Annotated in this window: 48 protein-coding genes, 1 tRNA gene and 1 pseudogene (1 of these 50 running past the window's edge); 25 read left to right on the top strand and 25 right to left on the bottom strand. The window is 41.7% G+C overall.

Annotation, left to right across the window (positions count from 1 at the left end; genetic code table 11):
* The 5 genes from QM629_RS16875 to QM629_RS16855 form a co-directional block, all read right to left on the bottom strand.
* A protein-coding gene (locus QM629_RS16875; RefSeq protein ID WP_415161063.1) for a RagB/SusD family nutrient uptake outer membrane protein crosses the window boundary here: on the bottom strand, positions 1 to 612 show its start. It extends 1347 nt beyond the left edge of the window; the window shows 612 of its 1959 coding nt (coding positions 1–612); it begins with the start codon at positions 610 to 612; its stop codon lies off the left edge, out of view.
* Positions 613 to 644: 32 nt separating this feature from the next.
* Entirely contained in the window at positions 645 to 3740 is a 3096-nt protein-coding gene (locus QM629_RS16870; RefSeq protein WP_415161062.1) for a SusC/RagA family TonB-linked outer membrane protein, read from the bottom strand.
* A 354-nt stretch (positions 3741 to 4094) separates the two neighbouring features.
* Positions 4095 to 5522 carry an arylsulfatase gene (locus QM629_RS16865; protein WP_415161061.1) on the bottom strand — a complete coding sequence of 476 codons (1428 nt, stop codon included), beginning with the start codon at positions 5520 to 5522 and terminating at the stop codon, positions 4095 to 4097.
* A gap of 196 nt (positions 5523 to 5718) precedes the next feature.
* The gene (locus QM629_RS16860; protein ID WP_415161060.1) at positions 5719 to 6753 is read right to left on the bottom strand and encodes a LacI family DNA-binding transcriptional regulator; all 1035 of its coding nucleotides are present in this window, start codon (positions 6751 to 6753) and stop codon (positions 5719 to 5721) included.
* 695 nt (positions 6754 to 7448) lie between these two features.
* Positions 7449 to 7522 (bottom strand) — tRNA-Pro (locus QM629_RS16855).
* 94 nt (positions 7523 to 7616) lie between these two features.
* On the opposite strand from QM629_RS16855, the gene QM629_RS16850 reads away from it, so the two are divergent.
* The 5 genes from QM629_RS16850 (at position 7617) to QM629_RS16830 (ending at position 14664) form a co-directional block, all read left to right on the top strand.
* The gene (locus QM629_RS16850) at positions 7617 to 8876 is read left to right on the top strand and encodes a dihydroorotase (RefSeq protein ID WP_415161059.1); all 1260 of its coding nucleotides are present in this window, start codon (positions 7617 to 7619) and stop codon (positions 8874 to 8876) included.
* Positions 8877 to 8884: 8 nt separating this feature from the next.
* Positions 8885 to 9406 carry a DUF4199 domain-containing protein gene (locus QM629_RS16845; RefSeq protein ID WP_415161058.1) on the top strand — a complete coding sequence of 174 codons (522 nt, stop codon included), beginning with the start codon at positions 8885 to 8887 and terminating at the stop codon, positions 9404 to 9406.
* Positions 9407 to 9410: 4 nt separating this feature from the next.
* Complete coding sequence (locus QM629_RS16840; protein WP_415161057.1) at positions 9411 to 10355, top strand: glycosyltransferase family 2 protein; 945 nt, start codon at positions 9411 to 9413, stop codon at positions 10353 to 10355.
* Entirely contained in the window at positions 10355 to 11509 is a 1155-nt protein-coding gene (locus QM629_RS16835; RefSeq protein WP_415161056.1) for a glycosyltransferase, read from the top strand. The genes QM629_RS16840 and QM629_RS16835 overlap by 1 nt, the downstream gene beginning before the upstream one ends.
* A gap of 230 nt (positions 11510 to 11739) precedes the next feature.
* Positions 11740 to 14664, top strand: coding sequence for an FAD-binding and (Fe-S)-binding domain-containing protein (locus tag QM629_RS16830; protein ID WP_415161055.1), 2925 nt, complete (start codon positions 11740 to 11742; stop codon positions 14662 to 14664).
* Positions 14665 to 14859: 195 nt separating this feature from the next.
* On the opposite strand, the gene QM629_RS16825 is transcribed toward QM629_RS16830, so the two are convergent.
* Both QM629_RS16825 and QM629_RS16820 read right to left on the bottom strand, forming a co-directional pair.
* Positions 14860 to 15144 carry a hypothetical protein gene (locus QM629_RS16825; RefSeq protein WP_415161054.1) on the bottom strand — a complete coding sequence of 95 codons (285 nt, stop codon included), beginning with the start codon at positions 15142 to 15144 and terminating at the stop codon, positions 14860 to 14862.
* Positions 15145 to 15208: 64 nt separating this feature from the next.
* Positions 15209 to 15352, bottom strand: a complete 144-nt coding sequence (locus QM629_RS16820) for a hypothetical protein (RefSeq protein WP_415161053.1) — start codon at positions 15350 to 15352, stop codon at positions 15209 to 15211.
* A 47-nt stretch (positions 15353 to 15399) separates the two neighbouring features.
* Here QM629_RS16820 and QM629_RS16815 point away from each other — a divergent pair, with 47 nt between their 5' ends.
* Positions 15400 to 15849: a YkgJ family cysteine cluster protein gene (locus tag QM629_RS16815; RefSeq protein WP_415161052.1), complete on the top strand. Its 450-nt coding sequence runs from the start codon at positions 15400 to 15402 to the stop codon at positions 15847 to 15849.
* An 18-nt stretch (positions 15850 to 15867) separates the two neighbouring features.
* Here the strand turns inward: QM629_RS16815 and QM629_RS16810 are convergent, their stop codons facing one another.
* The 3 genes from QM629_RS16810 to QM629_RS16800 all read right to left on the bottom strand — a co-directional run bounded on the left by QM629_RS16810 (position 15868) and on the right by QM629_RS16800 (position 17840).
* On the bottom strand, positions 15868 to 16104 hold the full coding sequence (locus tag QM629_RS16810) for a type II toxin-antitoxin system RelE/ParE family toxin (protein ID WP_415161051.1): 237 nt from the start codon (positions 16102 to 16104) through the stop codon (positions 15868 to 15870).
* A gap of 97 nt (positions 16105 to 16201) precedes the next feature.
* Positions 16202 to 16402 (bottom strand): hypothetical protein, encoded by a 201-nt coding sequence (locus tag QM629_RS16805; protein WP_415161050.1) that lies wholly within the window; start codon positions 16400 to 16402, stop codon positions 16202 to 16204.
* Positions 16403 to 16439: 37 nt separating this feature from the next.
* Entirely contained in the window at positions 16440 to 17840 is a 1401-nt protein-coding gene (locus tag QM629_RS16800; RefSeq protein WP_415161049.1) for an APC family permease, read from the bottom strand.
* 71 nt (positions 17841 to 17911) lie between these two features.
* On the opposite strand from QM629_RS16800, the gene QM629_RS16795 reads away from it, so the two are divergent.
* The gene (locus QM629_RS16795; RefSeq protein ID WP_415161048.1) at positions 17912 to 19177 is read left to right on the top strand and encodes an alpha-amylase family glycosyl hydrolase; all 1266 of its coding nucleotides are present in this window, start codon (positions 17912 to 17914) and stop codon (positions 19175 to 19177) included.
* Positions 19178 to 19198: 21 nt separating this feature from the next.
* Complete coding sequence (locus QM629_RS16790; protein WP_415161047.1) at positions 19199 to 20317, top strand: AI-2E family transporter; 1119 nt, start codon at positions 19199 to 19201, stop codon at positions 20315 to 20317.
* A gap of 347 nt (positions 20318 to 20664) precedes the next feature.
* On the opposite strand, the gene QM629_RS16785 is transcribed toward QM629_RS16790, so the two are convergent.
* The 3 genes from QM629_RS16785 to QM629_RS16775 all read right to left on the bottom strand — a co-directional run bounded on the left by QM629_RS16785 (position 20665) and on the right by QM629_RS16775 (position 22266).
* Positions 20665 to 21042 carry a DUF1573 domain-containing protein gene (locus QM629_RS16785; RefSeq protein ID WP_415161046.1) on the bottom strand — a complete coding sequence of 126 codons (378 nt, stop codon included), beginning with the start codon at positions 21040 to 21042 and terminating at the stop codon, positions 20665 to 20667.
* Position 21043: 1 nt separating this feature from the next.
* Positions 21044 to 21505, bottom strand: a complete 462-nt coding sequence (locus QM629_RS16780; RefSeq protein ID WP_415161045.1) for a DUF1573 domain-containing protein — start codon at positions 21503 to 21505, stop codon at positions 21044 to 21046.
* Between the two features lie 233 nt (positions 21506 to 21738).
* Positions 21739 to 22266: a hypothetical protein gene (locus QM629_RS16775; RefSeq protein WP_415161044.1), complete on the bottom strand. Its 528-nt coding sequence runs from the start codon at positions 22264 to 22266 to the stop codon at positions 21739 to 21741.
* Between the two features lie 135 nt (positions 22267 to 22401).
* Here QM629_RS16775 and QM629_RS16770 point away from each other — a divergent pair, with 135 nt between their 5' ends.
* Positions 22402 to 22848 carry an LEA type 2 family protein gene (locus QM629_RS16770; protein ID WP_415161043.1) on the top strand — a complete coding sequence of 149 codons (447 nt, stop codon included), beginning with the start codon at positions 22402 to 22404 and terminating at the stop codon, positions 22846 to 22848.
* A 53-nt stretch (positions 22849 to 22901) separates the two neighbouring features.
* On the opposite strand, the gene QM629_RS16765 is transcribed toward QM629_RS16770, so the two are convergent.
* Both QM629_RS16765 and QM629_RS16760 read right to left on the bottom strand, forming a co-directional pair.
* Entirely contained in the window at positions 22902 to 23066 is a 165-nt protein-coding gene (locus QM629_RS16765) for a hypothetical protein (RefSeq protein ID WP_415161042.1), read from the bottom strand.
* Positions 23067 to 23457: 391 nt separating this feature from the next.
* Entirely contained in the window at positions 23458 to 24138 is a 681-nt protein-coding gene (locus QM629_RS16760; protein WP_415161041.1) for a YceI family protein, read from the bottom strand.
* Between the two features lie 362 nt (positions 24139 to 24500).
* On the opposite strand from QM629_RS16760, the gene QM629_RS16755 reads away from it, so the two are divergent.
* The 4 genes from QM629_RS16755 (at position 24501) to QM629_RS16740 (ending at position 27671) form a co-directional block, all read left to right on the top strand.
* Positions 24501 to 25298 (top strand): family 16 glycosylhydrolase, encoded by a 798-nt coding sequence (locus QM629_RS16755; RefSeq protein ID WP_415161040.1) that lies wholly within the window; start codon positions 24501 to 24503, stop codon positions 25296 to 25298.
* 125 nt (positions 25299 to 25423) lie between these two features.
* On the top strand, positions 25424 to 25801 hold the full coding sequence (locus QM629_RS16750) for an RDD family protein (RefSeq protein WP_415161039.1): 378 nt from the start codon (positions 25424 to 25426) through the stop codon (positions 25799 to 25801).
* A 204-nt stretch (positions 25802 to 26005) separates the two neighbouring features.
* A complete protein-coding gene (locus QM629_RS16745; protein ID WP_415161038.1) occupies positions 26006 to 27235 on the top strand; it encodes an NADP-dependent isocitrate dehydrogenase in 1230 nt (409 codons plus the stop codon).
* Positions 27236 to 27371: 136 nt separating this feature from the next.
* Positions 27372 to 27671 carry a DMT family transporter gene (locus tag QM629_RS16740; protein ID WP_415161037.1) on the top strand — a complete coding sequence of 100 codons (300 nt, stop codon included), beginning with the start codon at positions 27372 to 27374 and terminating at the stop codon, positions 27669 to 27671.
* 328 nt (positions 27672 to 27999) lie between these two features.
* On the opposite strand, the gene QM629_RS16735 is transcribed toward QM629_RS16740, so the two are convergent.
* Both QM629_RS16735 and QM629_RS16730 read right to left on the bottom strand, forming a co-directional pair.
* A complete protein-coding gene (locus QM629_RS16735; protein ID WP_415161036.1) occupies positions 28000 to 28998 on the bottom strand; it encodes a glycosyltransferase family protein in 999 nt (332 codons plus the stop codon).
* Positions 28999 to 29006: 8 nt separating this feature from the next.
* A complete protein-coding gene (locus tag QM629_RS16730; RefSeq protein ID WP_415161035.1) occupies positions 29007 to 29885 on the bottom strand; it encodes a UDP-2,3-diacylglucosamine diphosphatase in 879 nt (292 codons plus the stop codon).
* A 224-nt stretch (positions 29886 to 30109) separates the two neighbouring features.
* Between QM629_RS16730 and QM629_RS16725 the strand changes: the two genes are divergently transcribed.
* The 3 genes from QM629_RS16725 to QM629_RS16715 all read left to right on the top strand — a co-directional run bounded on the left by QM629_RS16725 (position 30110) and on the right by QM629_RS16715 (position 39690).
* The gene (locus QM629_RS16725; protein WP_415161034.1) at positions 30110 to 33394 is read left to right on the top strand and encodes a TonB-dependent receptor; all 3285 of its coding nucleotides are present in this window, start codon (positions 30110 to 30112) and stop codon (positions 33392 to 33394) included.
* 680 nt (positions 33395 to 34074) lie between these two features.
* A complete protein-coding gene (locus QM629_RS16720) occupies positions 34075 to 37311 on the top strand; it encodes a TonB-dependent receptor (RefSeq protein ID WP_415161033.1) in 3237 nt (1078 codons plus the stop codon).
* Positions 37312 to 37722: 411 nt separating this feature from the next.
* Positions 37723 to 39690: a beta-N-acetylhexosaminidase gene (locus QM629_RS16715; protein ID WP_415161032.1), complete on the top strand. Its 1968-nt coding sequence runs from the start codon at positions 37723 to 37725 to the stop codon at positions 39688 to 39690.
* A gap of 61 nt (positions 39691 to 39751) precedes the next feature.
* Here QM629_RS16715 and QM629_RS16710 read toward each other — a convergent pair whose 3' ends face one another.
* The 3 genes from QM629_RS16710 to QM629_RS16700 form a co-directional block, all read right to left on the bottom strand.
* On the bottom strand, positions 39752 to 40501 hold the full coding sequence (locus QM629_RS16710) for a LytR/AlgR family response regulator transcription factor (protein WP_415161031.1): 750 nt from the start codon (positions 40499 to 40501) through the stop codon (positions 39752 to 39754).
* Between the two features lie 16 nt (positions 40502 to 40517).
* Positions 40518 to 42467 (bottom strand): histidine kinase, encoded by a 1950-nt coding sequence (locus QM629_RS16705; protein WP_415161030.1) that lies wholly within the window; start codon positions 42465 to 42467, stop codon positions 40518 to 40520.
* 102 nt (positions 42468 to 42569) lie between these two features.
* Positions 42570 to 44090, bottom strand: a complete 1521-nt coding sequence (locus QM629_RS16700) for a ligand-binding sensor domain-containing protein (protein WP_415161029.1) — start codon at positions 44088 to 44090, stop codon at positions 42570 to 42572.
* Between the two features lie 234 nt (positions 44091 to 44324).
* Here QM629_RS16700 and QM629_RS16695 point away from each other — a divergent pair, with 234 nt between their 5' ends.
* Together QM629_RS16695 and QM629_RS16690 are read left to right on the top strand one after the other, a co-directional pair.
* Positions 44325 to 44504: a hypothetical protein gene (locus QM629_RS16695; RefSeq protein WP_415161028.1), complete on the top strand. Its 180-nt coding sequence runs from the start codon at positions 44325 to 44327 to the stop codon at positions 44502 to 44504.
* Positions 44505 to 44685: 181 nt separating this feature from the next.
* Positions 44686 to 45042, top strand: a complete 357-nt coding sequence (locus tag QM629_RS16690; RefSeq protein WP_415161027.1) for a hypothetical protein — start codon at positions 44686 to 44688, stop codon at positions 45040 to 45042.
* 311 nt (positions 45043 to 45353) lie between these two features.
* Here QM629_RS16690 and QM629_RS16685 read toward each other — a convergent pair whose 3' ends face one another.
* The gene (locus tag QM629_RS16685) at positions 45354 to 45710 is read right to left on the bottom strand and encodes a helix-turn-helix domain-containing protein (RefSeq protein WP_415161026.1); all 357 of its coding nucleotides are present in this window, start codon (positions 45708 to 45710) and stop codon (positions 45354 to 45356) included.
* Positions 45707 to 46036 (bottom strand): type II toxin-antitoxin system HigB family toxin, encoded by a 330-nt coding sequence (locus tag QM629_RS16680; RefSeq protein ID WP_415161025.1) that lies wholly within the window; start codon positions 46034 to 46036, stop codon positions 45707 to 45709. Before QM629_RS16680 ends, QM629_RS16685 begins: the two co-directional genes overlap by 4 nt.
* Before the next feature lie 114 nt (positions 46037 to 46150).
* Here QM629_RS16680 and ftcD point away from each other — a divergent pair, with 114 nt between their 5' ends.
* Positions 46151 to 47827 carry a glutamate formimidoyltransferase gene (gene ftcD / locus QM629_RS16675; RefSeq protein WP_415161024.1) on the top strand — a complete coding sequence of 559 codons (1677 nt, stop codon included), beginning with the start codon at positions 46151 to 46153 and terminating at the stop codon, positions 47825 to 47827.
* Positions 47828 to 47954: 127 nt separating this feature from the next.
* On the opposite strand, the gene QM629_RS16670 is transcribed toward ftcD, so the two are convergent.
* Complete coding sequence (locus tag QM629_RS16670) at positions 47955 to 49268, bottom strand: Gfo/Idh/MocA family protein (RefSeq protein WP_415161023.1); 1314 nt, start codon at positions 49266 to 49268, stop codon at positions 47955 to 47957.
* A gap of 284 nt (positions 49269 to 49552) precedes the next feature.
* Here QM629_RS16670 and QM629_RS16665 point away from each other — a divergent pair, with 284 nt between their 5' ends.
* The 6 genes from QM629_RS16665 (at position 49553) to QM629_RS16640 (ending at position 55916) form a co-directional block, all read left to right on the top strand.
* Complete coding sequence (locus QM629_RS16665; protein ID WP_415161022.1) at positions 49553 to 50392, top strand: DNA adenine methylase; 840 nt, start codon at positions 49553 to 49555, stop codon at positions 50390 to 50392.
* Positions 50392 to 51162, top strand: coding sequence for a DpnI domain-containing protein (locus QM629_RS16660; RefSeq protein WP_415161021.1), 771 nt, complete (start codon positions 50392 to 50394; stop codon positions 51160 to 51162). Before QM629_RS16665 ends, QM629_RS16660 begins: the two co-directional genes overlap by 1 nt.
* Positions 51163 to 51167: 5 nt before the next feature.
* A complete protein-coding gene (locus QM629_RS16655; protein ID WP_415161020.1) occupies positions 51168 to 51491 on the top strand; it encodes a hypothetical protein in 324 nt (107 codons plus the stop codon).
* A gap of 37 nt (positions 51492 to 51528) precedes the next feature.
* Positions 51529 to 51888, top strand: a complete 360-nt coding sequence (locus tag QM629_RS16650; protein ID WP_415161019.1) for a hypothetical protein — start codon at positions 51529 to 51531, stop codon at positions 51886 to 51888.
* Positions 51889 to 52195: 307 nt separating this feature from the next.
* On the top strand, positions 52196 to 54535 hold the full coding sequence (topA, locus tag QM629_RS16645) for a type I DNA topoisomerase (protein WP_415161018.1): 2340 nt from the start codon (positions 52196 to 52198) through the stop codon (positions 54533 to 54535).
* Between the two features lie 616 nt (positions 54536 to 55151).
* On the top strand, positions 55152 to 55916 hold the full coding sequence (locus QM629_RS16640; protein ID WP_415161017.1) for a KilA-N domain-containing protein: 765 nt from the start codon (positions 55152 to 55154) through the stop codon (positions 55914 to 55916).
* Between the two features lie 86 nt (positions 55917 to 56002).
* Here QM629_RS16640 and QM629_RS16635 read toward each other — a convergent pair whose 3' ends face one another.
* Positions 56003 to 57367, bottom strand: coding sequence for a dipeptidase (locus QM629_RS16635; protein ID WP_415161016.1), 1365 nt, complete (start codon positions 57365 to 57367; stop codon positions 56003 to 56005).
* A gap of 110 nt (positions 57368 to 57477) precedes the next feature.
* Positions 57478 to 57671, bottom strand: a pseudogene (locus QM629_RS16630) (malate dehydrogenase); the annotation flags it as partial.

Raw genomic sequence — 57671 nt, 5'->3', positions numbered from 1 at the left:
CAGAAGATTATAGGCCTGGGTAAAATCATCAATGATCTGCGCATATACTTCTTCAGCAGCAGCTCTTGTAAATTCCAGTTCTACTGTAGTGCTTGGTGTGGTTTTGAGCGGCACGCCGCCATATTGGGACACCAGCCGCAGGTAACAGTATGCCCTGAAAAAATAGCCTTCGCCCAGGGCGGTTTTTTTAATATCGTCTGAAGTGGATGTACTGGCTGTGGCGTTCTGAATAAGCAGGTTTGCATCTCCTATGCCTATGTACAGGTTATCCCACTGGGTATTTGCTGCGGCTGTATTGGAGTTATTAACGGTAACAATAGAGTTAAAGCCGGCATCGTAGTTGTTCCACACGCCGTTTGAAGGGTCGCCGCCTACGCTAAATTCATCCACGCCGTAATTGGTGGCGCAGTAAATCCACTCACCGTTAAACGGGGTATTAAATACCTGGTAATACGTACCGGTTGAAAGCGCCAGTATGCCTTCGTCAGTTGTATAGTAATCCATGCCTCTTGCTGTTTCCAGTTCCTCATTAAGGAAATCTTTTTTACAGGATGACAGAAAGAGGAAGCCTGCAAAAAGGGATATTTTAAAAATTAATTTTATTGTGTTCATTTTACTTTAATTTTTGAGGTCAAGCGTTGCGGTTAAAATGCTGCGTTCAATCCAATGGTAATGCCACGGTTATAAGTAGGGCTGACCAAATCCATATCCAGCCAACTGATTTTGGAGAACAGCATGCCGGGATTGGCTACCTGCACATATAACTTTAAGCCCGAAATAGCTGTTGTTTTCAGCGCTTTGGCGTTCAGGTTATATCCCAGCGATATATTGCGGATTTTTATAAATGAGGCTTTTTTATAGCCCAGTGCGCCATAGTATGAATCGCCACTGCCTTCAGAATATATTGGTTTCTGGTATTCGGCGTTCATATTATTCTCGTTATAATAATTGATCACGCGCTGAACGCTGCGGGCGCCCTCCACTTCTCCACCGGTATTATACAGGTATTTCAGGCGGCCATACAGAAAAACGGAAAGCTCAAAACCTTTATATGTAAAAGTATTGGTCATGCCAACAACCCACCTGGGCCTTGTATTGCCAATAGTGGCGCGATCATAATTTGCATCTATTGCGGTGTCGCCATTAATATCAACCGGCCTTACGCTTCCGGCTGAAAACGCACTTCCGTTTGCGTTGTATAAACTGTAAGTGGCCGAATCTTCCAAATGCCAGAGGCCTGCGCCCTTATACCCGTAAATTACGCCTATGGGCTGCCCTATGAACCAGTTATTGTTTATATCGTCCTGGTTGCCATTTGACAATGAAACGATATGATCTTTTTGCCAGGAAACGCTGGCAGTGGTGGTCCAATTGAAAGAACCTGTATTAACATTAACCGTTGTCAGGCTCAGGTCTATTCCTTTATTCGCAGTCTCGCCCACATTGGCATACGTTGTTGTATAACCTGTAACCGTTGGGATGCTCATTTCCATTAACAGGTCAGTAGTTTTTGATTCATACAGGTCTAAGCTTCCTGATATTCTCCTGTTAAGCACAGAAAAATCAATACCTATGTTGTATTGGGTGGTTTTTTCCCATCCCAGGTTCTGGTTGGCTAAAGTGGTGGAAGGAATAGCGCCGGCTGTAAGCGTGCTTATATATGGGTAAAAAATGGCGGTAACCGCGCCCTGGGTTGCATACGCATCAATAGCAGAATTACCGGTAACGCCCACGCCCAGCCTCAGTTTTAAATCGTTCACCCATGTTGCCTTGCTCATAAAATTTTCATTATTTATTCTCCAGGCGATGGCAGCAGAAGGGAACCAGGAATATTTATGGCCCTCTGCAAGCTGGGAAGCGCCATCACGGCGTGCAGATACGGTAAGCAGGTATTTATCGTTAAAACCATAGTTAATGCGGGCCATGTAAGATTGTAACTGGCTTTTGGTAAGGCCTGATGAATACCCGGTGAGGTTATCTGCGGAAATATAGGTATCTGACAAGGCATTCCATTTCTGGCTTGCGAAAGCAATGCCATTGGCAGAGATAGAACTGCTTTCCTCTGAATATTGTGTCTGGCTGCCGAGCAGTGTGAGCCCAATATCATGTTTGCCAATGCTCTTGTTATAATAGATCAAATGATCGAGGGTATAGGAATAGGTTTGGTTTTTTGCCAGCGAAGCAGAATTGGTACCGCTGCTTATAACAGAATTTTCATCTATATATGTTCCATCGCGGTAATAAGAGAAATCGGGCCCAAAGTTCACCCTGTATTTCAGGTTTTTAAGAACAGGAAGAATGGCACCAAAGTCTATCTGCCCGTAAAAGCTGCCAAAAGCCCGGAGAGTTGTTCGTTGGTCCTGGTTCAAATTCCATTCATTTACAACATTTTTAAATGCAATATCACCGCCGGGGTTCTCTATCCGCTCGCCGGTGGAATCATAAGGCACCGCATAAGGGAATAACGCCCTTGCCGATTCGTAAATGCTGGTAGAGGAAGATACCGTTGTGGCGCCTGTTTTAGACTGTCCGTATTCCTGTATGCTGTATGAAACATTAAGATTGCTGCCCATGGAGAACCATTTAGTAGCCTTAATGTCAACATTTACATTGGCAGCATACCGCTTAAAGCTTTGCCCTTTTTGTGTTCCTGTATTGTCCAGGTAGCCAAATGAAGCGTAGGCTTTTACCTTGTCGCTTCCCCCGCTAACGCTTAAATTAAGATTGTGCGTTATACCGGTTTGGGTTACCATGCCGCGCCAGTCGGTTGTCTGCACTTTTGATCCGTCCCAGGTGCCTGATGCCCATCCTTTGGCAATATTTGCCCAGGCTGAGGGATCGCTGGTGGCCAGGAAGATTACCTTATCATTTTCAATGGTAGGCTCGTCGCCACGCGGATATGTGGAAGTGTTCTTATAATAATAGGCCCACCGGCGAAATGTGATATAATCCGCCGCATTGAACATTTTCTCTTTGTCCACCAGCGTTTCAAACGTGGTGGAGGCGTTCAGGTTCAACGCTGTTTTGCCCGCCTTGCCCTGCTTGGTAGTAACAATTACAACGCCATTGGCGCCGCGGGCACCATAAATTGCCGTGGCAGAAGCATCTTTCAGCACATCAATTGACTCAATATCATTAGGATTGAGGTAATCAATGCCGCCGGACATTAACGGGATACCATCCACAACAAAGAGCGGGGAATTGGAGGCCGTTAAAGAACGTACGCCACGAATGGTAATGCTGGCAACGGTGCCGGGACGTTCTGTTGAAGTAATGTCAACGCCCGCTACCTTTCCCTGCATGGCTTCCAGGGCGTTGGCTACAGGCCGGGCCCTGATGTCTTTTTCACTAATGCCTGTAATAGCGCCGGTTACATCAGCCCGCTTTACCGTGCCGTAACCTATTACAACAACATCGCCCAATGAACTGTCGCCTGGCTTTAGTGTAACCGTAATTGTTGATTTTCCATCTAACGGCACTTCCTGGCTTTTATAGCCTATGAAGCTTATTACCAAAACAGCGTTTAAAGAGGGCACATTTATTTTAAACATTCCATCGTTCCCGGTGATGGTTGAGGAAGGCGTTCCCTTAACTGTGACGGTGGCGCCTGAAAGCAATTGTTCGTTTTCGCCCGTTACTTTTCCGGAAACCTGGATGGTTTGCGAAAAGCCGGCAGGTAAAATGAAAAATAAAAAAAGCAAAAGACCAATGCTTTTTAACAGCAATCTTTTCTTCATCATGGCAAGTTTTTTTGATTAATATCTGTTTTTAACAAAACTATCACAATCGCGGTAGTGGAACCATCCTGTAAAGGGCAAAAATTTACGGAAACGATTTCGGAAGCCAAGCGAGCATTATACAGCGAACTAAAAAGAATGCTGTTATACCCACTACCATTATTCACGCCCGTTATCGCACAACCGCCACGTTCATTCAAAGGCCGTTTAACAATATCGCGGGTCTTTTGTTGAAGTTTTAGTTCCGATATTGCTTATCACCATATCCGTTAATTTGGTCGTCTTCGTACCGATCAATCTGTCACTAAAGAGGCCTTTTCCGGCATTTGTTTAAGATACTCTATCGCTGAGCCAAAATTATTGGCCTGCAAATTCACCAGGCAGTAAAGGCCAGTCTTTATTTTTAACATGCGCTTCATTCATCATGGCCTGCATCTTCTTTACTATATCTGTATGTTCCCCGGCAATATTATTTTGTTCTGAAGGGTCTTTCTCCAGGTCATACAATTCAATGGGCGCTTCTGCATTTTTATTCACCTTTAACCGCACCGCCTTCCAGTTTTTCCACCGCACAGCCTGGCTGCCATCGTTCTCATGAAACTCCCAATAAAGATATGCATGCTGCTGCCGCCTGCCTTTCTGCAGCAGCGTTGGCACGATAGAAAGCCCGTCAGTTTTTTGCTGCAGGGGTACAGATGCCAGTTCTAAAAAAGTTGGGTACATATCCCACAAGGCACAGATCTGGCTGGTTATGCCCGGCTTTATTTTACCCGGCCAGTATGCAATAAAAGGATCACGTATACCGCCTTCATATAAATCGCGCTTTATGCCGCGGTAAATGCCGTTGCTGTTGAAATATTCGGGGTCGTTGCCACCTTCTTTATGCGGGCCGTTGTCGCTGGCAAAAATGATCAGCGTATTTTCCGCCATGCCTTTTTGTTCAATTGCTTTTACCATTTCGCCCACATAGCTGTCGAGCCTTGTAACCATAGCGGCATAACAGGCGCGGGGGTAAGGGTCTGTTATGCGGCCATCGTATTTATTACCGGAGGTATCAGGCTGTTCGTTGAATTTTTTTATGTAATGATAATAGAGGCTGTCGTGCGGCACTATCAGCTCTGCATGCGGAAGCGTGTATGGCAGGTAAAGAAAGAAAGGCTGGTTAACCTGTTGAATATATGCCAGGGCCTGCTGGTGTATAAGCGCTGCTGAATATACTTCTTTCTTTTCCGGGTTACCGGGAAATTCAATTTTTTCATGGTTGTCCCATAAATGATCGGGATAATAATTATGGGCAAGCGACTGGCAGTTGTAACCATAAAACTTATCAAATCCTTTTTTAGCCGGGTCGCCGGAGGTAGTGATATAACCAAGCCCCCATTTGCCGAATGCAGCAGTAGCATAACCGTGCTGCTGCAAAATATTGGCGAAAATGACAGCAGAATCCGGCAGTGGCGTTTGCCCTTCGGGCTGAAAAGATTTGTTGCCACGCACTGGTGCATGGCCGGTATGCAGGCCGGTAAAAAAAGTAGCCCTTGCCGGCGCACAAACCGATGTGCCGGAGTAATAATTCATAAACTGCATTCCCTTTTTTGCCAGCGCATCAATATTTGGCGTTTCTATTTTTTGCTGGCCGTAAACGCCTATATCGCCGTAGCCAAGATCATCGGCAAGAATGAAAATAATATTGGGCTTTGTGCCTGCATTGCTTTTTTGTGCATTACTATTATATATTGATAAGCCTGCGGCAAACAACAGGCATATTGCAAGATGTGCAGTGCGCATATAATTGTCTTTTTTAGTGAAGCATAGCATTAATTTGATCAGATGCAACAGCATGTGTTTTTTATAATCATGCAATACTATCTCATGTTTGCCTGGCACTTAATCCCGTTTAAACAAATATTTTTCAAGGCCTCCCGGCCTGAGCGTTTAATTTCACGCACCATAACCCACAACCGGCCATTCACAATTAACAAACTTACTTTCTCTTTTTCGACGATCCCCTTATTAATAGCTCCGGTGGCAAAACTCTGTTTTCGAAGTCAGCAGGCGGGCGTTTAGCTTCAATCAGTTTTATTAATAACTCGGCGGCATTCTTTCCCATTTCAAAAGCCGGTTGCCGGATAACCGAAAGCGCCGGCGATAGCAGGTCGGTAAGATCAAGATTGCTAAAGCCTACCAACCCAAGTTTATTGGGTATGTTTATTTTTTTTGCTTTACAGTAACGAACAAAATTTGTGGTGAGTTTATCAGAAGCGGCGAAAAAAGTATCCGGTTTTTTACGCAGGCCCATCAATTCATTCATTGCCTGTTCCACCTCGTCGTATATCATGCCACCGTGCAGGCAGTATCGTATCAACGAATCTTCAAATACAAGCCCGGCATCCGTTAAAGCCTGCTTATAACCGCTCAGCCTTTCCTGTGTTATTGATAAATGTTCGGCATTGCCCAGCATGGCAATACGCTTAAAGCCGCTTTTTATCAGTGCTGCTGTAGCGTCGTAAGCGCCTTTAAAATTATCAATTGAAACCTTATGTGTTTTTATATCATCAATTATCCTATCGAAACATACAAACGGAAAACCCACTTTATGCAGGCGCGTAATATGATCAAAATTTTTTGTTTCTGTTGATACAGAAATCAAACATCCGTCAATCGAACGTGATGCCAGGAATTCAAGGTTACTTAGTTCCCGTTCATAACTTTCAAGGCTCTGCGTAATAATAACATTATAACCCTTAGCATGTGCCACCGATTCAACGCCATTAATCATCTGCGAAAAAAAGCTATTGGCTATTTCAGCTATTATAACGCCAATAGACCGGCTGCGTTTTTCACGCAAACTCACTGCAACCGGGTTGGGCCGGTAATTAATTTTCTCTGCATATTCCCGTACAATTTTTTTCGTCTTTTCGCTTATCTCGTAACTATCGTTCAGTGCCCGGCTAATGGTGGATACAGATAGCCCTAATGCTTTGGATATATCTTTTAATTTGGCAGCTTCGTACTTCATACAGTTTATTTGATATTTTGGTTGCCGGCTTCTGCAACGTGTGGCATTATGGCTGTGCCGCTCTCTTGTACATGCAGTATATTTTCCCGTGTTGGCTTAATGCTACCAAAATATCTCATAAAAATATTGATTTTATAATTGATGTCTCCGTATCCGTTCCGGAATAGCAGGTTAACCAAGTCATGTAAAGATGCTTTTTAAAACATTTGCGTAGAAAAACACAACGCAATCTCAACATTCATGCAATCATATATATTATGTAGTATTGTTTTGGGCAGGTTTTTATTACAGCCCTGCGGGGTCCGACTGCTGCATCTGGATGCTAACAGTAACTTTTGCAGATAAGTAGCCGTGCGTTGGGTTGCTCTTTGCTTTCCTGATAATAATGTCAATAAAGAACGTCAGGTCTTTTTCATACAACACTTTTTTTGAAATGATTAAATATGGTTACCACTACCCAATCATTTTCACCAAAAAGACATAAGAATAAAACGTTTCAAAGTATATCAAGATAAATGTTACGCTTTATCTATCAATTGCAAAGGTTTCTTTGAAACAAATCTACCAGAAAAACAGTTTCATGGATTGTCTCAAAAATCCTGATATAGTTTGAAATAACTTAACATGATGAAAAATAAAAATGCCTGCAAATCAATTATTTACAGGCATTTTGTAATCTTTTGAAACCTCAAAAGTCGGGTGGACTGGATTCGAACCAGCGACCCCTTGCACCCCATGCAAATACGCTACCGGACTGCGCCACCACCCGAAACCTTTTAAACCTGGCTACAGCTTAAAGGGCTGCAAATGTAAAGGGCTTTTAATTAAAAATCGGGTTATATTTGCCAAATTTTGCCGATTACATGAATATTATACTGCAGCAGGTTTTGATTGCAGATTCAAATTCTCCTTATAACGGAATCAGAAAAGATATTTTAATTAAGGATGGTGTTATTGCAAAAATTGATGATGCCATTACGGATGAATCTGCACAGCTTTTTACTTCAGACGATATAATTGTTTCTCCCGGCTGGATAGATATTTTTTCGCATGCATGCGATCCGGGTTATGAATATCGGGAAACTATAGCATCACTCGCAGCCGCCGCTGCTGCAGGCGGCTTTACACAGGTGTTTACTTTGCCTGATACAAATCCTGTTGTTGATAATAAAACGCAGGCTGAATATGTAAAACAAAAATCAGCCAACACAAAAATCAATGTGCATCCGCTGGGCGCTGTATCGAAAAAAAGAGAAGGGGCAGCGCTTGCTGAAATGTACGATATGAAGCAGAGCGGCGCCATGGCATTTACAGATGGCCTCCAGCCGGTTCAAAATGCAGGCTTGTTTTTAAAAGCGCTGCAATATGTGAAAGCTTTTGATGGCGTTGTAATACAGTTGCCACAGGATAAGTCCATCAATGCTTCGGGCTTAATGAATGAAGGTATTGTGTCAACGCGCATGGGGTTGCAGGGCATTCCTGCTATTGCGGAGGAACTGTTGATTGCAAGGGATATTGAGTTGCTTCGTTATACGCAGTCCAGGCTGCATATAACCGGTATTACCACAAAAAAATCAGTTGAATTAATTAAAGCCGCCAGGGCGGAAGGTTTAAATATCAGTTGTTCTGTTACGCCTTACCACCTGTTTTTTTGTGATGAAGATTTAAAGAACTATGATACGAATCTTAAAGTAAACCCGCCATTGCGCAGCAAAAGCGATATGATGGCTTTGCGTGAAGCTGTAATGAACGGTGATATTGATTGTATCGCTTCCCATCACCTGCCGCAGGACTGGGATAGCAAAACCTGTGAGTTTGAATATGCAAAGCCCGGCATGATTGGTTTGCAAACAGCATACAGTGCTGTGCAAACTGTGCTGCCTCAATTAACGCCCTTACAAATTGCCAGCCTGTTTTCAATAAATGCAGGTAAGATATTCGGGTTGCAAACAACGATAAAAGAAGGAGAAAAAGCATCGCTTACGCTCTTTACCAAAAATGAATTTGTATTTGCGAAAGAGAAAAATAAAAGTAAGTCGTTCAACACGCCTTTTTTTGATGTTGCATTAAAAGGAATAGTGGTGGGTGTGGTTTCAAAGGGATCATTAATTTTAAACAACTAATAAAAGTTATGGAAAACAAAGTAACAACACCGCAGGTAAAAGGCTTTATTATATCACTAATACTAATAGTGTATGGCCTCGTTATATATTTTGCTGATGGCATGAAGCACCCTGAACTTTCTTATGTGCAGTATGCGATTTTCCTGGCCGGAATTATATGGGCTTGTGTTAGCTATTCAAATCAGTTGAATGCCAATGTTACTTTTGGTAATTTATTCGCCCACGGCTTCAAGGCCACTGCAGTTATAACTATAATTATTCTGATCTATTCAATTCTTGCCATTAAAGTTTTATTTCCTGATATGATTGACAAAATTATGCAAATCTCCAGGCAAAAAATGGAAGAGAGCGGGAAGGTTTCTGATAGCCAGATAGAACAAAGCCTGGCAATGGTAAAAGATCATATTGTTTTAATTACAGTTATTCAAATTATTGTCGGGTTCGCCATAGTTGGCGCCATCAGTTCATTAATTGGCGCGGCTATTGCTAAGAAAAAACCCCAGGACCCGTTTGGCAATCAACCAATTTAATGCAATGGATGTATCAATCGTTATTCCTTTATACAATGAAGAAGAATCGCTGCCCGAACTATGCGACTGGATTGTGCGCGTGGTGAATGAAAATAATTTCTTTTATGAAATTGTTATGGTGGATGACGGCAGCACGGACGATAGCTGGTGTGTTATTGAAAAGCTCAGTGCAGGCAACCCCAATATCAAGGGCATAAAATTTCAGCGCAATTATGGCAAGTCCGCGGCTTTGAATGAAGGCTTTAAAGCAGCGCAGGGCAATGTGGTTATTACGATGGATGCCGATATGCAGGATTCTCCCGATGAAATTCCCGGCCTCTACCACATGATAACAGAAGATAAATTTGATATGGTGAGCGGCTGGAAAAAAAAACGCTACGATAATAAGCTTACCAAAAACTTTCCATCCAAAATATTCAATGCGATGGCAAGAAAAATATCCGGCATAAAGCTGCACGATTTTAACTGCGGCCTTAAAGCATACCGCAAAAAAGTGGTGAAGAGCATTGAGATATATGGCGAAATGCACCGCAATATCCCGGTACTGGCAAAATGGTCAGGCTTTAGAAAAATAGGAGAGAAGGTGGTGGAACATCGCCCCAGGAAATATGGCGTTACCAAGTTCGGATGGGACAGGTTTATCAATGGTTTTCTCGATCTGTCAACGCTCACTTTTGTAGGCCGCTTCAGCAAAAGGCCCATGCACTTTTTTGGTTTATTCGGCACCATTTTTTTTATCATAGGTTTTATCAGCAGCCTTTATCTCATTATTGCCAAAATTGTTGATGTGAATTATGGCATAACCAATAAGCCCATTTTCTATATAGCGCTGGTGGTTATGGTAATCGGTATGCAATTATTCCTTACCGGGTTTATCGCCGAGCTGGTGGTGCGCAATGCTGCCGACCGGAATAATTATTTGATTGAAAAGAAAGCGGGGTTTAGTTAATGCAATCTGTTGTTATAATAGGCCCTGCTTACCCGCTGCGCGGTGGTTTGGCATCTTTTGACGAAAGGCTTGCAAGGGAATTTCAACGCCAGCATGATGAGGTAACCATTTATACATTCTCTTTACAATACCCTTCATTTCTTTTCCCGGGCACATCGCAATATTCAACTGAGCCTGCGCCGGGAGGTCTGAATATAAAAGTCTGCATTAATTCCATCAATCCATTTAACTGGATTAAAGTGGGCAACGAATTAAAAAAATTAAAGCCTGATATTATCGTGGTGCGCTACTGGCTGCCGCTAATGGGGCCATGTTTCGGTACTATTTTGCGAATGGTAAAGAAGAACCATCATACAAGGATCATCTGTATTGCCGATAATGTATTGCCGCATGAAAAACGCGTGGGCGATAAACAATTTACCTCTTATTTTATAAAGCCGGTTGATGCCTTTATTACGATGAGCGATAAGGTTTTGAATGATCTGCATGCATTCACCGGTAAGCCTGCTAAAAAGCTGGTGCATCCTTTATACGATAATTTTGGCGATAAGATTGATAAAGCTACGGCAAGGAAGCATCTGAATTTGAACGTTGATGACAGGATCATTTTATTCTTTGGTTTTATACGCGAATACAAGGGCCTTGATATATTACTGGAAGCAATGGCGTTGCTGAAGCAGTCAGCCGTCAGCAATCAGCCGTCAGCAATCAGCAATCAGCAATCAGCAATTCCCAAACTGCTTGTTGCCGGTGAATTTTATAACGACAGGAAATTATATGATGATATTATTGAAAAACATCAGCTTCAGCCAAACATTCTTCTTCATACAAATTTTATTGCCGACAGTGAAGTGAAATATTATTTAAGCGCTGCCGATTTTGTAATTCAGCCATACAGAAGCGCCACGCAAAGCGGCGTTACGCCCCTGGCTTATCACTTTGAAAAACCCATGCTTGTAACCAATGTGGGCGGTTTGCCTTCGCTTGTGCCTGATGAAAAAGTTGGCCTGGTAGCAGAACCAAATGCTGAAAGCATAGCGCAAAAAATCATGCAGCTTTATACATGGGGTGAGGATCACTTCCTGCCTTATTTAAGAGAAGAAAAAAAGAAATACAGTTGGGCCAAACTGGTTGAAGCCATTAAGCGGTTTTGAGCTCACAGGTTTTTATAAGTTCACGGGTTCGCAAGTTCGGATGGTTACATCCCAAACGAGAATTAAGCAATCCGTCACCCTGTAAACGCTTATACCTTACACATCTAATCAGTCTATAATTTCAATTAACAACCAGGTATTAAAACAACTTGTGAACCCGTGAACAAGTGAACTCTTAAACTTAATTAAACAGCTTAAATTTGCTGCCCTGTTAAAGATGTATTAAGCAAATGAAAGAGCAATTGCACCAGTTAGGCAACAGTTTGGAAGGCGAATTTTATACAGATGATACGATGCGCATTTTATATGCTACCGATGCGTCGGCCTACCGCGAAATACCATCGGCGGTTGCCATACCCAAAACAAAAGAAGATATAAAAAAGCTGATTGCGTTTGCAAGCGAAAATAGAACTTCCTTAATACCAAGAACAGCCGGCACATCGCTTGCCGGCCAGGTGGTTGGCAACGGGATTATTGTTGACGTATCAAAAAATTTTACAAAAATCCTTGAATTAAATACGGAAGAAAGATGGGTGCGTGTGCAGCCCGGCGTTATCCGCGACGAGCTTAACATGTTTTTAAAGCCGCATGGTTTGTTATTCGGGCCTGAAACATCAACCGCCAACCGCGCCATGATGGGCGGCATGGTGGGCAATAATTCCTGCGGCTCTAATTCTGTTGTTTACAGAAGCACCCGTGAGCATTTGCTGGAAGTAAAAGCTTTTTTAAGTGATGGAAGCGAAGCCGAATTTAAGACGCTGAACATGGATGCATTTCATGCAAAATGCGAAGGTGAAACGCTTGAAGCCAATATCTATAAAAACATCCGCAGCTTGTTAAGCAACTATGAGAACCAGCAGGAGATAAGAAAAGAATTTCCAAAGAAAAGCATTGAAAGAAGGAATACCGGTTACGCGGTGGATGTGTTATTGGATACCGCTCCATTTATGGCAGGCGGGCCAGACTTTAATTTCTGCCAGCTTATTGCCGGATCTGAAGGCACATTAGCCTTCATTACAGAAATAAAACTGAATGTTGTTCCGCTGCCGCCAAAAGAAACAGGCTTGCTGTGTGTGCATTTTAATAATATAGATGAATCACTGCGCGCCAATCTTATTGCCTTAAAATATCATCCAACCGCAAGTGAGTTGATAGATCATTTTATTTTAGAATGTACAAAAGATAATATTGAGCAAAGAAAGAACCGGTTTTTTGTGCAGGGCGATCCCGGCGCCATTCTCGTTGTTGAATTCAAGAAAGATACGCGCTCAGCAATTGAAGCGATTGCTAAACAGGTGGAAGCTGATATGCGTGCCGCCGGCCTGGGTTACCACTTCCCTTTACTGTTTGGTGATGACACAAAAAAGATATGGGACCTTCGTAAAGCGGGGCTTGGTTTATTAAGCAACCTTCCCGGTGATGATAAGGCGGTTCCCGTAATTGAAGACACGGCTGTTGATGTAAATGACCTGCCTGCTTTTATTGAAGAATTTAATGTTATACTAAAAAAATATGGCCTTTATTCTGTGCATTATGCGCATGCAGGCAGCGGTGAAATTCATTTGCGCCCTATCATCAATTTAAAAACAGCAGAAGGCAACCGGCTCTTCAGGATAATCGCAGAAGAAATAGCAACGCTTGTAAAAAAATATCATGGGTCATTAAGCGGTGAGCATGGCGATGGAAGGTTGCGGGGTGAATTTATACGGCAGATGGTGGGTGAGAAAAATTACCAGTTGTTAAGGCAGATAAAACAAGCCTGGGACCCGCAGCATATTTTCAACCCACATAAGATTGTTGATACACCATCAATGAATTCGATGCTGCGTTATACGCCGGGGCAGCAAACGCCCGGATTTAAAACCTTGTTCCGCTTTTATAACCAGGATATATTGCAGCATGCAGAACAGTGCAATGGCAGCGGCGATTGCCGTAAAACGCATTTGTCCGGCGGAACCATGTGCCCTTCCTTCATGGCCACGCGCAATGAAAAAGATACCACGAGGGCAAGGGCAAATATCCTGCGTGAATTTCTAACCCGTTCAAACAAAACAAACCGCTTTGACCATAAAGAAATTTATGAAGTGATGGACTTGTGCCTGAGCTGCAAGGGCTGCAAATCTGAATGCCCGAGCAATGTTGATGTAGCCAAGCTGAAGGCAGAATTTTTACAGCAGTACTATGATGTGCATGGCGTTCCGTTCAGAAGTAAGCTTATTGCCAACTTCACCAATTCTGCAAAGCTTGCTGCTTTAATGCCGGGCATATACAATTTTGCAGTGAAGAATAAAAGCACCAGCAGCATCATTAAAAAACTGTCTGGTTTTGCGAGGGAACGCTCCATGCCAACGGTATATAAGACAACGCTGCGAAACTGGTATGAAAAAAGGCGGAAGGCGGAAGGCGGAAGGCGGAAGGCAGAAGGCGGCCAACTGTATTTCTTCTGTGATGAATTTACCAATTATAACGATACGGAAATAGGTATAAAAGCAATCTTGTTGCTGGAGAAATTAGGATATGAAGTGATTATGCCTGCGCATGAGGAAAGCGGCAGAACCTGGCTTTCGAAAGGATTGATACGCGATGCAAAAAAGATCATTAATAAAAATATTATTGCACTGCATGCATTAATTACGGAAGATAAGCCTTTGGTTGGCCTTGAGCCATCAGCCATCCTTACTTTCCGCGATGAATATGTTGACCTTGCCGATGATGAATTGTTTGAGATAGCGAAAGAACTTTCAAAAAAAGTATTTACGATTGATGAGTTTATTGCAAGGGAAATTGATAAAGGCAATATAACAGCGCAACAGTTCAAAACAGAAAAAAGAAATATAAAACTGCATGGCCATTGCCAGCAGAAAGCCTTATCATCTGTTGCGCCAACGGTAAAGATTTTATCGCTTCCTGAAAATTATACGGTAACAACCATACCTTCCGGCTGTTGTGGCATGGCCGGTTCATTTGGCTATGAAAAAGAGCATTATGAACTTTCCATGAAGATCGGCGAACTGGTTTTATTTCCTGCCGTGCGCAATAAAACAGCAGATACCATTATTGCTGCGCCGGGCACAAGCTGCCGCCACCAGATTAAAGATGGTACCAAAGTAATCGCCAAACACCCTATAGAAATATTGTACGAAGCATTGGTATAATAAACAAACGTTATGGTTTTATTGAGTCAGAAACTCAATGCATAACCCTGCGAAGTCTCTTGACCACAAGTGTTCGAAACCTGTAATTATGCAGAATTCTTATATGCATTCTTTGCTCATCTGTGTAGTAAATAATTTTATCCGTAAATGTTTTGTTTTTTCAATGGTCGGATGGAACCTTGCTATGTACCTGCCTTACCGGCAGGCAGGCATTCCCCTCCCGAAGCTGGTTCGGGACAGGCTGTGTGAGAAAAAATTATCATGCCCGGCTTCATAAGGAAACCTTTTCATCGAGGCGCTTCTTGCTTCCTTTTCAATATTTGAAGCATAATAAGGGTTGCGGTTTATTGTAATCAATATTTCTTCAAACCCGTGTATGAACTTTTTGCCTAAACCTGCAGGCTGCTCTTCATACCAAACAAAAATTTCATCAATGTTAATTTGAGCCTGCCTTGTAATAACCAGCTCAAAATTTATCATTTTATATATTTTTTCTTAAGCTCATTCCATGAAACCGCATCTTCAGGATTTTCTTTATCTAACTTTAAACGTTCCGTATCAATACAAGCTTCCATTCCGGAAGCTCTTTTTCTGCAAACTCTTCATCAATGCTATCTAACAATTCAAATGCAAGTTCTCTTTTTTCTTCTGCAGGTAAACGCATCAATTCAGACTTATCGTAAGTCATAGTTTTTTTATAAAAATAAGACACATACTTGAAATACCTTTGCACCGATGCAGCAAACAGAGAAACTTCAATTAAAAAAATATAAACAATTCTTACAGCGCGCCGATAAAAACAAAGTGCTGAAAGCCTTGCCTGCATTGAATAAAGAAGCCTTTGAGAAAATTAACTGCCTTGATTGCGCGGCCTGCTGCAAGAATTATTCGCCGCGCTTTAAAACACCGGATATTAAACGCATCAGCAAACATCTCAGGCAAAAAGAAAGTGATTTTATTGATACCTATTTAAGGCTGGATGAAGATGGCGATTATGTGGTAAAATCTTCACCCTGTCCTTTTCTTGGCGCTGATAATTATTGCAGCATTTATGAGGTAAGGCCTTCCGATTGCGAACGTTTTCCTTATACAGATGAAGATGTATTTATTAAGCGACCAAACATTACTTTAAAGAATGCGGAGTTCTGCCCGATTGTAGTGCATGTGCTGGAAAGGCTGATGTGAAAAAAAGATAAACGGGGGTTACTTATCCAAAAGCTTCAAACTTTTAATAATAACTTTTACAACCTTGTCATCAATTGTATCAAATTCAGATTTATCATAAATAGTTAAAAGATAAACCTCTTTGTTTTCAGTAACAACATAAGTAATAACACGTGTGCCGCCACTCTTGCCTTTACCTTTGCTTTTTATTGCAATACGAATTTTATATGTATTACCGCCAAGTGGAGTACCGGCTTCAGGCGAAATCCCAAGCATTGATTAAGTGCAACAAGTTCCTGTTTAAGCGAAGGGTATTTTTTAATAAGCCGTCTGGCTTCTTTTTTAAACTTATCACTCGGAATAACACTATAACTCATTTAGAAAATCTGTTAGGGTCTGTTTTTTTTCGTAAAAGGCTCACTTGTTCAAAAGCTTCTTTAAGATCAGTTTTAAGTTGCAGGGCTTGTTCATATTTTCTTAATTTATTGAGAATTTTTTCCCATTCATTCAAAGGTAACTGAACGGCTTTCGTTTCACCATTTATATCGTTCACATATTGAAGCTCAATTTTCATATTTCAAATTTAAAGATTTATGATTATAGAAAGATTGTTATATTTTGTGTGATTGCCCAATCTCATCAATTTCCTTCAGCAACGCTTCATCTTTAAATGGAAATTCTTTTTGATAATATGCTTTTATAAGATAGGCTATTATTCCCGCAAGAATAATACAGCCTGCAATCAGCATCATGTGTATTTCTGTTGAATAAAAAATGAACAACCATATAGCTATGGCCAGCAAAACAGGCAGTGGGAACAAAGGCATTTTCCATTTAAAAAAGCTGAGCCCCCTACGCTTATGCAATAACATTAAGCCAATTGCCTGCCCAACAAATTGTATTAGTATGCGCATGGCAAGAATGGCAGTAATAACATCGCCCAAACGGAACAGCAAGCTAAAAATAAAAGCAACGCCGCCTAATACCAGCAAAGAAATATAAGGGAAGTTTTTAGTAGCATGCAGCTTTGCAAATACAGCGAAAAACGCACCGTCTTTTGCCGCCGCATAAGGTATGCGGCTATAACCAAGCGTTGCCGAAAACACAGAGGCAAATGCCACCCATAAAATAATAGCGGTGGCAATCATGGCGGCAGTTGGCCCGGCAATAACATTAATGTACTCGCTTACTACAAAACTGCTTCCGGCAATGGTATGCAAAGGTAAAACGGAAGCCACGCCTATGTTCATCATCAGGTACAAAAAACAAATAACCGCAATAGAAATAAACATGCTGCGCGGAATATTTTTTTCCGGGTTGATGATCTCGCCGCCCAGATGGCAAACATTGTAATAACCCAGATAACTATACACTGTTTTTACGCAGGCAAAACCCAATGCTGCAGCAAAGCCGCTGTTCAACTCAATATTATCATTCAAATGCTGCAAAGGCATCATTACATTTCCATGCATAAAAGCGCCGATGATGATCCAGCCCATAATCACAAATACACCAACCCAAAGCATCACACTTATCTTACCAATAGCTTCAATTTTCCGGTATAATAAAAAAATAATGAGCGCCACCACTGCGCCGCTTACAATTTTGCTTTCAAACCTGCTTAACGGAATGAGATAATTAAAATATTGCGCAAAGCCAATGGCTGCAGACGCAATAACCAATGGCGCCTGTATCATGGTTTGCCACACAAATAAAAAGCTCATGGGCCTGCCCCATTTTTCACCAAAGCCTTCTTTCAGGAAATTATAACTGCCGCCGGCCAGGGGAAATGCAGCGCCTAATTCGCTCCACACCATACCATCAATAAAAGACAAAATTGCGCCGGCAATCCATGCATACAGAAAAGCATATTGCGCCTGCATTTTTTCAACCACAAAGCTCATTACCACGAACGGGCCAATGCCAACCATATCAATCATATTAATGGCGCTGGCCTGTAACAAACTTATTTTACGGGAGAGATGTGCGCTGCTCATTTTTAACGCACACAAAATAATAGTATTTGTTTTGAATACAAGCTATTTGAAACAGTTAGCTTATTTTGCTGTTGTAATATTCATGTATGGCCGGAAATATATATACACAGGAATGGAAAACAAGCGCCAATATTTATGAAGTAAATATTCGTCAATATACAACCGAAGGAACATTTAAAGCCTTTGCACAACATTTGCCCCGCCTTAAAAACATGGGCGTAAAAATTTTATGGCTGATGCCGATAACACCCATCAGCCTTGAATTGAGGCAAGGCACACTGGGCAGTTATTACGCCTGCAGCGATTATATTTCCATTAATCCTGAATTTGGCAACATAAGCGATTTTAAAGATTTGGTGAAGCAGGCGCATGAACTGGGCCTTCAATTAATCATTGATTGGGTTGCCAATCATACAGGTTACGATCACCATTGGGCGAAAGAGCATCCTGACTGGTATGAAAAAGATGCAGCGGGCAATTTTGTTGAACGGCATGGATGGGCTGATGTGATTGATTTGAATTACCAGATCAAAGACATGCGTGCCGCTATGATTGAAAGCATGCAATACTGGGTAAGGGAATGTGATATTGATGGTTTTCGCTGCGATATGGCACACCTGGTACCGCTTGATTTTTGGGAAGAGGCAAAAGCGCAGTGTGAACCCATTAAACCTTTATTCTGGCTGGCTGAATGCGAGGTGCCGGAATATCATAAAGTATTTGATGTAACGTATGCCTGGAAATGGATGCACGCCACGGAAAAACTGGTAAACAATTTTGCAGGCCTGCACGATCTCAGGCTTGTTTTAAAAGAATACCATGAATACCCGCCGGGCGCACTGAAATTGTTCTTTACTTCCAATCATGATGAAAATAGCTGGAATGGAACAGAGTATGAAAAGTATGGTAAGGCAGCAGCATTGCTCGCCGTATTCAGCTTCATCTGGCCGGGCATGCCGCTTATTTACAGCGGCCAGGAATTACCCAGCCTGAAGCGCTTAAAATTTTTTGAGAAAGATTGTATTGAATGGAATGAACCTTTAAAACGGGAATTGTTTTATACAAAACTTCTTGAAGTTAAATCTTTTAATACGGCATTGCATGACGGTGCAGCTATGGATGCATTGCCTACGGAATACAACGATTACATATTTGCTTTCATTCGTTATACAGAAAAAAACAGGGTGCTTGCTATAATGAATTTTAGCGACAGGGACAGATTGCAGTTTAAAATAGCACACCCTTTGATTGAAGGAAGTTTTACACATTTGTTCTCAGGTATCACCTACAAGCTTGGCGCCGTTCAAAGCTTTGAGCTGCAGGCATGGGAATACCTTGTATTTGTTCAATAAACGCAGCTAAAATTTACTTTTATGAATATGAAGCTACCCTTTTATGCACACCTTGCTCTTGTACTTATTATTTTATGGTTTTTGTTTTACGGCATTTACATCGGGCAGGAAATTCTTTTGCCATTAGGTTTTTCTTTCCTTATTGCAGTGCTGTTACACCCAATGGAAAAATTATTTGAGCGCATTAAGCTTCCGCGGGTTATTGCCATATTGCTATCGCTTGCTATTGCCGTTGCTGTTTTGTTTGGGCTTTTTACCTTATTGACACATGAGATCGGTTTATTCATGAATGACCTTCCGGCCATAGAAAAGAATATTTCCAGTTTCTTAAATAATGCGCAGCAATGGATAAGCGATACGTTTCATTTTTCAAAACAACAGCAGCAGCAGGCAATTCAAAATGCCCAAAATATGGACAATGTAAAAGCGGTTGCCGGCACAACATTAGGCGCATTAACCGGCTCTCTTGCCACCCTTACCTTAATACCTATTTATACATTCCTGTTTATGTATTACAGGCAGCACCTAATTATGTTTACCATTAAAGTATTTGATAAAAAGCATTCGGAAACAGTTGCCAGGGTAGTAAGCAGGATAAGAGCGGTTGTGCAGAGCTATGTTTCCGGCCTGCTGATAGAAACTGCCTGCGTTGCCGTGCTTAATTGCGTAGGTTTATTGTTGATAGGTGTGCCTTACGCTATTTTGCTGGGCATAATTGGCGCAGTATTAAATCTTATACCATATATAGGTGGCCTTATAGCTATAATACTTACTGCAATTGTAACCATCAGCAATACCGGCGATATTTATATAACGCTCGGCAGCCTGGTGGTGTATCTTGTTGTGCAGTTTATTGATAATAATCTTTTGGTGCCCCGCATTATTGGTTCAAGCGTGCAGCTAAATGCACTGGTTTCAATATTAGCTGTTTTAATTGGCGGCAGTTTATGCGGCGTGGGCGGCATGTTTTTAAGCCTTCCTTTTGTAGCTATCTGTAAGGTTGTATTTGATCATGTGGAAGAATTAAAACCCTGGGGCAGCATGCTGGGTGATGAAGAATCTGCAAGATGGAATATGATGAAGATGCCGGTATCCAAAAAAACTGCTGCGCCAAAACCGGCTGCCGCTGAAAAGAAATAACATCATAAGTAATGTACTTCCAATGTCGTTTAGTTAAGATACAATCCTAAACTTATAAACTTTAAATAAACGCTTCAAGCTGAGAGCTTCTAACTTTACCGTTATTTAATTTACTATTGTGTTGTCTCATTTAAACAACTTGTGAACAGGTGAACCCGTGAACTTGTAAACTTTAACCAAACAACATTGAATGTACTTCGAGGCTAAGATCATAGCCGCCATGAAATGATGCAGGTGCAGTGTGCGATCCCGCACCAGGTGCGGGACAAGCTGCAACCATGCTGCCATAGCTGATTACCCAATAAAAAAGCCCCGCGTAAGCGAGGCTGATAAAGACTATTTGTTATTTACGATTTTGTTTCAACATCTCCATCAATGGTAAGTATGACCGGGTATTTAATGTTGAGGAATTTTACGGTAACCCGTTTGGTGAATTTGCCCGGGCTTTCGGCATTATATGTAACTTTTATTACGCCGTTCTTGCCCTGCTGAATCGGCGTTTTAGGGTATTCAGGTGTGGTACATCCGCATTCTGCTACTGCTGATTCAATGATCAATGGTTTACCGGTAGTATTTGTGAATGAAAAATTTGTGCTTGCGGGCACATGCTGTTTTATTTTGCCAAACGAATGCGTAGTAATTTTAAACACACTAATACTGTCAGACTGGGCGTTTACGGCTGTTACAAAAACAAACGCTGCAATAAAACTTAATATAATCCGCATATTAATTTCCTCCTTGTTTTAACTGGCTAACTGCGTCGTTGGCCGGTGCCGCATCGGCAGGGGCCTTAAAGGTTTCGCCATGAAATTTAATAACTTGGCTTAAACCGCCTTTAAAATAAAGGGTAACCACTTTATTAAACGGGCCATCCGTATAACCGTTAAACCCAATGGTTATATCAAAATCCTGGCCAGGAGCATAAGGACCGGGTTTCCACTTAGGTGTGGTGCAGCCGCAACCCACTTTTACATCTTCAATGGTTACCGAGTCTGAAGAAATGTTTGTCATTGCAAGGCTGAATTCAGCCGGTTTTCCATAAGGTATCTTGCCGAAATCGTGGTCTGTTTCTTTAAACCGGATAACTTTTGAAATGGTTTCCGCTTCTGCCGGTTGAGGGCCCTGCTGCTGGGCGTTAACTGATATGGCTCCGGCCGCGGCTATCATCAGGGCAAAAACTTTTTTCATTGTGTAATTGTTTATTAGTGTGCTAAATTAAAAATTATTTATTAAGTGCTTATAGGGAAACTTTAAGACTTTCCTAATTTGGCCTGTTAGGCTGTATTAGAAAGCAAAAGTTTAATGAAAATAGAAAAATTGTTAGTGTTAGCAGGGGTTAAAACAATGCATTTGCATTTTATTCGGGGCAGCCGGCATACATTTTGGCCATGCGCTTTATACAACCAACCTGTTTTAATAAACTATTTGTTATGCGGGCTGGTGTTGTTTGATTGATAATAAGGGTAAGGATAATGATTGGTTTCAACGCCTATGCTGCCTGAGATAGAAAATGTTTTGGCATCGTTCACATACATCAATCCCACTTCAGCCCTTGAATATAACCCGAGGTTGTTTTGATTGAACGAATACTTATTTTGTATGCCTTTTATATTGCTGTTAAGAAAAGACTGGTTAAAATTAATATAAGCCGGCGCTGCGCTAACGCCGGCAAAAGCATAGAAATTATCGTTGATCCTGCGGTTTAACTGCAGGCCTATGGGCGCCGCTATAATTGTTGCATTGCCGCCTTTAAAAAAGCTAAAGCTGGTTGAAATGCCGCCATATTTTGTAACAAACCATTTCTTATTATTGAAACTGCTGTCGTTAACATGAATCCTACGGTTAAATACCGGGCTTTGCGTGAAGCCGTTATAACCCATAGAGGGAATAAATTGTGCCCTTAATGTTGTTGAAGCAATTGATACAGCCAGTATGAGAATGAAGCGCATAATTTATTTTAAGCCTTGTAAAAATAAGCGAAGTTGCAATAGCCTTATGCCAATAAATATATAACAACCTTCTTTTTTTACAATTTTTTCTCAAACAGGATTTGTTGCTTCATAAACGGAAGCGCATTTTTGATAATGCGCTTTATTATTTTTTCCTGTGTGCTTGTTATCCTGCTTGCGGCATGCAATAAACCGCAGTCTTTCGAATACCGGGGCCTGCAAAATTTAAAGGTTGACAGCATTGGGCTCGTCAGCAGTAAGATAAGTCTCGAATTGGTTTATTTCAATCCCAATAACTTTGGGGTTGACCTGCGCAACGTAAATTGTGATATTTACGTCAATCATAATTATCTTGGCAGGTATGTTTTGGATACGCTGATGCATATTGCCAGGCGCAGCGAATTTATTATTCCATCATCTGTGAACATTGATATGAAAAACGTTTTCAGGAATGCCTTGGGAACTTTTCTTTCAAAGGAAGCGCTGGTTGAAATAAAAGGCTCAACGAGGGTGGGCAAAAGTGGTATCTTTATTACGGTGCCATTCAATTATGCTGCCATGGAAAAATTCAGCATGTTTTAAATTGAAGTAGTCAAAACTTAATCTGACAATTCTTAATTTTATAACAATAAAAGTCAGAGTAAGATGACTGTAGGTATGTCCAATCTTCTTGTGCCGCCCTGTGGCTTGGGTATTTCTACTTTGCGCACTGGTTGCACACGGTAATTGCCTTCTAAAATATCCTTCCTTAACGTTTGCCAGTTGGCATTGAGGTAGTCGCGAAGATTATCGGTCTGCATACCATCAATGCCACCGGCTCCCTTGTTGGCAATACCTGCTTAAAGGCTTTTTGTACATTCCGGATGTCTAATATTTCTTTCCACTCATGTAACCTCTGTATTTATATACTTACATTCTGTGCAGTGTAGGACTTTTGTTTGCTATGCAACATTATCCATGTAAACTGCCTTATATGCAGTTCCCCTGCCCGTCCGGTCAGGCGGGTGTTCGCAGGCTCAAGTGTTTGCCGCCAGATTCCTCCTCGCAGTGGGCACCCTTGCTCTTGGCTAATGATACGCTGCTGCAACGCTCATTCGGGACTTACACCCTATAGATAATAAACATGCCTGACGTACATAAAAAGGCATGGAATGGCGCTTCCATGCCTTTTGCAGCAAAAAAAATTTCGCTTTATTTTGCCGTTGCTTTTATGTCCAGCGCAAGCTCAAAATCTTTGCTGATCAACCAATCTGAAGGATCTCCTTTTGCACCATATTTCAGTCCCCATGAAGTTCTGTCAACTATAAACTTTGCAGCAATATCAACATTTGCATCGCTTATAGTTATCCTTGCAGGAAAAGTTATATTAACGGTACTGTCTTTTACGGTGAGGTTGCCGCTAACGAGGTTAGTAGCGCCGTCTGCAAGGCTTTTAACCTTTGAGGAATCGTAAGGAGTTACGCCTGTAACTACAAACTTTACGGTTGGATATTTTGATGCGTCAAAAAAATCCGGGCTTTTTAAATGAGCCTGAAGATCGGTGGCTTTTTTGTCTTTCTCGGTAACAGAAGCCGGATCAACCCATAAACTGTTTACATCAACAGTAAAGGTTCCACCTGTTACCGTACCATTTTCAACCGAAACATTTCCGTCGGAAATTTTAAGCGTGCCGTATCTGGGCGCAAAACCGCCTTTGTGTGTTGCATGCCAGTTAATTACACTGGCCGCTGTGTCGGCAGTATATGCTTTGCCGGTTGCTGCTGCGGCTTCCTGTTCGGATGTTGTTGAAGCTTTGTCAGAAGTGCCTGTGCATGCAGTGAACGTAATTAATGCTGCTGAAAAAATAAAAGCTAATTGTTTAGTCTTACTCATTGGTATTCGTTTTTTAATTAATGTGTAAAATTAAATGTTTATACATGCATTTTTAATATTTATACATATTTTTTTATTTATTGAAAATAATAATCTGATTTACAACTTATATTGTATAATAAAAATTGTAACCGGCAAATGAAAAGTGTTTATACATGCAATGTGCATGTTGACCAGATAGAAATAAGTGAATGCTGCTTGTTTCCCATTTATGCAGGCATTGCGATTAATAGCGTACTTCACGAATAATATAAAGCAATCAGTTTATGAGCCTTCTGTTTCCACAGTGAGGCTTTTTTATTTATTATTGTGCTGGTTTTAAAAATTGTTTTGCTTGCTTTATAATCTTTTAAGCTTGTTATATGCATAAAAATTTTTTTTTATTCAAGCAATTGCCTGCGTTTGGCGCCTGTGTTTTTTCTTTTTGTATAAAAACCACGGCGCAGCCAAGCATTCATGATGTGGTGGGCGCTTCTGTATATAAACTGGTTTGGGCGGATGAGTTTAATGGTGCTGCTATTGACACTTCTGCCTGGAATTTTGAAACCGGCGGCCACGGCTGGGGCAATCATGAACAGGAATATTATCAGCCTGATAATGCTTCCATTGAAGATGGCAACCTTGTTATTACCGCAAAGAAGCAACCCGTTGGTTCCAATGCATACACTTCATCCCGCATGACAACCGAAGGCAAAAAAGAATTTTTATATGGAAGAATAGAAGCCCGCATCAAAATGCCGGTGGGACAGGGATTCTGGCCTGCATTCTGGATGCTGGGCGCGAATATAAGGTCGGTTAACTGGCCTGCGAGCGGTGAAATAGATATTATGGAGCATATAAATGCCGACAGCTTAATTTATGGAACCCTGCACTGGGATGATAACGGCCATGTTTTTAAAGGTGATACGCTTGCTTCAACACCTTCACAATACCATGTGTACAGTATTGAATGGGATGTTACTTCAATAAAATGGTTTGTTGATGATATACAATATTATAAAGCAGATATTACGGGCAGCGCCAAAACCGAATTTCATAAACCTTTTTACATATTATTGAATTTTGCCGTTGGCGGCGACTGGCCCGGCCAAAAGGTTGATGAAAGCCTGCTGCCTGCAAAAATGTACATAGATTATGTGCGGGTTTACGGACAGCCATAATTGAAATGGCGCGAGCCTGTTATTATCTCCGTAAAAGCCTGCCGGCTTCATACCTGTATCTTTTTCATTATCTGCGGGCACAAACACATTGCCCCGGTTTCAATTTATTCTTTCAATTTTGCAGCATGCAAAAAACCGGTGTGGGTATAAGGGTGCTGAATTTTTTGGTTGACACCCTGCTGATATTTGGAATTACCTATGGCGCAAGCGCCTGGTGGGATTTTCATGTTATGTACTGGAGTTACCCGCCGGCACAATTTTATACCTTATTCTTTATGGTATTGTTTATTTACTATACAATTTTTGAAGCCCTCTTTAAACGTTCGCCGGGCAAATGGCTAAGCAAAAGCAAGGTGGTAAATAAGAATGGAGGAAAACCTGCTTTCTGGCAAATTCTTGTAAGAAGCCTGGTGCGCCTTACCATCATAGATTGTTTTTTCATACCTTTCTTTGACGGGCCATTGCACGATTACCTCAGCCAAACCGCCGTAACAGAAGCCTGATCATGTATAGAACTCCATAGAATTAAGCATAAGGCTGGCATAGTATGTTTAACAAACCATAGTATTTTCATCTCTGGTAAAATTCTTTGTGCGCCTTTTTCATCAACTATATAAAAGCTATAATTCCTGTATGGTTTGTTTTAAAAGTGTAAACAACTTCATCATCAAAAAGCTATTTTTGCGCAAATCAAAAAAAATAAGAAGATGCCTGAAAAAATTAAGGTGGCCAATCCTGTAGTAGAATTGGATGGCGATGAAATGACACGCATTATATGGAAATTCATTAAAGACAAACTGATTCTTCCTTATATTGATGTGGATATTAAATATTATGACCTCGGTGTTGAATACCGCGATGAAACCAATGACCAGGTTACGATTGATGCAGCCAACGCTATTAAACAATATGGCGTAGGCATTAAATGCGCCACCATTACGCCGGACGAAGCCCGCGTAAAAGAATTCAACCTGAAGCAAATGTGGAAAAGCCCTAACGGCACTATTCGTAATATACTGGACGGCACGGTTTTTCGCGAGCCCATCGTTTGCACAAATGTTCCCCGTTTGGTACCAAACTGGACGGCGCCTATCTGCATTGGCCGCCATGCTTTTGGCGATCAATACCGTGCCACTGATTTTGTTACCAAGGGCAAAGGCAAGCTTACCATTAAGTTTGAAGGCGAAGATGGCAGCATAGCGGAATATGAAGTATATAATTTTAAAGGCAGCGGCGTTGCGCTGGCTATGTACAATACGGATGAAAGCATCCGCGGTTTTGCCCGGGCCTGCTTTAACCAGGCTATTATGAAAAAATGGCCTTTATATCTTTCCACAAAAAATACCATTCTTAAAAAATACGATGGCAGGTTTAAGGATATCTTCCAGGAAATTTACGAGAATGAGTTTAAATCGAAAATGGATGAACTGGGCATTACTTATGAGCACCGCCTGATTGACGACATGGTTGCCAGCGCTTTAAAATGGCATGGTGAATTTGTTTGGGCCTGTAAAAACTACGATGGCGATGTGCAGAGCGATACCGTTGCCCAGGGATTTGGCAGCTTAGGTTTAATGACTTCTACATTGGTTACGCCCGATGGCAAAACCATGGAGGCGGAAGCAGCGCACGGTACCGTTACACGCCACTACCGCGAGCACCAGAAGGGGAGGCCTACTTCCACCAACCCGATAGCTTCTATTTTTGCCTGGACACGCGGTTTGGAATTTCGCGGCAAACTGGATGGCAACCAGGCATTGATTGATTTTTGCCAGGCTCTGGAGCAGGTTTGTATTGAAACCGTAGAAAGCGGTAAAATGACAAAAGACCTGGCCATTACCATTAAACCAAAAGTGGAGCATGGCACAGATTATTTATATACGGAAGAATTTTTGGAAGCGCTTGACCAGAACCTGAAAAAGAAACTGGGCCAGTAATCCAATCGCTTTAAAATAAGTCAAGCCTTCTTCAGTTTTTTTGAAGAAGGCTTATGTTTTTATAGTTGTTAGTTCAATAGTGCAAGGCTCTTGAGCGCTTGTGGCTCGCAGCCCGCAGCTTCCTAAATAGGACAACATGAACTGGATCATTCTCATTATTGCAGGATTATTTGAGGCCGGCTTTGCGTTTTGTTTGGGCAAAGCAAAACAGGCTGCCGGTACAGCGGTTTATTTATGGTATGGAGGATTTTTAATTGCCCTTGCCATCAGCATGTTTCTGCTGGTAAAAGCCACGCAAACCCTGCCTATTGGAACATCATACGCGGTTTGGACGGGCATTGGCGCTGTTGTAACAGCATTGCTTGGCATTATTGTGTTTAAAGAGCCGGCAGAATTTTGGCGCCTGTTTTTTATAGTTAACGTGAGTTCGGGATAAGCTTAGATTGTTATTTCGACCTCATCCCACCCCTTTTATTTCGTGCATATATATTTTTTAATTGCCTCAATGAATGCTTTGCATTTCCAAAGGAGAAGGGCAGGAAAAAAACATGATTTTTTGCATGTTTTATGAGTTTTAGGGTGTCGGAAGTCCTCTCCTTTGGAGAACCTGTCCCGGCCATTCGGGAGGATTTAGGTGAGGTCTGTCTGCAAGCTTTAAACATATCGCTTATCCCGAACCCACGTTAGTTACGTTAATTGGTTCTGTTGTTGGGTTGAAGTGGGTTTCGCATTGAGGTGCGCCCATGCATGTTCCCAGGCTTATTCTAACCCTTAATCTCCTCCGCCTGCTTCATTACTTTCGCCACAATGGTTTCTGTCGAATGAGTTAATTCAAGTTTTTTAGGGTTTGGGTGCTGCAGCCAGTTTATAATGGTTGCTGTAAAATTTTCCTTTACATCATCTATCACCGTAACATCAAAATCCTTTAAAGCAGCCGCATTACATTTCTGCTCATACTGCCCTTTTATGGGAATGCATAATAATTTTTTGCCGAGATAAAGTATCTCGGCTGGTGTTTCAAAACCGGCGCCTGTAATTACGCCATTGCAGTTAATAACACTTTCGTTGAATGTTGCATTGTTTACCGGCAGTATGGTTATATTTTTTTGGCTTGATGGCCTGATGGCTGTTTTGGAAAAAAGCCGGAACGGTACGTCTGTAATGCGCTCAAAATGTTTTATTAACAGTTCATCATTGTATTGAGGCAGATAAATTGTAATATGGCCCTCCTCAACCGGCACCGCTTCGAGAATAGCTTGTTTAATAACAGGGTTGAAAATAAAATTATCATATTGTTTAAAATGCAGGCCTGTATAAACAGTTGAGGGTGCATAATATTTCAATATCCATTCACCCGCAATATTTTTGGTTCCGGGCCTTGGTGCCTTTACCGATTGAAAGCTTGCCTGGTGGCCAAATCCTATGCAGGGAATTTTTTTTATCCGGCAGCTTAAAGCGGCAATGCTTTCAAAATCTACCAGCACGCAATCATATTTTTCAACAGGCAGGTCTTTAGCTTCTTTCCATACCCGCCTGGCGTTGAATTCCTTCATTATTTTCAGGTAATCAAGGCTGCCGCTTTGTGTATAATACAGGCTTACGCCCCTGCTTTTATAGCGAACGGGCAAACCGGTTTGAAGGCTGCTGTTGTTACCGCTTAAAAAAATGTCAACCGTTCCGTATTGCTGCAAATAAGGAAGTAATTCCATCGCCCTGGCTATATGCCCGTTGCCTGTGGCCTGTACTGCATAAAAAATTTTCACCTTGCCTGTTATCCCGTTTTTTTCCTGGGGGTTTTGCGGGCCTGAAAATTAAGCGAATTAATGAACATGGTTACTTCATTGCTTATTACGTTCAGTTCAGGTATTTTCTGTATTTCGGGCTGAAAATTCCGTGCGGCATAATCCTTCGGATCATATTGATAAATTTCCCATTCGTTTTTATTAAACTCTAATGAAGTTAAATTTTCAATCCAATCGCCACTATTTAAATATGTAACTTTTCCTGATTTATTTTCAATTATTTTATGCTGGGGTTGATGAATATGCCCGCAAATAACATAATCATACTTTTTCTCTATGGCTAATTCAGCTGCGGTTTGCTCAAAATTCGATATCCATTTCACCGCTTCTTTTACACTGTTTTTTACTTTTTTGCTGAAACTCATTTTCTCCCGCCCGACTAAAATAAGCAGCCAGTTTATGAAACTGTTAAGCAATATCAGCAGATCGTACCCTTTTCCCCCAAGTTTGGCCAGCAGTTTAGCGCTGCCTTTTGTGGTTGCATCAAAAACATCGCCATGGAATATCCAGGTTTTTTTACCATTTATTTCAAGTAATAATTTATCAGTTAGTGAAAAATTGCCCATGTTCAGTGGGCTCCATCGCCGCAGTACTTCATCGTGGTTCCCGGTAATATATATAACCTGTGTGCCTTTTGAAAGCAGCGAAAAAATTTCCCTGATAACCTGCATGTGGGAAGGTGGAAAGTAATGCCTGGAAAACTGCCAGCAATCTATAATATCGCCATTCAATATTAATATTCTTGGCTGAATGCTTCGTAAATAGTTCACGGCTTCCCGTGCATGGCAGCCGTAAGTGCCTAAGTGCAGATCGCTTAAAACAGCGATTTCAAGTTGTCGCTTTTGCATTATAAGGGGTTTAGCAAAATTTGAAATTATCTGTTACCTGAATGTGATGAAAAGATGAAGGAATTGTGTTCTTTTTTTTAACATTTAGTAAATATTGCATGCGTAATTAATTATATGTAAAATAATATTTATTTATTTATTAATATTATCAAAATTTTATCCAAACAGTACATAATTTTTACATTCCTACAACAATTACATTTGCCGCAAAAACTTATACCAATATGGACTTAAAGAGAATTTTACAAATCTTAATGGTTATGGCTTTGCCGGTTTTTACAAATGCACAGGTAACTACTGGTAGCATTGTTGGTACGGTAAAATCTCAAAGCGGAGAAAATTTGCAAGGCGCCACAATAGTGGCTGTTCATGTACCCACGGGTTCTAAATATTCATCAAGTGCCAACAACGCCGGCCAATACACTTTACCTAACCTGCGGGTTGGCGGGCCTTACACACTTACTATTAGTTATACGGGATTTAAAAATGAAACTTTTACCGATTTACAGGTTGCCCTGGGAAATCCCCAGGTAATTGATGTAGTTCTTAAAACCGCTGATAAGAACCTTGAAGAAGTGGTGGTAACAACTGCTGCCCGGGGAAGTATATTAAGCGCCCAAAGAAACGGAACATCCACTACGGTTAATCTCAGGGATATTCAAAATACGCCAACCGTTAACAGGAGCGTTCAGGATTTTGTTCGTTTAATGCCCCAGGTAAAAGTAGGAAATGCCTCTGCCGACGGCGCCTCTACCGGTATATCTTTTGGCGGCCAAAACAACCGGTACAACCAGTTTACTATTGATGGCGCCAATGCTACAGATGGTTTTGGATTGGGCTCTACCGGTACTAACGGCGGCCAGGCCAATGTAAACCCCATTTCTATGGAAGCCATCCAGGAACTGCAAATTGTAATGTCTCCCTATGATGTTACGCAGGGTGGTTTTACCGGGGGCGGTATAAATGCAGTAACAAAGAGCGGTAGCAATCAGTTTCACGGCGCTGTTTACGGGCAATTTCAAAACCAGGGCCTGGTAGGGAAAAATCCTGCTTATAACAGTGATATTACCAGATCGAAACTGGACGAGTTTAAGAATACCACTTACGGTGCGAGTTTTAGCGGGGCCCTCGTTAAAGATAAATTGTTCTTTTATATAAATGCCGAGCAATATAAGAGAACAACGCCTTTATCATACGATCCCACCGTATCCGGTTCGGGATCCAGCGTATCTGCCACCACCCTGGAATCATTGAGGCAATACTTAATATCCACTTACGACTATGACCCGGGCACGTATGGCGCTATCAACAAAGAAAATCAATCCAAATCCTTATTTGCAAGATTAGACTGGAACATCAATGATAAAAACAAGCTGGCATTCCGTTTTAATCATGTGGACGGATACAATGATGTCATAAGCAGAACTGCAACAAGCGCGATATACTCTAAGTCTGGCTACAGATTTAATGACAAAAACAACTCATTTGTGCTGGAACTGAACTCTAATTTTTCTCCGGGCACTTCTAATACATTAAGGTTAACCTACACTTCAATCAGGGATAACAGGCTGGCGATGAGCGACTTTCCTTCCCTCACTATCTATGATTACAATACAGATGAGGACGCTGCCATTACCTATAATATCGGAGGCGAATATTCATCTATTGTAAATGCACTGAACCAGGATGTATTTACCCTTACCGACAATTTAAACCTGTACAGGGGAAAGCACACCTTTACTTTTGGCACAGACAACCAGTTTTATAATAGCAAGAACTGGTTTCTTCAAAACTATTATGGATCTTATTACTACGGAACTTACGGAGCATCCGGCGGTATAGCAGATTTTGAAGCTAATACTAACCTGCAATCCTATTACGTAGGATATTCAAACAGTTCTAAAGCTGATGATAAGGCGCCTGCCTCATTGCACGCCGCACAGTTTGGCATCTATGGCCAGGATGTAGTTAATTTAACGGCCAGGTTTAAATTAACGTATGGCCTGAGAATTGATATGCCGGTGTTCTTTAACAAGCCGGATGCAAATGACGACTTTAATGAAGCGTTTGCTTCGTATGGGGTAGCCACCAACCAAATGCCCAAAACAACACCCCTGTTCTCGCCAAGAGCAGGCTTTAACTGGGATATTAACGGCGACCGCCAAACCCAGCTACGCGGCGGCGCGGGATTATTTACAGGCCGCATTCCTTTTGTTTGGATATCTAACCAGATATCTAATACAGGAGTTGCCACATCAAGCGCCAGCTACTCCACCGCATCGGCTGTATCAGCAGCAGGCATCACCTTTAACTACGATCCAAGCGATGCGCACAGAGGCGCTTATATACCTACTTCAACAACCTCATCTGCTCCTGTAATTAATGTTATTGACAAAAACTTCAAATTCCCGCAGGTGTTCCGCGCCAATTTGGCTTTGGACAAAAACCTTAATTTCTGGGGGCTGATAGGAACCATTGAAGCTGTTTATACAAAAACACTGCATAACGCAGATTACTATAACCTGAACCTTGCAGAAGGCGGCAACTCCACTACCGTACTGGGCGCTTCTACCCGCCCATACTACAGCGCGTATAATAATACCTCTTATGGAAACGTATTATTGCTAAGAAATACCAGCAAGGGTTATAGCTACAGCTTTACCGCGCAGCTGCAAAAACAGTATGCCAGCGGATGGAGAGGATCAATTGCCTATTCTTTAGGGCACAGCAAGTCATTAAATGATTTAACGTCCTCCGTTGCACAATCTAACTGGAGGTCGCCTTTAAACATAAACGGGTTAAACGCACCAGATCTTGCTACTTCTAACTTTGATATGGGCTCAAGGATCATTGGCCAGATATCCAAAGAAATAAAATATGCCAACAATCATTTATCAACAACGTTCAACTTAATCTATACAGGCCAGTCCGGCCAGGTATTTTCGTATGTTTATGGCGGCTATGCATTGGGCTCCAGGGATTATACCGGCACTACTTTAGTATATATTCCTTCAACAAAAGAGGAAGCCAATTTTGTTGATATTAGCGATGGTGCAACAGCATCTGAACAATGGGAAAACTTTCAGTCTTTCCTGAATGATAACCCATCGTTGAAAGATTATGTTGGCAAGAACACAAAAAGAAATGCCTTCAGGCTACCCTGGGAAAACCATTTTGATTTTAGAATTTCTCAAAATTTTATGTTCAAGGAACATAAAATCGAACTATTCTACAGCATTCTGAATGTAGGGAATCTGTTAAATAAAGATTGGGGCTGGAGCTATGGCGCCGGCGACGGCTTCTATACTTTGTCTAAATCTCTATTCAGTGTAGTAAGCTCAGGCACCCAAACAGCTGATGGCGTTTCTGCTACAGTATCAGCAGCCAAGCCTGGCTTTACCTTTTCACAAGGCAGCATGACAGAAATAAATGGTAAATACAGGCCTTATTCAGTTTCTGATTTTACTTCCAGGTGGAGCTCCCTTTTGGGTATCAGGTATTCTTTCTAACTGGCCTGGATTAGTAATTAAAACCAGATAAACAACTGTAAGATACCTCAGCTTTAATGCAGGGAAAGATTTGTGCACTTATAAAAATTCACACTATTCATATATCTTTTCCTGGAAAAGAGAAGCCTTACCCATAGGCTTTTCTTTATTTAATTATACGCTGCAAGATGTAAAAAAGTGATTTTGTGTTGTTCGGTTTTAGCTACCCCTCTCCTTTGGAGAACTTGTCCCGGCCATTCGGGAGGGGTTAGGGGTGAGGTCTGACAAAGAAATATTATTCACTAATTTATCCCTTGCGCACTATAACCTGGGCCGGCATAACAATTTAATTAGCCCAATGCTTAGCTTAGCATTGGGATGAATAAGCTGGTTAATAGAACGTGTTTTTAATCCCTGTCCTGAAGGCCTGGGTTATTCCAGCTCACGTTAATTATTAATTTAACAACTGTTTCGATGAGATATTTTCATGAAATCCAAAAAACCATGCAGCTTAATTCTTAATCAGCAATCTTCTGTTACCAGATTATGATATGAAATAATTACACACCTATAATTTTTTATCACACCATTTACAATTATCTAAAATTTCATTTCCCATGCAAGTAAAAAAACTACTACTGCTTCTTTTTATGTTCGTGTTCCTGTTCTTTTGCGGGAATGCCCAGGAAACAACTTCTCAAATGCTTGGTACCGTAACAGATGGAACCAACGGCCTCGCCGGCGCTACGGTTATTGCCGTGCATGTTCCTTCGGGAACCAGGTACACTACCACTACCCGTAAGGACGGGCGTTTTAATATTTCCGGCATGCGTGTAGGCGGCCCTTATATGCTAACGGTTACTTTCGTTGGCTATAAGCAACAGCAGCAGGATAATATTATGCTTAACCTCGGCCAGGACTACACCGCAGATTTTAAACTGGTGGCTGAAGCAGCACAGCTTACCGAAGTTACGGTAACTGCTACCGGCCAGAACAAAGTGCTCAATAACAGCCGTACCGGTGCACAGGAAATTATAAGCAGGAGCCAGATAGAAAGATTGCCTACTATTAACCGGTCTCTCCAGGATTTTACAAAACTGGAATCATCAGCCAATGGTTTAAGTTTTGGCGGCGCTTATTCCGGTTTTAATAATATGACCGTGAATGGCGCAGACTTTAATAACTCCTTTGGCCTGTCAAGCACATTGGGCGGGCAGGCAAGCGCTCAACCTATTTCGCTGGATGCCATTGACCAGATACAGGTGAACCTGTCGCCCTATGATGTGAGGCAGGGCGGTTTTACCGGCGCAGGTGTAAACTCGGTTACCAGGAGTGGTACCAACCAATTTAAAGGCAGTGTTTATACCTATTTAAAAGGCCCCGGAACGCAAGGTTACCGCGTTGGTACAACAACGCTCACCAGGCAGCCTTTTAACTTTAACCTGTCGGGCGCAAGCATTGGCGGCCCTATCATTAAAAATAAGTTGTTCTTCTTTATAAACGGCGAACAGAGCCTGCAGAGCGCACCAGCCACCAGCATTGTTGCTTCAACCGCCTCTAACCCCGCAGTTGCGGGCAGCGTTTCTGTGGCTAATGCAGATACGCTAACCATGCTTTCAGATTACCTGAAGAGCACATATAATTATGACCCTGGCCCTTTCGAGAATTACGCGTTCAAAACAAACAGCTATAAAATAAATGCACGTATTGACTGGAACATTAATTCAGCCAATACTTTTTCTTTCATGTATAATTACCTGAAATCTTATGCCGACCAGTTTGCAAGCACCAGCAGGCCGGGCTCAGGCCAAATTACGGGCGGGCAGCCAGGAACGTATGCCATGCCTTATTACGGCAGCGGTTACAGGATCAATAATAACCTGAATATTTATATTGCGGAATTGAATACGCGTTTTAGCAACAAAGCTTCTAACAAATTGCAAATTGGTTACACACAGGAAAGAGATTTCCGCGCTCCGCAAACATCAGGCACTTTTCCATTGGTAGATATTCTCTATAACAGCAATATCTACACCACCTTCGGTTATGAAATGTACACGTATAATAACCAGCTTAACATGGATTCTTACCAGTTAACAGATATTTTTACCCTGTACAAGGGCGGCCATGAAATAACAATAGGTACGCAAAACAGTTATAAAAAATACACCAATGCTTTTGCCCCGGGTTATGAAGGTGTTTACCAGTTTAACAGCCTGAGCGATTTCATGAACGGCGGCACAGCAAAAACCTATTACCAGGCTTATTCCACATTAGCGAATGGCGCATTTCCCTGGGCTAATGCAGGCGCTCTTAATCTGAGCTTGTTCGCTCAGGATAAATGGCGTGCCTCCAACAGGTTTACTTTGGTGTATGGTGTCAGGGTTGATTATACTTCTTACGATAGTAAATTTACGGATAACCCCAATTTTGATGTGCTGCCATTTAAAAACGGAGCAACGTATAATGTGGGCACTGCGCCTAACGGCTTCCTCGTTGTATCTCCGCGCGTGGGCTTTAACTGGGATATTAAAGGCGATAAAAGCTGGCAGCTGCGTGGCGGCGCCGGCGTATTTGAAGGCGCCCCGCCATTTGTTTGGATAGAAAACCAGGCCGCTAATAATGGCGTAATGTTTGGCTCGTTTACAGCAAGCAGTTTCCCCTTCTTTGCAGACCCAACAGAAGCGCTTGATTACTACTTAACGCAGAATAGCATTTCTCAAACAGAAACACCGAAATCTTATTCTGTAAACGTAATTGATAAAGGTTATAAATACCCCACCAAGCTTAAAACCAATATTGCATTAGATAAAAAGTTTGCCGATAACTGGATTGCAACGGTGGAATTTGCTTACACCAAAGATATTAATGCAACCTATATGTCAAACGTTAACCTTAACGAAGAAAACGGGTTTGCATTAACCGGCGCTGACAACAGAACGAGATATCTTAATACCAGTTTCACTTCTACCGAATATACAACGGTAAGCAACAAATATTATTCTACCGGCACTGACCTGGAACATCCGAATATTGGCAATGCCATCCTGCTGGCCAATACGCATAAAGGCTGGTCTTATACCGCTACCGCCAGGATTCAGAAGTCTTTCAAAAACCTTTCTGCAAGTTTGGCTTATACATACCAGGATGCCAGAACCGCTATGGAAGGCGGCAGCACGGCAAGCTCTTTATGGTCTGCCCGCCCTGTAGCCAATACAGATCCCAATGCGGCTACCCTGGCTCGCCCAAGCTGGTATTTGCCGCAACGCGTGGTAGGCTTCCTCAGCTATCGTTTTGAATATGCCAGCCATTGGGCCACATCAGTGGGCGTATATTATGAAGCAGCCCCCGCAGGCGCCACTTCTTATGTGTATAACGGCGATCTGAACGGAGATGGCAATTCCAGCAACGATTTAATATATATACCAAAGAATGAGTCTGACATTACACTTGTAGCTTCCGGCGCAGGCGGCACCGGTACAACCACCACCACTGATACAAGAACGGCTGATCAAATATGGACACAGTTAAGCAATTTCATTAACCAGGACAGTTATTTGTCTGCTCACCGCGGCGAATATGCAAAGGCCAATTCTGTGATATTGCCCTGGTTTAAACAAATGAACCTGAATGTAACACAGGATATTTATTTCTATACCAAAAACCATGATGGCAAAGACAGGCATACGTTGCGTTTAAGCGCAGACATCATTAACGTGGGTAACCTGCTGAACAAAAACTGGGGCCTTCTTAAAACAACGGCTGCTACCAACTTCCTGAAATATGAGGGTCTTGGCTCGGATGGCACAACACCGGCATTTTCTTTTTCTTATGCTGATGCTACCAACCAGGTGCCTTATGTTAACAGCTTTAATTACAGCACGGCTATTGCTTCACGCTGGCAGATGCAGTTTGGCATAAGGTATTTGTTTAACTGAGACTTCCTGGATCATAAAAAGACAGACCGGCCTCATTACGGGCCGGTCTTTTTTTACCCGTTTGGAACACCGGTAAAGGGCCTCCTTTGTTCAATGCCGAAACATGATGCATAAAGTTTGCTGCAGGCGCCAGGCTAAAATTCGCACAGAAAGCCGGGAGAGCAATGAAGCGCCTCTGTTGGCTCTATGACCTCCGTGCGAAAAAAAATCAAACAGCTTCTGATAAAAACACAAAACTGATATCATTAACAAGTAAGGCGAGCGCAAAAAATTCTCTAAACAAATAATTGTTTAGCGCTATTTTTAGCGCATACAATTTCTTCAAACGAAACCGGGCATGATCATTTCTCTGACACCAGGGGATGTACATAGCCAGGTTCATGAGATCACTAAAAAATCAAACATTTACGAATGAAAAAAACAGTTTTATTCATCACCTTCTTTTTTACGGGCCTTGTTGTTTTTGCGCAAACGGATGCTGACATTGCCATCGTGCCGCAACCGGTAAAGGTTGCAAGAGCAGCAGGCTATTTTACACTGCCAAAAAATATAACCATCAGCATTGCCAAAACAACAACGCTTAAACAGGCTGCTGCGCAATTGCAGGAAAGGTTTTCTATTCCTACAGGCTACAAGGTTTCGTTTACAGAAAACGCAGCCACGGCCATTATTAAGCTTGAGCTGAATAAAACAGAAGATAAGCTGCTTGACAGCGAAGGTTACCAGCTTTCTGTTAAGCCTGCATCCATCCTCATTAAGGCCAATAAACCGGCCGGTCTTTTTTATGGTGTGCAAACATTGCTGCAATTGTTTCCGGCGGAAATTGAAGACAGTGTTTTGGTGAGCAGGGCTGAGTGGAAGGCGCCCTGTGTTGAAATAACAGATCATCCGCGCTTTGGATGGCGGGGCCTGATGCTCGATGTATCGCGCCACTTCTTTACCAAAGAGGAAGTGAAGGCTTACATTGACCAGATGGCTAAATATAAATTCAACCTGCTGCACTGGCATTTAACCGATGATGAAGGCTGGCGCATTGAAATTAAAAGCCTGCCTAAACTAACGGAAGTGGGTGCCTGGAGCGCTAATCGGGTGGGGCTGTTTGGCACATTTGCACCGCCATCTCCCGGCGAGCCAAGAACCAATGGCGGCTTCTATACACAGGATGATATCAAAGAAATTGTTCAGTATGCAAAGGAAAGGTTTGTAAATATTTTACCCGAAGTTGATGTGCCCGGCCACAGCATGGCAGCCATAGCAGCTTATCCTGAACTTTCCTGTTCCGGCGGCGTAAAAAATATCGGCGTTACATCGGGCGAGCCTATTAAAGACTGGGACACCCATTCGGCCATATATGATGATAACCTTTGCCCGGCCAATGAAAATGTATATGCGTTTCTTGATAAGGTAGTAGGAGAAATTGCACAGTTATTTCCATTTGAATACATGCACATGGGCGGCGATGAAACCTTTAAAACCTTCTGGGAAAGCAGCGATGCCATAAAAGCTTTGATGCAGAAAGAAAATTTGAAAACGATGGAAGAAGTGCAGAGCTATTTCAGCAAGAGGCTTGAAAAAATCGTTGAATCGAAAGGCAAAAGATTTATGGGCTGGGATGAAATACTGGAAGGCGGCCTTGCGCCCAACGCGGCTGTAATGAGCTGGCGCGGTGCGCATGATGGCAATGCACCTTTAAACGGAGAACCTGTGCCCAATGGCGGCGTGGCCGCCGCAAAACTGGGCCATAATGTAGTGATGAGCCCCACAGAATTTGTATATCTTGATTACATGCAAAGCGACCTCATTATGGAGCCGCATGTGTACGCCTCTTTGCGCTTAAGCAAAGTGTACAGCTTCGATCCCATGCCGGCCGGCTTATCTGCTGGCGAACAACAATATGTGCTTGGCGCACAGGCTAATTTATGGACGGAGCAGATATACAATTACCGCCAGGTAGAATACATGACCTGGCCCCGTGCATTTGCGGTGGCGGAAGATACCTGGTCGCCAAATGAAGGCAAGAACTGGGATGATTTTGTGCGCCGCGTAGAAGCGCAGTTCAGGCGCTTTAATGTAGCGGAAGTGAAATACGCGCCCAGCATGTACGATCCTGATTTTATTGTAAACAAAACCGGCGACAGCAGCTTTACGGTTGCACTAAAAAATGAAGTGAACGGTTTGGATATATATTACAGCTTCGACAATTCTTATCCTGACAGGTTTTATCCAAAATACACGCAGCCATTAACCATTCCAAAAGAAGCAACACAATTAAAAGTGATCACGTACAGGGGCATGCAGCCTGTTGGCAGGATGATATCCATGCCGGTAAGCGAGCTGGCAGTGAGAGCCGGAGTGAAAAAGCCTTACTGGATTCAATAGCATGTATTCCGGCCGGCCCGCATAGCGGGCCGGCCGGAATACATTAAAACCTGAACGCACGTTAAAACCTGGAAAACATTTCCATAAATTCCTGTTTCCTGCTCCTGGAAATATGAATGGTGGCATCGTTATCCATTATGAGATGGCCGCCGTCAATGCGCACAAATTTTTTAATGCGGTTTAAGTTAATAAGATAGGAACTGTGCACCCGGTAAAAATCATCTCCGCTTAAAGCTTCATCTATATCCCGCAATGTTTTGGACACCAGTATTTTTTTTCCGCCGGCAAGCACCACACTGGTATAATTGCTTTCTGCTTCACAATATATTATTTCAGAAATGGGCACGAATGTCAATCCATCGCCTGTGGTAAGCGCAATCCGTTGCGGGGTTGTTTTTACCGGCTGTTTTATTTGCTGCAGCAGCAGTTGAAACTGTTCTTTTGTAGGCACAGACGATTTTTCTTCTATGCGCTGAATGGTTTGCTTAAGATCGTCCGGATCAACCGGTTTTAATAAATAATTCACGGCGCTGTACCGGAAAGCTTTAATGGCAAAATGGTCATAAGCCGTGCAGAACACTACATCAAAAAACAATTTATCAAATTGTTCCAGCATAGAAAACCCATTCATCCTGGGCATTTCAATATCAAGAAAAACCACCTGGGGCTTATACCGGTAAATGGCTTCAATGCCCGCTTCTGCATTATTGCACATGGCCGCGATTGTAACCTGTGGACAGTAGGTTCTTAACAGCCATTCCATCATTTCAAGTGCATTTTTTTCATCGTCTATTAAAATTGCTTTTATCATAGCATTATATTTTTATTTACTGATCAACAGGCATTATAATTATCACCCTTGTGCCCGCAGCGGTACCATCTGTATGTTTAAGATCGCTTATTTCAACAGAAACGTCAAATTGCACGTGCGTGTTTAATAAAGCCAGCCTGTCTTCTGTAAGCTTCATGCCCAAAGATTTTTTAGATGAAACAGATTTACTCTTTAATTCCATGGCGCGCTGCCTGCCAATGCCATTATCTTCTATCCTGCATTGCAATGCCTGATTGCTGATGGAAAGGTGGATGGAGAGATGCCCTGCTTCTTCTTTATGCAATAAGCCATGCCATATAGAATTTTCTACATAAGGCTGAATAATAAGCGGCGGCACAAACAAGCTGTCTGAACAAACTTCTTTGTCTATTGTAATGGTATAGGTGAATTGTTTTTCGAAACGGATGCTTTCCATTTCAATATATAATTTCAGCGCTTCCAGCTCGCTGGACAGGGTGATGGACTGGTTATTGCTGTTATCAAGAATAAGCCTTATCAGTTTTGCAAACCGTGTAAGGTAGAGTGATGCAGTAGCCTGGTCGCTTTTCACAATGTACCGGTTAATTGAATTAAGGCAATTGAAAATAAAATGCGGGTTCATTTGCGCCCGCAGCGCCCGCATTTCCACATCTGCCATTTTTTGCTTTGCTTCCATCAATGATTTTTCTGCTTCCGCCTTTTCTGCTTCTGCCTTTATTTTAATTATTTTACTGGCGCACAAGGAAGCAATTGTTTGCAGTATATGCAGGTGCCTTTGAGTAAAGAACGCTTTTTTTGAGTGTTCGCAATCAATCACGCCAAAAACACGGCCTTCTGTAATAATAGGCACAGTAATTTCCGAGAGCCTTCTTTTATCGTCCACAATATACCTTTCATCTTTAAGCGTATTCTTTATGATGACTGGGTGGCCGGTTTGGGCTACATAACCCGTTATGCCTTTTCCCACCGGTATTTCCATGGGCGCTGCAATGGTAAATGCTTCAGTGTTTTTATTGCCATAGGCTGCCACCTGGCATAAAACCTGCCTTGTTTCATCCAGCTCGTATATTACACAGTCTTCAATGCGCAGCCGGCTTATGCAGTTTCTTGCCACATCCCATAATACATTTCTTACCGATTGCTGTTCGTACATGCTGGATGCAAAATGGTTGATTGCCTGTTCTGCTTCCAGTTCTTCCTGCTTTATGCGCAGGCGCCTGTTTCTATTTCTTATAAGTAAAAACAACAGTGTTATAAAAAGCGCCAGCGCTGATAATATAAGCCATTTATTTCGCCAAAACGGAACATTGATGTTGAATGCAAGGGTTGCGGGCGCACTTACCCAGTCTGCATTGTTAATGCTGGCCTGCACCTGCAGCACATATTCGCCCGGTCTGAGGCCTGTAAAACGCAACAGGTTATTATTTCCAAGCCTGTTCCACGCTGTATCAAAGCCTACCAGCCGGTAACGGTATTTAACTTTGCCTGCATTATTATAGTAAGGCGCTGCAAAACCCACTTCAAACGACCGCTCATTGTATGGAATATTGTGAACGCTGCCAATATTGTACACCAGGGAATCGTTTGACAGCTTTATATACGAAATATACACTTTAAGATGGTCGTTCTGCGGGCTCATTTTTTCAGGGTTAAGATAGTTAAGGCCATTAACCCCGCCAAAAAACAAAGTACCGTTTTGGCTGCGGTACCAGCAATTGGAGTTAAAGCCATATCCCTGTACATTGTCTGTGTAATCGTACAGGTTCAACCGTTTATCCAGCGTATCGTAACTATAAATGCCATTATCGGAACTGGCCCATATAATCCCTTTTTCATCCTGGTAAAGCGATGCTATATACACATTGTCGAATACATTCGAATACTTTTTTATCAGCACGATATTGCCGGTATGTGAGGCGATGTATAAGCCATCGCTTCGCGTAAATAAAAAACGGTTGTCAGCCATAGCAAACCCGGATCTTACCAGCCTTAGCCTGCCGGGAAGTTTTAGCCGTGCTGCATAGTGCATATTACTGTCAAAAAGGTGCAGCCCTTCTTGTGTGGCAAGCTACACAAAACCATCCGGCGTTTGAAAACAAAAATTTGTGTTTTCTTCAGAAGCCGGTGTGTGTAAACGTTTCAGGGTATATGTTTTACCATCAAGCACATAAAGCGCATCTTTTCCTGTAATAACATGATTGCCGTTTTGCAGGGTGACAACAGCATCCATCAGGTCCTGTTCGCTTATATTTTTTGTGCTGTCATTTTCATAATAAGGGCGCTTATATTTTTTGGTAAGCGGGTTAAATAGCCATATACCAAGATTGCCGGGCGCTAATATTACATACCGCCCATCCCAGGCTATGCCTCTTACAGCAGGATAGGCCAGCCTATCCCCGCGGCCTTCCTCCGGCAGGTATATGTTCCAGCTATTATCCTTCCTGTTCCAGTGTATAAACCCGTTGGCGCTTGCCAGCCAGAAATTATTTTCCCCATCGCCTGTTATTCCGCGTATGTTATCAACAGTGGGCGGAAGGTTAAGCTCCTGTTTGTTCATGCGCAACAGGCCAAACGACTGGCCGCTTAAGGGAAACCGGTTGATGCCATTTCCGGTGATCATCCATACAAAATTATCGGGGTCTATATACAGGTAACTGGTGTAACCAGCCGTAAGCTTTTGCTCTCCGTTTTCATAAATATGAAGCGGAAGAAAGGCGCCATTCATATTATCATACTGAAACAGGCCTGCCGAAGAAGCAATAAGATAGCGGCCGGGCATTACCTGTTTCACATCCTGCACATTCAGATATTTTGCAGTGCCGGGCCCAGCTATTGCCGGAGTAATTATTTCTGAACGCCTGCGGCTGATAAAATTGTTCCAATAGCTGATATTGTTCCAGGAACTTACAATGGCGCTGTCTTCATTGAGCGGATAAATAAATTGTGGGTTGATATTTTTAATGCTGTCTGCACTCCCGGTAAAAACGTTGTACCGGTAAATATTATCGCCCCGCTGAAAAAAAATACTGTTGCGGTAGCTGATAAAATTGGCCGCATTATATGGCGGAGGCACAGGCATACTAATGTTTGAAGCAACAAAGCTTTTTGCGGCTTCATTGTAAACATACACTGCACTGCGCGATGCAAGCATTACCGGCTTGCCGGGCAATAAAAAGAAGGAGCCAAACCTGTTAACGCTGTCTTTGGAAATTACCGGCACTTCTTCAAAAGCCTGTTTATTTTCATTGAAACAAAATACCTGCCTGCGCGAATTAACCCAAAGCCTTCCTTTATTATCACATAAAATATTTTCAAGATTAAAGCCGGGCTTAAAATCAACTATGCCGCTGCCGTCAAAACGCTGTACACTGTGACTGTATAATATCCATAAAAAGCCTTTGCTGTCTTTGCTTAGCGCTATAATGTTTCCCGGCCTTATACCAGATGAATAATCAAATTGCTGTACATGATAATCGGGCAGCTGGCTGCTGCCGTATCGGGGAAATAAGCATACGCCTGCCAAAACAACCATAGCATGGAAGAAAAAACAATACCTGCCGCCCGCAATGCTTTTAAAAAAACGAAACACAATACACTAATATAATGAAATGAGCGATGAAAAAAACTTTCCATTATGTAACCGGTATCTTTTTTTAGCATGCATTCATAGCTTATGTTGTTGCCTGCATATTAAAACCCTGCCGGCCAAATCATCGCGCGCATGAAAATGCCTCCCTCCGTTTATCATGCATTTCAAACAACTTAACATATATGCAAGGCCATAAAGCCCGTTAAGCAGCATGGCAATTTTTCTCCTGAATGGATGCTGATCTTATTAAGCGGTGTAATTGTTGTTTCATACCAGTTTTCCATCGTTTCAAATTATATAAAGCTGCCGTCTGTATTGTTGCTGGCGGCCGGCATTATGCTGCGTGAAATATCCAACGCCAACGAATGGCAATCCCTGTACTGGAACATCTGGTGGAATATTTTGGCTCAATAGGTTTGGTGATGATCGTGCTGTAAGCGCCGCCTTGTATTTTTTACTGCATCAGCCGGTGCGGGATTGTATTGTATATGCCATACCGCTTTCCATTATGAGCAGTTCTATTGTAATCCCAAGCCTGCACCATTTATCAGAAAGGAAAAAATAATTTCTTGTTTATGAAGCTTCCTTTTCCGATATGCTCGGCATTATTCTTTTTAATTATTCTATAAACATACATGCCATATTTGATTTCAATATAGCGCTTGTAGGTGGCATGATCGTTATTATTTTATTAGTGATCCGTTTTATTTACCTGCGTGATTTTTTAAAAGAAAGCATATATCCCGAAGTATTCTTTATCCCGAGAGGGTTGATCACTATTGTATTGTTTTATAAAATACCTGCATCCTGTCATCCTGAAAAACTGCACAGTGGCATTTTGTTCTTTGTGGTGATTGTAACCAGCATGATCATGATGCTGGGAATGGTATTTTATAAGAAAAAAGAAAAAGATATTGTGGTGGATGAACTGGTGGAGAATTGGTTTGCCTGAGAAGCTGTCTAAAATTGTTATTCACCATAATATGTTCCCGCAGGTCAAGCGCAGATTAAAAACATTTTTAAACAACTATACTCTGCAAGGTGTAAAAAAGTGATTTTGTGTTGTTCGGTTTTAGCTCCCCTCTCCTTTGGAGAACTTGTCCCGACCATTCGGGAGGGGTTGGGGGTGAGGTCTGGCAAAGAAATATTATTCACTAATTTATCCCTTGCGCACTATAGCTGCATAATCCCCGCCTGAGCGGATTCATTCGGGCGGTCGGAGACTAAAAATGCAAAATTACTTGAATCGTTTTTAGACAGTTGCTAAGCTGAATGCAGGAATATTTCAGCAGGCAGTTGAAAATAATTTTTTAACCGCTGCGCCATTTTCAGCGTAATCTCCCTTCTTCCTGATAAAATAGAGGACACATGCCCTTTACTGCCGATGATTGGTTCAAGGTCTTTTGCTTTCATGCCACGCTCTTCCATTTTCAGCTTGATTACTTCAATAGGATCCACTTGCGGTATCCGGATATTTTTGTCTTCGTAATCTTTTATTAAAACAAGTAAAAGCGCCAGTTCATCAGCTTCCGGCGTATTATCTTTTACCTGAAAATTTTCCATGGCACGTTTTACCGCTTTTTTATATGCGCTTTCTGTTTTTATTACTTTCCAGTTCATTTTATGTTATAGTTTAAGATTTTTACGTCAAACTCAATACTTGTTGCGTCTATTTTATCATATTCCTTATGTGTTCCGAACCAAATAATATAAGCTGCCAATTGCTTAAAATTTACAGAAACCAATAGCCTGAAATCATTTCCCTTTATGCTGAAAATAATTCTGCCATTTGATATAAGGCTTGCATTTCCATATACAATTTTTAATTCATTGAAATTTTTGAAGTTCTGTTTCAGGAATTCATTGTACCATGCCAGCAAAGAAACCCTGGCTATGGGATATTTTTCAATATAATAAAGCACCGCCTTTTTAGCAATGATATTCACTGTTCAAAGGTAATAATTGTTTTCAGTTTGAAAACCTTTTTGTGAAAAAGCTCGGTTAAGCTGAAATGAATGGCTTACCTTCATTTCAGAACATAAAAAAATGTAAAGAGGTTTATGCATCAAATCATTGAATGTGTTCCCAATTTCAGCGAGGGAAGGGATTTACATATCATCAGGCAAATAACGGATGAAATAGAAGGCGTTGAAGGTGTGCGGTTATTAAATGTTGATCCCGGCAAAGCTACCAACAGAACTGTTGTAACGTTTGTTGGCGAACCTGAACCTGTTATCGCCGCTGCTTTTAAAGCTATTAAAAAAGCAGGCGAATTAATTGATATGAGCAAACATACAGGCGAGCATCCGCGCATGGGCGCAACAGATGTTTGCCCGTTAATACCTGTTGCCAATATAACAATGGATGAAACCGCCGGATATGCGCAACAGCTTGCCAAAATGGTGGGTGATGATTTGCAAATTCCTGTTTACCTGTATGAACACGCACAAAAAAATAAACTGCGCCACAATCTTTCCATTATCCGCGCCGGTGAATATGAAGGTTTTTTCAAGAAGATAAAATTGCCTGAATGGCAACCTGATTTTGGGCCAAATGAGTTTGATGCAAAACGCGGTGCAACGGTTATTGGCGCAAGGGATTTTTTAATTGCCTACAATGTAAACCTCAACACAACATCAACGCGCAGGGCCAATGCCATTGCCTTTGATGTACGTGAAGCAGGCCGAACCAAAACAGCAGATGGCAAACCTGTTTTGGATGAAAACGGCAAGCCCGTTACTATGCCCGGCAGCCTGAAAAGTGTAAAAGCCATCGGATGGTTTATTGAAGAGTATGGCATTGCGCAAATCTCCATGAACTTAACCAACATTGGCATTACACCTTTGCATATTGCCTTTGATGAAGTATGTAAAAAAGCGGATGCACGTGGCATTCGCGTTACAGGCAGCGAACTGGTTGGCCTCGTGCCGCTGCAATCCATGATTGATGCCGGCAAATATTTTTTAGGGAAGCAAAAACGCTCAACCGGCGTTGCTGAAAAAGAACTGGTGCGCATTGCCATAAAGTCAATGGGATTGGATGAACTGGCGCCTTTCAAACCGGATGAAAGAATAATTGAGTATTTACTGAAAGATGCAAAAGACAGCAGGCTCATCCATACAACGCTTACAGATTTTGCTGATGAAACAGCCAGTGAAAGCCCGGCGCCGGGCGGCGGATCTATATCAGCATATATTGGCGCATTAGGCATTTCACTGGCAACAATGGTAGCGAATCTTTCATCGCACAAAAAAGGGTGGGATGAACGCTGGAAGGAATTCAGCGACTGGGCAGATAAAGGCCAGCAATATAAAAATGAATTGATGAAGCTGGTTGATGCCGATACAAAAGCATTCAGGCAAATAATGGCTGCCATGGGTTTGTCAAAGGCAACCGATGAAGAAAAGCAGGTGCGTACACAAGCCATTCAGGAGGCCACAAAATTTGCCATTGAAGTGCCGTTTACAGTAATGCAACTGGCTTATGAAAGCATGCAGGTAATAAAAGCGATGGCCGAAACCGGCAACCCGAATTCTGTTTCAGATGCCGGCGTTGGCGCCTTATGTGCCCGCAGCGCCGTAATGGGCGCTTTTATGAATGTTCGTATTAATGCAGCCGGTTACGATGATAAAAGTTTTGTTGAAGATATCGTTGCAAAGGGAAAAGAGATAGAAAGCAAAGCCATTGCTTTGGAAGCCGGGATATTAAAAGTGGTGAATGAGAAGATTGGCGTTTGACTATTTCCATGCAATTTTGCAATCTCCGCCCTTGTTGGTGTTGTTACCAACAAGAAGTTGCATAATCAAAATATCATTCATCATACAATCGCCATCGTTGGTCGCAAAACCAGCGAAGGCATCGCTGCTAAACAACAGGCGCCCATCCTTTTTCATATTCCCGTTGCCACAACTTCATGGCTTCAGGATTATTAAGGATACGGCCATTGGAAGGATCACAATGCAAAACACCGCCGCTGCGTTGTGCAATATTTGCCAGATGGCAAAGCAATACAGATTTGCTGCCTTCATTAACCGGCGAATTAAGTTTTGCATCGCCTCTTACCGTATCAACAAAATTCTGGAAATGATATAAATCAAGATTGCCTGTTGAGCTTACGAGATTGTTCGCTTCTGCCGTTACAGCTGTCTTGCCTTCTTTTACCAGCTTATTCTTTGTATCGAATATTTTATAACCGCCGCCGCCATCATTTACCAGTGTTCCGCCATCGCCGTAAATAATAAAGCCGCGGCTTTCACCTTCAACAGGATAATTATTACAACTGCGGCTTTCCCATGTTATAGCTTTATCCGGCCCAAACTCAAATGAGGCCACCTGCGTGTCAGTGGTTTCCCAATCATCTTTAAATGCATAACGGCCGCCGCCGGATGTAACTTTAGTAGGATAATCAAGCCCTAAAAACCAGCGGCAACAATCAATTTCATGCGTACCATTATTGCAGGCTTCGCCGGTGCCCCAATGCCAGAACCAATGCCAGTTATAATGCACAACATTATTTTTAAATTCTTTGCGTGGCGCAGGGCCCTGCCATAAATCCCAATCCAATGTGGAAGGTACCGGAATAACTTTGCCGGTACCGATGGATACACGGTTATTGGCATACCAGGCTTTTGCAAAATAGGCTTTGCCAATAATGCCTTCTTTTATAAGCCTGGCAGCTTCTATTAATGTAGGCATGGAGCGGCGCTGGTTGCCCATTTGAATATGCCTGCCATATTTTAAATATGCCTGCGATACCAGCTCACCTTCATGCGGGTTTTGGCCGCAGGGTTTTTCCACATATACATGTTTGCCGTTTTGTGCGCCTAAAACAGCAGCCGGCGTATGCCAGTGGTCGGGCGCAGCCACCACCAATGCATCAAAGTCATTTTGCTTAACCAGTTTACGTATATCTTTTACAACGGTGGGTTTACGCGGCACATCCTTCAAAGCCTCCAGGCCATTTTTAATGGCGCCATCTTCCACATCGCATATATAAGCCACTTCCACATTTTGTAAGGAAGCATAAGATTTTGCCAGGTAACAGCCACGGCTGTTAACGCCCATTACGGCCAGTACAACTTTATTGCTGGGCGCATTTTTGCCAAATACAGGAAAATTTAAAATGGTAACTCCTGCTGTTACCGCTGATGAGTTTTTGATAAAATTTCTTCTGTCCATGATTGCAAGCTTAGGCGCTAAAGATAATGAACAGTTGACAGACGGCAAGAAGGATGATTGGTTGATGAGACATTGCTAATGAGTGCTGTTTACATAAAGTTTAGTTTTTAAATATGCAATGCGCAATGTTCAATAATCAATGCGCAGCTTGTTTTACAATTGAGTATTGTTAGACGATAGCTTATTAACACGCTATTGAGGCATAAGTGAACAATAAATTTGGACAGTTCACTTTAATCTGATTATCTTGCAAACTAAAATATTTAGCATCACGGGAAGTTAGAATGGCAAAGAACAATAAATTAATAGCTCCCTTTGTAAAATGGGTTGGGGGTAAGCGACAAATCATGCCTTCAATTGTTAAACTCTTGCCTAAAAATATTGCAGCTTATAATTATATAGAGCCATTCATTGGCGGTGGCGCAGTTTTATTTCAATTACAACCAAAAAATGCGATTATTAATGACTTTAATGCCGAATTAATAAATGTATATGAGGTTGTAAAGCATAATCTAAATGATTTAATAAAAGACCTCAAAAGACATAAAAACGAAGCCGATTATTTTTACGAATTGCGTGGATTAGACAGGACAGATAATTTCAGGAAATTGACACCTGTTCAACGAGCTTCAAGGATAATATATCTTAACAAGACTTGTTTCAACGGTCTGTACAGGGTAAATAATGCAGGGGAATTTAATGCACCATTTGGACGGTATAAAAACCCAAATATTGTTAATGAACCGACCTTAAAGGCTGTGAGCAAATATCTTAATTCTAACCATGTAGAAATAAGGCATGGCGACTATGCAGAAGTGTTGAAATTTGCGGATGAAAAAGCTTTTGTTTATTTAGATCCGCCATATCACCCTATTTCAGAAAACTCAAATTTTACAGGGTACGTACAAGGTGGCTGGGACATGTATGACCAAATTGAACTTAGGAAAGCTTGCGATGAACTCAATAAAAAGGGCATAAAATTTTTACTTTCTAATTCATCAGCAGATTTTATCAAAGATCAATACAAAGAATATAATATCAATATCGTAAAAGCTAATCGTGCAATAAATTCTGACGGCGCAAACCGCGGAGAAATTGATGAGCTTTTAAAAAGTGCTGCATAATGGATTTGCATTTTAATTTGAATTTGATAAGCCAGTACAGTAGTAATTCACAGATTTCAAGAGTACTAACTGAAAGTTGGGTTAAAGAAAATTCATTTTGCTTAAACTGTAATAACGAAAATCTACACCAATTTAATAACAATTCGCCCGTTGCTGACTTTTACTGTTCAAATTGTTCACAAGAGTATGAATTGAAAAGCAAGGATGGACTTTTATCAAAGAAAATAGTTGATGGTGCTTATCAATCGATGATTAGTAGAATTCAAGCAGACAATAATCCTAACTTTTTCTTTTTGACATATAGTAAATCAAACTGGTGCGTTAAAGATTTTTTGATAATCCCTAAACATTACTTTGTTTCAGACTTTATCGAAAAAAGAAAACCGCTTTCAGATAATGCAAGACGAGCGGGTTGGACAGGTTGTAATATTTTATTAGACAAAATACCTTCTTTAGGAAGAATTTTTCTTGTCAAAAATTCAGAAGTTATCAAACGAAATTTAGTTATTAAAAAATGGAAAGAAACCGAATTCCTGAAAAATGTAAACCAAAAGTCCAGAGGATGGTTAATTGACATTTTAAATTGCGTTGATTTAATTCCTTTTGAAACATTTAGATTAGAAGACGTTTATAAATTTGAGTTTACCTTAAAGCATAAATATCCTAATAACAACTTTATCAAGGATAAAATTCGACAACAATTGCAGTTATTAAGAGATAGGGGAATTATAGAATTTATTTCAAGAGGAGTTTACAAAAAGAAAAAATAGTAGCTATGATTTATTGCGGTAAAATTGCAAACGAAATTCTAAATGAGAATTTAGACAATAGAAACTTTAATAAGAGCAAAGGGTATTTTTTTGATAAAAAGTTGTGGGTCGCATTTGATAATACTACAGGCAATTGTTGGGTGGAAGAATTCAAGACAGAAGAACTGGCTATTTGTTGGTTAGAACATTTTTACGAAATCTCAGAAATTGAAAAGTTTGAGGTATTTAAAATTCAAAAGGATTTATTTTTCATCCCGAATAATGGGTTTTTAAAAATTCAATTTCAGTCTAATATAATAACTTCCAAACTTCATCGGTTTCTTGCGTGAGGGATAGAAGGGGGAAGCCCACAGCTATGAGGAACAAGTGGCAAGGCAGACTGATTATTATTCTAATGCAGGAAAATATCTGGGGCTTGTTGATGTAGGCAAAGACACAGTGAGTGGTCAAGTTGGCTGCTTCTTAACAAACAAAGGCAAGCAGGTTTTTAATATGAACCTTATTGACAGGCAAAAGGAGTTTGCAAAGCTTATTATTTCTCATGCTGCTTTTAAACAAACTTTGAAAACCTATCTTGACAATGGAGAAATGCCAGGCAAGGAAAACATTGTTGAAATTATGAAGCAGGCAAGACTATATAAAGTCGGGTCTGACACAACATATTTCAGGCGAGCATCTACAATAACAGGTTGGATAAATTGGATAATGAACCAAATTGAGGAGTAAAAAGCCATCGCCCAATAAAATGTTTGTTGAATATTTTTTAAATGAACAACATTAAACAGGCAATAAATAAAGCCTGTGGCACATAGCCTGTAAACTTCAGCGCAAATTTCCTATCCCAAAAACCAGTTTTATCCCAATGTTTCATGGCTTTAATTTGTTTGTTTTAATATTGCAGCGCTCAGGGTCCTGCTGAAAATATTTTTAAAACAATAAGTGAAACAAAATTTTGCAGCGCATCAGCCGGGCTCTGAACATTAAAAAAAGGCTATAGCGTTTCGGTTGCTGGTCAACAAAAAAATTAAAGTGAATGGCAAAGAATTTATTGATAGTGGAAAGTCCGGCAAAGGCAAAAACCATTGAAAAATACCTGGGCAGCGATTTCGAGGTAAAAAGCTCGTACGGGCATATACGCGACCTTGAAAAAGATGACATGGGCATTGATATAAAACATAATTATTCTCCCCGTTATATTATTCCCGAAGACAAACAAAAGGTAGTAAAGGAGTTAAAATCCGTTGCGAAAAAAGCCGGCGAAGTTTGGCTGGCAACGGATGAGGACCGTGAAGGTGAAGCCATAAGCTGGCATTTGTGCGAAGTGCTGGGCCTCGACCCGGTAAAAACCAAGCGCATTGTTTTTCATGAAATAACAAAGCCCGCTATTCAAAGGGCTGTGCAGCAGCCACGCACGGTTGATATGAACCTGGTAGATGCACAACAGGCGAGGCGTATATTAGACCGTATTGTTGGCTTTGAAATAAGCCCTGTTTTATGGCGTAAGATGAGCATGCGCAATTCTTTAAGCGCAGGCCGTGTGCAGAGCGTTGCAGTACGCTTAATTGCAGAGCGGGAAAGGGAAATAAATGCTTTTGAGCCCGTAAGCAGCTTTAAAATTGAAGCCAGCTTTCGTGCGCTTGACATCAATAATAAAAATGTAAGCTTTAAAGCAGAAGGCAGCCGGCAGAAGAACGCAGAAGATGCGGAAACATTCCTGCAAAGCTGCGTTGGCGCAAATTATAAGGTAAGCGATATACAGGTAAAGCCTGCAAAGAAATCACCGGCGGCGCCATTCACCACATCAACCCTGCAGCAGGAAGCAAGCCGCAAGCTGGGCTACAGCGTAAGCAAAACCATGCTGCTTGCACAGAAATTATATGAAAGCGGTAACATTACCTATATGCGTACCGACAGCGTGAATTTGAGCGACACGGCACTGAATGATATTCATTCCAATATCAGCAAACAATACGGCGATAAATATTTGCAGCCGCGCAAATACAAAAATAAAAATGAGAGTGCGCAGGAAGCGCATGAAGCCATTCGCCCCACCTATATTGAAAACACAAGCGTTGACGACAGCGATACAAAACGTTTATATGAACTGATATGGAAGCGTGCTATCGCCAGCCAGATGAGTGATGCAGAGCTTGAAAAAACAACAGCTAAAATTGCCATTTCAACCAATAACCAGGAATTAACAGCACAGGGCGAAGTATTAAAGTTTGATGGTTTCCTGAAAGTATATATGGAAGATAAGGATGAAGAAGATGTAACGGAAGAAGATACCGAAGGCATGCTGCCGGCGTTAAGGGTGGGCCAGTCTTTAAACCTGAATGAAATGCAGGCTATAGAACGTTTCACCAGGCCTGCGCCAAGATATACGGAGGCCTCGCTTGTAAAGAAACTGGAAGAGCTTGGCATAGGCCGGCCTTCTACGTATGCGCCTACCATATCAACCATACTTAAACGCGGCTATGTGGAAAAGCGTGATAAAGAAGGCATATTGCGGAACTACCGTGTATTGGTTTTAAAGCAGGACACGATCAGCAAAAAAACGGAACATGAAACAACCGGCGCCGAACGCGCCAAATTGTTTCCAACCGATCTTGGACTGGTGATAACCGATTTTTTGGTTGAATATTTTTCCGACATAATGGACTATGGCTTTACTGCAAAACTGGAAGATGAGTTTGATGAAATTGCGGAAGGCAAGAAGCAATGGGAAAAAACGGTAGATGGTTTTTATAAGCCTTTTAAAAAGGATGTGGAGCATACGCTTCAAAATGCGGAACGCATAAAAGGTGAAAGGGAATTAGGTATTGATGAAGCCTCCGGCAAAAAAGTGGTGGCGCGCATGGGCCGTTACGGGCCAATGGTTCAGATTGGCGATGTTAACGATGAAGAAAAGCCCCGCTTTGCAAAACTGAAGCCTGCACAAAGTATTGAAACCATCAGCTTCGATGAGGCAATGGAATTGTTTAAGCTGCCAAGAACGCTGGGGCAGTTTGAAAATGAAGATGTAACGGTAAATATTGGCAGGTTCGGTCCATTCATTGCGCATAATAAAAAGTTTTACTCTCTTAATAAAGAACACGATCCTTACAGCATAACGCTGGAAGAAGCCATTCCTGTCATAAAAGAAAAACGGCAGGCAAAAGAAGAGCGCACTATTAAAGTTTTTGAAAAAGAAAAAATACAGGTGCTTCGCGGCCCTTACGGCCCCTACCTGAAAGTAGGATTGCGTAATTATAAACTTACGAAAGCACAACAGGAACGCGCTGCAGATTTAACGGTTGAAGAAGCCAAACAAATTATTGAGGAGCTTAAGGCAAACCCACCCAAGAAGGTCGCAAGAAAAAAGAAGAAATAGTTGTTTTATCTGTTAATGTGAATGGGTTATACTTCCTGCAAATTGCTTATCAGCAGAGCCTTTCGATAAATTTCTGCAGAGCCTTTTACATCTACAGTTTACTGCAACTAGACATGCTTTATGCGCAGCATAAAAAGCCTCTTTATTAAACGGGGCTTTCTTTTTGTGCATAAAGTTTTTTTGTCAGGCAAGCGTACAATAAAAGCATTTGCGCTGTGACAATATGTGACAAGTAGAAGCACATTTGGAAGAATACAGAAGAAAGTTGAATACGTTTTCAGATAAAAAACATCAAAGAAGCGAAAGAACTCACAAGAGAAATCGGACACCTGGATTTTGAATTGCATAATGCCGTAACAGGCAATACAATGGACGTTCAGTGCTTGCAACACTTCAATGAAAGTTTCGGTTCTTATCATTGGAAAGATGCAACCAAAGCAAGACAGTTACTCAATCAAGGTATGCAAATGGCAACAAACGGAAACACATCGGGCATTCGCAACATTCTTGTTCAGTTGATTGGTTTAATGCCCGACAACGAGAAACCAAAAGAAACATTAGGCTGATGCCAAAGTATAGTGGGCGCTAATTTTTATATATTGTAATATAAAAAATTATGGCAAAGAATAAAACAATAACAGTTCAAAAGATAGATATAGTTCTGTATGTGGACAATCAGCAGGACTATATTTTGTTGACTGATATTGCCCGGTATAAAAACCATGATGAACCGAAAGATGTGGTAAAAAACTGGATGCGCTCCCGAACAACTATTGAGTTTTTGGGGCTTTGGGAGCAGCTAAACAACCCTGATTTTAAAGGGGTCGAATTCGACTCCTTTTTATACGAAGCGGGAAGCAATTCATTTACGCTTTCCCCATCAAAATGGATTGAAGCAACAAACGCAAAAGGGCTGGTTTCAAAACAAGGTAAAAACGGCGGAACTTTTGCACATAAAGACATCGCTTTTGAATTTGCTTCATGGGTATCGGCTGGGTTTAAACTTTACCTTATCAAAGAATTTCAACGGTTAAAAAACGAAGAAAGCAACCGGAACCAATTAGAATGGAATATGCAACGCACTTTGGCTAAAGTTAATTACCGCATTCATACCGATGCCATTAAAGACAACCTGATACCAAAGGAAATTACCAAACAACAAGCAAGTTTTGTATATGCCAACGAAGCCGATTTACTGAATGTTGCTCTGTTTGGAAGAGCGGCAAAAGAATGGAGGGAACAAAACCCCGGCAAACCCGGGCAACATCAGGGATTATGCAAGCCTGGAACAATTAGTGGTATTGAGCAATATGGAAAGTATCAATGCTCTTTTAATCCAAAAAAAATTTTCGAAAACGGAAAGATTGATAGAATTGAATAAAGTTGCCATTACACAAATGAAATCATTGCTGGAGAACAGCAGTATAAAAAAATAAAATAGAGTGATAATTAATGGCAAAGGCATATTTACAGCTCCGCAAAATATTTATGAAAATACGGGATGGTCTCAATGCCTTTATAATAATTGGCAAGATCGTATTTTTCATTCGGGCTGTGCAGGTTATCGCTGTCTAAGCCAAAGCCCATGAAAATAATTTTAATGCCAAGCTCATGTTCAAACAAAGAACAAATGGGAATACTGCCCCCGCCGCGTACCGGTATCGGCGCTTTTCCAAAAGTTGCTTCAATGGCTTTTGCCGCAGCCTTATAGCCTTTGCTCTCAATCGGCGTCATATAGGGTTCGCCACCATGATGCACGGTTGTTTTTACAGCCACGCAATCCGGCGCAATCTTTTTCAAATGGTTAATCAGCAGTTCCGTTATCACCTCCGAGTTTTGATCAGGCACTAAACGGCAACTGATCTTAGCATGCGCCTTGGATGGCAAAACAGTTTTAGAGCCCTCGCCCGTATAACCGCCCCAAATACCGTTCAGTTCAAGCGTTGGGCGGATGCCTGTCCTTTCATTGGTTGTATAGCCTTTTTCACCCCATAATGCTTTTATGCCGAGATCTTTTTTGTAGGCTGCTTCATCAAACGGCGCTTCTGCCATCAGCTTTCTTTCTTCATCGGAAGATTCCACCACATCATCATAAAAACCCGGGATGGTAATATGATTGTTTTCATCGTGCAGGCTGGCAATCATCTGTGCCAGGATGGTGATAGGATTGGCAACAGCGCCGCCATATACGCCGCTGTGTAAATCGCGGTCAGGGCCGGTTACTTCAATTTCAATATAACTTAAGCCCCGCACACCAACATCCATGCTTGGCGTATCGAGGCTTAACATAGAAGTATCGCTGATGAGGATTACATCTGCTTTCAATAAGTCTTTATGCTCTTTTACAAACGTTGCAAGATTAGGGCTTCCTACTTCTTCCTCTCCTTCAATAATAAATTTAATGTTGGTGGGGAGTGAGTTGGTAGCTGTCATTGTTTCCAGCGCTTTTACGTGCATATATACCTGGCCTTTATCATCGGCAGAACCGCGGGCATATAATTTCCCGTCTTTCACCACCGGGTCAAAAGGCCCGCTGTGCCAGAGTTCCAGCGGATCAGGCGGCTGCACATCATAATGCCCATATACCAATACGGTGGGCTTTGATGCATCCATAATTTTTTCGCCATACACAATCGGGTGGCCGGCTGTTTTATACACCTCAGCTTTATCAACGCCTGCATCCATCAGTTTTTGCTTCATGGCTTCTGCACAGACGAGCATATCATCTTTGTGTTCGCTTCGTGCACTTACACTGGGTATGCGCAGGAGTGCGATCAATTCATTTAAAAAGCGGTCTTTATTCTTTTGCTGATATTCTTTCCAGTCGTTCATAAAAAATTTTTTTGAAGTAGAATGAAGGTAAGCGAAAGCGGGGGAATGGGTTGTTGTTTCCTTTATCACCGGGGAATTCCATGCTGGATTGGCCGGAACCTATCCATACCTCACCTGTCAGTTTTCAACACATCATTCATGTTCCGTACAGCATTGGCGCTTTTTGCGAAGGCATCCTTTTCCTCTTCCGTTAAATCCACTTCAACAATTTTTTCCCAGCCATTCTTACCTATAACCACAGGTACGCCAAGACAAATATCGCTTTGGCCGTATTCGCCATCGAGATAAACGCAGCAGGTAAATA

Origin of the sequence: Parafilimonas sp. (genome assembly GCF_047606085.1) — a bacterium.
Lineage (GTDB): Bacteria > Bacteroidota > Bacteroidia > Chitinophagales > Chitinophagaceae > Parafilimonas.
This window is presented reverse-complemented; position numbering and strand designations above follow the sequence as displayed.

Coding starts and splice junctions, on each gene's coding strand:
- QM629_RS16870 (WP_415161062.1), bottom strand. CDS start 3,740: ATGATGAAGAAAAGATTGCTGTTAAAAAGCATTGGTCTTTTGCTTTTT.
- QM629_RS16865 (WP_415161061.1), bottom strand. CDS start 5,522: ATGCGCACTGCACATCTTGCAATATGCCTGTTGTTTGCCGCAGGCTTA.
- QM629_RS16860 (WP_415161060.1), bottom strand. CDS start 6,753: ATGAAGTACGAAGCTGCCAAATTAAAAGATATATCCAAAGCATTAGGG.
- QM629_RS16850 (WP_415161059.1), top strand. CDS start 7,617: ATGAATATTATACTGCAGCAGGTTTTGATTGCAGATTCAAATTCTCCT.
- QM629_RS16845 (WP_415161058.1), top strand. CDS start 8,885: ATGGAAAACAAAGTAACAACACCGCAGGTAAAAGGCTTTATTATATCA.
- QM629_RS16840 (WP_415161057.1), top strand. CDS start 9,411: ATGGATGTATCAATCGTTATTCCTTTATACAATGAAGAAGAATCGCTG.
- QM629_RS16835 (WP_415161056.1), top strand. CDS start 10,355: ATGCAATCTGTTGTTATAATAGGCCCTGCTTACCCGCTGCGCGGTGGT.
- QM629_RS16830 (WP_415161055.1), top strand. CDS start 11,740: ATGAAAGAGCAATTGCACCAGTTAGGCAACAGTTTGGAAGGCGAATTT.
- QM629_RS16825 (WP_415161054.1), bottom strand. CDS start 15,144: ATGATAAATTTTGAGCTGGTTATTACAAGGCAGGCTCAAATTAACATT.
- QM629_RS16820 (WP_415161053.1), bottom strand. CDS start 15,352: ATGACTTACGATAAGTCTGAATTGATGCGTTTACCTGCAGAAGAAAAA.
- QM629_RS16815 (WP_415161052.1), top strand. CDS start 15,400: ATGCAGCAAACAGAGAAACTTCAATTAAAAAAATATAAACAATTCTTA.
- QM629_RS16810 (WP_415161051.1), bottom strand. CDS start 16,104: ATGCTTGGGATTTCGCCTGAAGCCGGTACTCCACTTGGCGGTAATACA.
- QM629_RS16805 (WP_415161050.1), bottom strand. CDS start 16,402: ATGAAAATTGAGCTTCAATATGTGAACGATATAAATGGTGAAACGAAA.
- QM629_RS16795 (WP_415161048.1), top strand. CDS start 17,912: ATGGCCGGAAATATATATACACAGGAATGGAAAACAAGCGCCAATATT.
- QM629_RS16790 (WP_415161047.1), top strand. CDS start 19,199: ATGAATATGAAGCTACCCTTTTATGCACACCTTGCTCTTGTACTTATT.
- QM629_RS16785 (WP_415161046.1), bottom strand. CDS start 21,042: ATGCGGATTATATTAAGTTTTATTGCAGCGTTTGTTTTTGTAACAGCC.
- QM629_RS16780 (WP_415161045.1), bottom strand. CDS start 21,505: ATGAAAAAAGTTTTTGCCCTGATGATAGCCGCGGCCGGAGCCATATCA.
- QM629_RS16775 (WP_415161044.1), bottom strand. CDS start 22,266: ATGCGCTTCATTCTCATACTGGCTGTATCAATTGCTTCAACAACATTA.
- QM629_RS16770 (WP_415161043.1), top strand. CDS start 22,402: ATGCGCTTTATTATTTTTTCCTGTGTGCTTGTTATCCTGCTTGCGGCA.
- QM629_RS16765 (WP_415161042.1), bottom strand. CDS start 23,066: ATGCAGACCGATAATCTTCGCGACTACCTCAATGCCAACTGGCAAACG.
- QM629_RS16760 (WP_415161041.1), bottom strand. CDS start 24,138: ATGAGTAAGACTAAACAATTAGCTTTTATTTTTTCAGCAGCATTAATT.
- QM629_RS16755 (WP_415161040.1), top strand. CDS start 24,501: ATGCATAAAAATTTTTTTTTATTCAAGCAATTGCCTGCGTTTGGCGCC.
- QM629_RS16750 (WP_415161039.1), top strand. CDS start 25,424: ATGCAAAAAACCGGTGTGGGTATAAGGGTGCTGAATTTTTTGGTTGAC.
- QM629_RS16745 (WP_415161038.1), top strand. CDS start 26,006: ATGCCTGAAAAAATTAAGGTGGCCAATCCTGTAGTAGAATTGGATGGC.
- QM629_RS16740 (WP_415161037.1), top strand. CDS start 27,372: ATGAACTGGATCATTCTCATTATTGCAGGATTATTTGAGGCCGGCTTT.
- QM629_RS16730 (WP_415161035.1), bottom strand. CDS start 29,885: ATGCAAAAGCGACAACTTGAAATCGCTGTTTTAAGCGATCTGCACTTA.
- QM629_RS16725 (WP_415161034.1), top strand. CDS start 30,110: ATGGACTTAAAGAGAATTTTACAAATCTTAATGGTTATGGCTTTGCCG.
- QM629_RS16720 (WP_415161033.1), top strand. CDS start 34,075: ATGCTTGGTACCGTAACAGATGGAACCAACGGCCTCGCCGGCGCTACG.
- QM629_RS16715 (WP_415161032.1), top strand. CDS start 37,723: ATGAAAAAAACAGTTTTATTCATCACCTTCTTTTTTACGGGCCTTGTT.
- QM629_RS16710 (WP_415161031.1), bottom strand. CDS start 40,501: ATGATAAAAGCAATTTTAATAGACGATGAAAAAAATGCACTTGAAATG.
- QM629_RS16705 (WP_415161030.1), bottom strand. CDS start 42,467: ATGGCTGACAACCGTTTTTTATTTACGCGAAGCGATGGCTTATACATC.
- QM629_RS16695 (WP_415161028.1), top strand. CDS start 44,325: ATGCTGATCTTATTAAGCGGTGTAATTGTTGTTTCATACCAGTTTTCC.
- QM629_RS16690 (WP_415161027.1), top strand. CDS start 44,686: ATGCTCGGCATTATTCTTTTTAATTATTCTATAAACATACATGCCATA.
- QM629_RS16685 (WP_415161026.1), bottom strand. CDS start 45,710: ATGAACTGGAAAGTAATAAAAACAGAAAGCGCATATAAAAAAGCGGTA.
- ftcD (WP_415161024.1), top strand. CDS start 46,151: ATGCATCAAATCATTGAATGTGTTCCCAATTTCAGCGAGGGAAGGGAT.
- QM629_RS16670 (WP_415161023.1), bottom strand. CDS start 49,268: ATGGACAGAAGAAATTTTATCAAAAACTCATCAGCGGTAACAGCAGGA.
- QM629_RS16665 (WP_415161022.1), top strand. CDS start 49,553: ATGGCAAAGAACAATAAATTAATAGCTCCCTTTGTAAAATGGGTTGGG.
- QM629_RS16660 (WP_415161021.1), top strand. CDS start 50,392: ATGGATTTGCATTTTAATTTGAATTTGATAAGCCAGTACAGTAGTAAT.
- QM629_RS16655 (WP_415161020.1), top strand. CDS start 51,168: ATGATTTATTGCGGTAAAATTGCAAACGAAATTCTAAATGAGAATTTA.
- topA (WP_415161018.1), top strand. CDS start 52,196: ATGGCAAAGAATTTATTGATAGTGGAAAGTCCGGCAAAGGCAAAAACC.
- QM629_RS16640 (WP_415161017.1), top strand. CDS start 55,152: ATGGCAAAGAATAAAACAATAACAGTTCAAAAGATAGATATAGTTCTG.
- QM629_RS16635 (WP_415161016.1), bottom strand. CDS start 57,367: ATGAACGACTGGAAAGAATATCAGCAAAAGAATAAAGACCGCTTTTTA.